Raw genomic sequence first — 56,702 nt, 5'->3', positions numbered from 1 at the left:
GCTGCTCGCGCCGTCCGCGGCCGTCGCCGTCCTCGTCACGGTCGCGCTGCTGTGGCTGCGGCACCGGCGCGACCTCCGCGGCCGGTACGTGCCCGCATCCCTCCCCGTACCGGCGGACGTGCCGCTCCTGGTCCTCGCCGCGGTCGTCGTGGTCGCGATGCTGCCGTTCCTCGTCTCGGGGATCGACCCGTGGCTGCCGGCGACCGTCGCGGCCGTGGTCCTGCTGCTCCTGTTCGCGTGGCGGCATCCGAAGGCCCTCGGCCTCCGCCTCGTGCCGTGGGGTGTGCTCGTCTTCGCGGTGGGGCTGTTCCTCAGCGTGGGCGCACTGGAGGCGACCGGCGCCCTCGACGCCGTGGCCGCGCTGGTCGGCGGCGGACCCGCCGGGCTGTGGCAGGCGGCCGGACTCGGGCTCGTGGGGGCGAACGCGATCAACAACCTGCCCGCGTACCTCGCGCTGGAGCCCGCGGCGTCCTCCCCCGCACTGCTGGCGGCGCTGCTCGTCGGCGTCAACGCCGGCCCGGTGATCACCCCCTGGGGCTCGCTGGCGACGCTGCTGTGGCACCAGCGGCTCCGCGCCGCCGGGGTCGAGGTGTCGTGGGGCTCGTTCATCCGGTGGGGACTGCTCCTCGGCCCGCTCGCGGTGGCGCTCTCGGTGATCCCCCTCCTCTGGCGCCTGTGACGCCGTGCGCGTTCACAACTCAGGCAGAACCGTGTCCGAACCGTGATGGGATCGGTTCCAGCGTCGCTTCTGCCTGAGTTGTGCGCGCGTGGGCCGTCCCGAACTCCGCAGATTCCTGGCGTCGGCGCCCTCGGCGACCGGTCGCTACGCGGTTTCTGAGGAGTTCGGGCCGAGGTGCTTCAGCGCCTCGCGGCGGGTGAGCGCGCTGAGCCCGTGCGTGTCGACGTAGGTGCGCACCCAGTCCGGCACGACGCGCGCGTACTCGCGGAGCGCCCACCCGATGGCCTTCCGGATGAAGAACTCGCCGTCGCCCCGGTTCGGCTCGATCACGGCGGCGAGCAGGCCCGCGTCGACACGGTCCCGCCGGCCGAGCTGCGACAGGACGGCGATCCGGCGGATCCACAAGTCGCCGTCGACGCACCACCGCAGCACGACCTCGGCGGTCTCGGCCGGGAACGCGTCGTGCAGGTCGGCGAGCCGGTGCGCGAGTTCGTCGGTGACGTCCCACCAGCGCCCGGTGCGCACCATGTGCTCGATGTCGGACACGAGCGACGGATGCGGCGTGACCCGCCCGAGCAGGGCCATCGCCGCGTACCACTCCTCACGGTGCGTGGCCTCGGCCCACAGCATCCGGGACGCCTCGACGAGCGTGGTGTCGTCGTGTCCTCGCGCGGCCGTCTGCGCGATGCGCCGTGCATCGGGCACCCGCACCCCGTGGAACGGCAGCGCGGATTTCATGTAGGCCTGCTGCCCGACCGCGCGCGCCGGGTCGCCGGCGTCGCGCAGGCGTCGCCGGATCAGCGCGGCGAGGTCGCGGGCGGATGCTGCGGGCACGCGCCCAGCGTAGACACGCCGCGGCCGCGCCCGCACCTGCTCAGCCGGGGGTCAGTGCGCGTTCAGCACCGCCCACGCGATGAGACTGTCGATCCGCCGGACGTCGGCGCCCTTCGCGAGCTTGACCTTGATGTGCCCGGCACGCGTCCACAGCTCGATCTCGGAGTTCCAGTCCAGTTTTCCCGCGTTCTCCGACGACCACATGTTGATCGCTTTGTACGGCAGCGAGTAGATCTCCACCTTCTTGCCGGTGATCCCCTGCGCGTCGCGGACGATGAGGCGCTTGGTGGTGAACGTCGCGGAGTCGCGGAACGTCTTGAACGACGCGACCGCCTGCTCCCCTTCGGTGAGCAATTGCTGGACGTCTGCCGGAACCGGGATCTCGCTCTGCAGCGTCCAGGTCAGGATCGGTGCCTGCTCCATCGTGCCCCCATGCTCGATCGGTATCGCGTGCCAATGCTGCCAGATGCACCGGCACGACACGCCGTCCGCTGCACAGCACCTGCCCAGCGGCCGTGCGCGGGCGCTCGCTATCCTGGATGTGCACGCCGACCGCGTGCCCGGACGAGGGAACCCAGTACCCGGACCACGACAAGACTGGCCTGGAGCACAGTCATGTCCTGGATCATCCTCGTCGCCTCCGGCGTCCTCGAAGCCGTGTGGGCCACCGCGCTCGGCCGGTCGGAGAACTTCACCAAGCTGTGGCCGACCGTGGTGTTCGGCGTCGCGCTCGTCGGCAGCATGGTGGGCCTCGGGTTCGCGATGCGCGAGATCACCGTCGGCACCGCCTATGCCGTGTGGGTGGGCATCGGCGCGGCGCTGACCGTGCTGTACGCGATGTTCTTCGGCGGTGAGGGGTTCTCCCTCGTGAAGGTGCTGCTCATCCTCGGGCTCATCGGCTGCGTCATCGGCCTGAAGCTCGTCGGCGGCGGCGAGCACTGACCTTCGGACCCGGGTTCCCGGTCGCACCGCACCGGATTCGGACTTCCACGGCGTCCGGGGCAGGATCGGATGGACGGCTTTCATCGATGAACCGCCGTGACGACCGAGAGGACCACCGTGACCGCACGCTCGTACTTCACCGCATCCGGCGAGGACCGGTACCTCCCGACCGAACACACCGGGGGCGCGTGGAGCGACGAGGATCTGCATCTGAGCCCGGTCGCGGGCCTGATGGTGCATCACCTCGAGCGGTGGCGGGAGACGCACGCCGACGCGGAGAAGCGCGTCGGGCGCCTCTCCTTCGACGTCCTGGGGAGGCTGCCGCGGGGCGAGCTCACCGTCACGACCGAGCTGCTGCGGCCCGGCCGGACGATCGATCTGCTGCAGACGACCGCGTCCCTCGGCGGCCGCCCCGTCATCGTGCTCCGCGCCTGGGCGCTCTCCCCCGTCGAGACCGGCGCTGTGGCGGCGGTCGAGGAGGATCCGCTCCCCGCCCCGGACGCGCTGCCGCCGGCGGACTTCGGCGAGGTGTGGCCGGGCGGCTACATCCGCAGCGTGACCGGATGCGTGGTCCCAGGGCACCGGCCGGGCCGCGGCGCCGCGTGGCTCACGACCGACGTGGCGCTGGTCGCGGACGAACCGGTCGGCGAGCTGGCGCGCTTCATGATGCTCGTCGACACCGCGAACGGCGTCGCCACGCGCGCGAAGCCGGGCGAGTGGATGTTCCCGAACGTCGACCTGACGGTGCACCTGTTCCGCACGCCGCGCGCCCCCTGGGTCGGGTTCGACACCCGTGTCACGTACGGACCGGACGGCCGGGGCCTCACGAGCACCGTGCTGCACGATGTCGACGGACCGGTCGGACGCGCCGAACAGATGCTGACGGTCCGACCGGTCGGCTGAGCTCAACGGATGGTGCGCGACACGCGCCATCCGCCGAGCACCGCGAACACCACGACGACCGCGCCGAGGGAGGCCAACGCGAGGCCCGGGGTGATCTCGACGTCTCCGACGGTCGAGGTGATGCCGTAGAGCTCGGCGATCTGCTCCTCGGCACCCGGCTGCCCCGCGGTGAGCGCCGCCAGCGCATCGGCCGTGTACGGGATGCGGATGAGCATCGCGGCGTGCATGAACGGCAGCGCGCCGAGGGTCGTCGCGACGCCCTCGGGCAGGACTCCGGGAGCGATGTAGGCGCCGGCGAGGAAGCCGACCGCGGTACCGACGATCGTCGCGAGGCTGGAGTACGCACCGGAGCTGCGGACGAAGGTGACGACGAAGCTCGCCAGCGCCGAGAACGCCGCGCAGCTGAGCGCGCTGTAGCCGACCGCGCTCGCCAGCTGGCCCGCATCCATCGCCGTCTCGTCCTGCGTGAGCAGGTAGCCCTGGCCGACGGCGAGCACCACCAGGGTCAGCGAGAACGCGATGGTGAACGTCGCGGCGAGGTACCCGAGCATGAGCGAACCGCGATGCACGGGCGTCACCACGAAGTCCTTGAAGCGTCCGGAGGAGCGGTCCTCCACGAACGTCGCGAGCCCCGCGATCGAAGCGGTCACGGTCGTGATCATGGTGGTGCCCGCGAGCACCCAGGCGTTCACGAACCAGCGCACGTCCTCATCCGTCGCCCCGGGGAGCGCGGCCTGCAGGCTGTCGACCTGGAGGCTGCCGAGGAAGAGCCCGTAGATCGCGAGGAGGATGAGAGCCGACAGCAGCGCCAGCCCGACCTGTGCGCGGTCCCGGAAGAAGACGGACAGGTTCCGCACCGTGAACGAGAGCGCGCGGGTCATGCCGCCACCTCCTTCGTGACCGCGAGGAAGACGTCGTCCATCGTTCCGTGCCGCATCTCGAAGTCGCGCGCGGAGCTCGTCCGGAGGACGGCGCGGGCCTGCTCGGCGCTCTCCACCTCGACGAGCAGGTCGCCCTGCTGCTCGGTCGCCGCGAGACCGGCCGCCGCGACCTCGGCCCGCAGCACGGCGAGGTCGCCCCGGAGCGTGAGGATGCTCGACGAGTACCGGGCGCGCAGTTCCGCCGGGGTGCCCGAGGCGACGATCCGACCGTGGTCCATGATCCGCACGTCGTCCGCGCGCTCGGTCTCCTCCATGTAGTGGGTGGTGAGGAACACGGTCATCCCCCGGCGTGCACGCAGCGCGTCGATGGTCGCCCAGATCTGTTCCCGCGAATGCGGGTCGAGCCCGGCGGTCGGTTCGTCGAGGAACAGGATGGCCGGGTCGTGGAGCAGTGCGCGCGCGATGTCCGCGCGCCGCTTCTGGCCGCCGGACAACGTGCCGTACCGCCGGTCGATGAACTCCCCGAGTCCGAGCAGCCCGCTCAGTTCGTCGATCCGCGTGCGGACCGTGGCGGCGGGGATGCCGTACAGCGCGGCGCGCGACCGGAGGTTCTCGCGCACCTTGAGGATGGGGTCGAGCAGCGCGTCCTGGAACACCACCCCCACCCGCCGGCGCACGGCGGCCTTTGCCGTCACGACGTCGTCGCCGCCGACCGTGACGGTGCCGGCGGTCGGGAGGACCGTCGTGGTGAGACAGCCGATCGTGGTGGACTTTCCGGCGCCGTTCGCCCCGAGGAGGGCGAAGAGCGTGCCGGGGGCGACGTCGAAGCCGATCCCCTTGACGGCGTCGACATTTCCGTAGGACACGCGCAGATCGCGTACGTGGATGACCATCTGTTCCGCTTTCATCGGGTTCATGCGGCGTGCACCGCCGCGAGGACGGGCGTTCTCGCCGCTCGGATCGCTGGGCCCACCCCGGCCAGCAATCCTGCCAGCACCACGATCGCGGTGCACGACAGCAGCTGCGGCCAGGGCGCCGTCACGTCGAGCGGCGCCGCCTGGGAGAGAGCGCCGACCGCCGCGATCGCGGCCCCCACGCCGAGCGCCGCTCCGAGCAGCGCGGCCAGCACCGAGAGCGCGAACGCCTCCGTCTGCACCAGTGCGGCGGCGCGGATGCGGTCGAGTCCGACCAGTCGGAGCAGGCCGAGCTCGCGTGTGCGTTCGAGCACACTGAGCGCCAGGGTGTTCGCCACGCCGAGCGCCGCGATGACCGTCGCGAAGACCAGGAGCACCGAGAGGAGCCCGAAGATCTCATCGAGCGCCTGGGTGCGACCCGCGATCACGGCCTGCTGGTCGCGCACCTGCGCGGTGGGGTGCGAGATCAGCGCGTCGGCCACGGCCTCGGTGAGCGCCTCGGCCGAGACCCCCGCCCGAGCGACGAGGAAGACGGAGGCGTCCATGTCCTCGGTGAAGTGCTCGCCGGTGCCCTCGAGCGACATCGCCACGTCGATCTGCAGTGCGTGCGCCGCCTCGTCGCGCATGACGCCGACGATCGGGAGCGCCTGATCGCCGGTGCGGGCGAAGGTCATGGGCAGACGGTCGCCCACCGTGAGACCGCGCTCTTCGGCGAGTCCTTCCGCGATGACGACGCCGTCACGGGTGAGCGCGTCGAGCCCGCCGTCGGCCATCCGGATGCCGACGACACGGCCGATCGAGGCCGGGTCGAACGCGGAGAGCGCCGAGGCGCGACCTGCGTCGAGCCAGTGTCCGTACTTCAGCCGGACCGCGGTCTGAACCTCGGTCATCTCGGCGACGGCGTCGTACACGCCTTCATGGAGTCCCCCGAGCATCTCCTGCCCCGTGCTCTCGACGACCGCGTCGGCGACGATCACCTCGCGGTACTGCGCACCGGTCGCGGCCTGGACGGAGGTGCCGACGACCGCGACGAAACACATGAGCGCGAGTGAGAAGGCGAGGGCGACCATCGGCGCCGCGCTCCGCTGCGGGGCGCGGGCGCCCGCATCCGCCGTGAGTCGGAGGGTGAGGGATGCGGGCCGGGCCGGACCGCCCGGACGACGGCGAGGAAGGGCGCGACCAGCCCCGGTGCGAGGAGGACGACCCCGACGAGGATGCCGGCGTACCCGGGGACGAGCAGCGCGGCGGACAGCCCGAGCGCCGGCGCAGCGGCGAGCACGGCGCCTGCGACGAGGACGACCGCTCCGCCGGCGAGCCGGACGGCACCGAGTCGGCGCGGCTCGCTCGAGCCCGCTCGGAGTGCCGGCATGGGGCCCGTCCGGCCCGCGCGACGGGCGGGCCCGAGGGCCGCGAGCACGGTGACGACGACGCCCGCGACGAACGCGAGTCCGACCGTGAGGGGCGTGACGACGAGGCCGCCGTCCGGGATCGCGATCCCGACGGCACGTGCGAGCTCGCGAAGCCCCACCGCGCCACCGACATGCGGAACGAGTTGGAGATGAGGAGCATCCCGATGACGAGGGCTGCAGCGGAGACCCCGACGAGCACCGTCTGGAGCATCTCGACGTTGGCGGCGGCCGCTTCGGCGCTGGCAGCCGCGAGGTCGCGCGAGGACGCCACCTGAAGGTCGGGACCCAGGGCGGCGGCGAGGGCGCGCTGGACGCGCCGCGTGTCACCGGTCGTGCTGACCCGCACCTCGGAGAACGCTCCCCCGAGGCCGAGCACCGCCTGCGCCGTCGCGGTCGCGACGACCGCCGACGATCCGGGGCGTCCGCCCTCGACGGTCCTCGCGATCCGCACGTCGACGCGCTCGTCGCCTGCCAGTGTCACGGTGTCGCCGACGGACAGCCCCCACGCCTCGAGCGTCCCGGCGTCGACGACGAGCTCGTCGGCATCCTGCGTCGGGGCGCCGGTCACGGAGATCTGGCCGGGGTCGACGTCGCCGCGCTGCACACGGGTGCGGCCGCGCGCGACCGGCACCGCGGCGCTCACGCCGTCGACGGCGAGGATGCGGTCGACCACACCCGGGTCGACCGGGTGGCGCTCGACGTCGACGCCCATCCCGGAGCCGAACGCCGTGGCGGTCCGGACGGTCAGGTCGGCGCCGTCACCGGACGCGAGCTGTGCCGCGTATGCGGCGCGGGCGGTGTCGCCGAGCACCATGCCACCGGTCGCGAGCGCGACGCCGAGCAGCACGGCCACGACCGTGAGGGCGAAGCGGACGCCGTGACTGCGGAGGTCGGCGAGGGCGTACCGGATCATGCCGCGACCGCCTGCACCGTCGCGCCGTCCTGCAGGGTCGCCATGCGCGCGTGGATCCCGTCCGCGGTCGGAGTGGTCAGCTCCGAGACGAGCCGGCCGTCACGGAGGAAGACCACTCGGTCTGCGGATGCCGCCGCTGCCGCGTCATGGGTCACCATCACGACGGTCTGGCCGTACTGGTCGACCGCGCGCCGGATGAGGGCGAGCAGTGCGGCGCCGCTGCGGGAGTCGAGGGCGCCGGTCGGTTCGTCGGCGAACACCACCTGCGGGCGCGGCAGGAGGGCCCGCGCGACCGCGACCCGCTGCTGCTGGCCGCCGGAGAGCTCGGCCGGCCGGTGATGCAGGCGGCCGGCGAGCCCCAACGTCGCCGTGAGCTCGTCACGCCACCGACACGGTGCTCGAACCCGAGGTGGTGTTCGAGCACGAGGGCGCTCGGGCGGAAGTCCATTCCGACCCGCTGGGCGTGGTGGGTGCGATCGGTCCCTGGAACTGGCCCATGGTGATCACGATCTGGCAGGTGGGTCCGTCGCTCCGGATGGGCAACACCGTGGTGGTGAAGCCGAGCGAGTACACCCCGCTGTCCGTCCTCGCCCTCGCCGAGGTCTTCAACCGGCACCTGCGGGAGGGCGTGCTCACCGTGATCTCCGGCGGCCGCGAGGTGGGCGCCGCGATGGCGGCACACCCCGGATTCGACAAGATCATGTTCACCGGTTCGACCCGGACCGGCCGGCACATCGTCGAGGCGTCGGCGAACAGTCTCGCCCGGCTGACCCTCGAGCTCGGCGGCAACGACCCGGGAATCGTGCTTCCCGGCACCGACGTCGCCGCGGTCGCCGAGGGGATCTTCTGGGGTGCGTTCATCAACACCGGACAGACGTGCGCCGCGCTGAAGCGCCTGTACGTGCACGAGTCGGTGTACGACCAGATGGTCGAGGCGCTCGCGGGCATGGCGCAGGTCATGCCGATGGGGCTCGGACTCGAGGAGGGCAACGTGCTCGGCCCGCTGCAGAACCAGGCGCAGTTCGACATCGTGCGCGACCTCGTCGACGACGCCCGTGCGAACGGTGCCCGCGTCGTGACCGGCGGGGAGCCGGCGTCCGAGCTCGGCCCGCTGTTCTACCGCGCGAGGATCGTTGCGGACATCGAGGACGGCACGCGCCTGGTCGACGAGGAGCAGTTCGGACCGGTGCTGCCGATCATCCGGTACAGCGACGTCGACGACGCCGTGCGCCGCGCGAACGCCTCCGAGCAGGGACTCGGCGCCTCGGTGTGGGCCGACGATCGTGATGCGGCGTTCGAGGTCGCCAAGCGCCTGCAGGCGGGCACCGTCTGGGTGAACGGCCACGGCGGGGTGAACCCGATCGTGCCGTTCAGCGGCACGAAGAAGTCCGGCTACGGGCAGGAGTTCGGCGTCGCCGGCCTCAAGGCCGTCGCTGCCCCGAAGGTCATCAACCGCTGAGCGTCGACGCCCCGCTCCCCTGTTCCGGGGGCGGGGCGTCCGCGCGTTCAGGCGCCGTCCGCGTCGGCCCCGGTGACGAGCGGGGCGAGGATGATGATCGCCGCGCCGACGAGCGCGATGGCGGAGCCGACGTAGTCCCACAGCGTGGGTTTGAAGCCGTCGACGACGATGCCCCAGGCGAGCGAGCCCGCGATGAACACGCCGCCGTAGGCTGCGAGGACACGCCCGAAGTTCGCGTCCGGCTGGAAGGCGGCGACGAAACCGTACGCCCCGAGGGCGAGGATGCCGAGCAGTCCGAGCCACCAGCCGCGCTGCTCGCGGACGGCCTGCCACACCAGCCAGGCGCCGCCGATCTCGGCGACGGCGGCGATGACGAACAGGATGACGATGCGGGCGACGGTCACGCACCGATCATCGCAGGCGCGTGTTTCGCCGGAGAAACAGAAAACCCCCGGGGGTCCGGGGGTTTCGAGGTGGTGCGCGATACTGGGATCGAACCAGTGACCTCTTCCGTGTCAGGGAAGCGCGCTACCGCTGCGCCAATCGCGCCCAAAGGGCTTGTTCTCTTGTATGAGTGGAGGTGGCGACGGGATTCGAACCCGTGTAAACGGCTTTGCAGGCCGGTGCCTAGCCGCTCGGCCACGCCACCGTGTGTGGTTCGACCCACGTGTCGTGTTCCCTAGGAAACTCGCACTCGAGCGGATGACGAGACTCGAACTCGCGACCCTCACCTTGGCAAGGTGATGCGCTACCAACTGCGCTACATCCGCGTTTCGTTTTCCCGATCTCTCGGGGCAACACATATGACTTTAGCCGAGATCGGCGTTCGTGCAAAACCGACGTACGCCCGCGCGTGTCTCGCCGAAGTGTCAAGAGCACCCCCGACGATCCGGTATGCTCATATCTCGACCCCAGTGGTCACGGGCGATTGGCGCAGTTGGTAGCGCGCTTCCTTCACACGGAAGAGGTCATCAGTTCGAGTCTGGTATCGCCCACAGCAGAAGGCCCCGGAGATCCTCCGGGGCCTTCGTCGTTCCCGGCTCACTGCCGGGGAGCGCGCTCAGGCGACGCGCCAGCCGTGGCGACGTGCGAGCTCGGCAGTGACGGTCGCGTGGCGGGCACGGTCCAGGGCGGCGGCCTCACGCCGCATTCCGCCGGCGTGGACGACGTAGAGCTGGTCCAGATCGACCCACGAGGGGCGCCCCGCGGAGTCCCAGGGCCCGGGTCCGATGGGCAGGTATTCGCGGGTCCCGTCGTGCGACTTGCTCGTGAGCTTGACCGCATAGGCGCGGTCGTCGTCGATCGCGGCGATGACGAGCACCGGACGGTCCTTGCCCCGACCGTCGCCCTCGGCGTAGGGCACCCAGGTCCACACGACCTCGCCCGCATCCGGGGTGCCGTCGAACGTCGGCGCGTACGCGAGCGTCAGCCGCGGCACGCGCCGGGGGTCGACCTCGATGGTCTCCGTGCCGCTGCGCGGCGGTGCGGAGCGCTTGGCCGCCGCCTTCGGAGCCGGTGCGGCCCCAGGGGCGGGAGCGGCGCGGAACGGGGCGAGGATGCGGCGGAGCAGTGACGGCACATCCTCACGGTACCCGCGGGCCGACTCCCCCGCCGGGCACGCGACAGGGGCGCCGCGCGATGCGCGACGCCCCTGCTGCGGTCCGAGTGGATCAGGCCTGCTCGGCGAGCGAGTAGCCCTCCTCGCCGTGGACAGTGGTGTCCACTCCGGCGATCTCGTCCTCGTTCTTGATGCGGAAGCCCATGGTCTTCTCGATGACGAAGCCGATGATCCAGGCGACGACGAAGGAGTAGATCAGGACGCCGACCGCGGCGATGACCTGGATGATCAGCTGCTCGAAGCCGCCGCCGAGGAACAGGCCGGTCTCGGTGGCGAAGAAGCCGAGGTAGATCGTACCGATGAGGCCACCGACCAGGTGGACGCCGACCACGTCGAGCGAGTCGTCGTAACCGAGCTTCCACTTGAGCTCGACCGCCAGGGCGCAGACGGCACCGGTGACGACACCGAGGAGCAGGGCCCAGCCGGGTGCGAGGTTGGCGCAGGCGGGGGTGATGGCGACGAGGCCGGAGACGGCACCCGATGCGGCGCCCACCGAGGTGGCCTTGCCGTCCTTGATCTTCTCGACGATCAGCCAGCCGAGGATGGCCGCGGCGGTGGCGCCGAGGGTGTTGATGACGATGGTGCCGACGACGGTGTCACCCGTGCCCAGGGCGCCCAGGCCCTCGGCGCCGGCGTTGAAGCCGAACCAGCCGAACCACAGGATCGAGGCGCCGAGCATGACCAGCGGCACGTTGTGGGGCTTGGTGATGCCCTTCTGGAAGCCGATGCGCTTGCCGAGGACGAGCGCCAGGGCGAGGGCCGCGGCACCCGCGTTGATGTGGACCGCGGTACCACCGGCGTAGTCGATGACCTCGGTGTCGAAGCCGAAGGTGGTGCCGAGGTTCATGATCCAGCCGCCACCCCAGACCCACGCAGCGACCGGGAAGTAGACGACCGTGGCCCAGATGCCGGCGAAGATCATCCACGCGCCGAACTTGGCACGGTCGGCGATGGCACCCGAGATGAGGGCGACGGTGATGATGGCGAAGGTCGCGCTGAAGAGCGTGCCAACGAGGGTGTCGCTGTCAGCCGATGCGAGACCGAAGTCCGAGAACGGGTTGCCGGCGAAGGCCCACGTGCTGTCGACGGCGCTCATGTTCGCGCCGTACAGGATCCAGAGCACGCTGATGAGGCCGAGCGAGCCGAAGCTCATCATCATCATGCTGACGACGCTCTTGGCCTTGACGAGACCGCCGTAGAAGAACGCCACGCCGGGCGTCATGAAGAGCACCAGGGCCGACGCCGTGATCAGCCAGGCGAGATTTCCCGCATCCATAAGATTCCTCATCCATGTGTCGTGTAACTCAATGACCCATAGCGGCCGCGTCAGACGGGGCGGTGCGTTCGGGTGAGCCCAGTCTCACGAGCCGGGATTTCGCCGGGTAGTCGCGCCGTGTTTCCCGGGTGTTACAGCCCACGGACGCACGTAAACATCACGTTTCCGGCCGCGGTGAAGGCGCTTGCGAACGGCTCGGGATGCGGTGCGAGCCGTTCGCGGCGGGGTCGCGTCAGGCGTGTGTGAGCGCGATGAGCCGCGAGATCGCGCGGAGGTACTTCTTGCGGTAGCCCCCGGCGAGCATCTCCTCGCTGAACACGCGGTCGAGCGTGATGCCGGTCGCGCGGACCGGGATCTGCGCGTCGTAGGCACGGTCGACGAAGGCGACGAGGCGCAGCGCCGCGGACTGGTCGGTGATCTCCGCCACGTCGCGCACGCCGATGACGTCGACGCCGTCGAGGAGTCGGATGTACCGCGAGGGGTGCACGCGGGAGAGGTGTTGCACGAGGTCGTTCAGCGCGTCGTCCGAGACGACCCCGGCGTTCGCCGCCTCGCCGATCGCCGCGGTGTACTCGGCGTCGGTGAGCGTGGCCGCGTGTCCGTCGAACGCGCGCTGGCGGTAGTCGACGCCGTCGATGCGCAGCGTCTCGAAGCTGTCGGCCATCGCGCTGATCTCGCGGAGGAAGTCCTGCGCGGCGAAGCGTCCCTCGCCGAGCGCGTTCGGCGGCGTGTTCGAGGTCGCGGCGAGCTTCGTACCGGATGCCACGAGCTCGCCGAGGAGCCGGGTCATCACCATGGTGTCGCCCGGGTCGTCGAGCTCGAACTCGTCGATGCACAGCAGGTCGGAGCCGCGGAAGAGCTCCACCGTCTGCTGGTAGCCGAGCGCGCCGACGAGGGCGGTGTACTCGATGAACGAACCGAAGTACTTCCGGCGTGCGGGCATGCCGTGGTAGATCGAGGCCAGCAGATGGGTCTTGCCGACGCCGAACCCGCCGTCGAGGTAGACGCCCGGCTTCTTCTCCGGCAGTCGCGGCGCGCGCTTGAAGAACCCGCGCTTCTCGACCTTCGCCGGCGCGAGCCCGGAGAACGCGATGAGTTCGTCCTTCGTGCCCTGCTGCGAGGGGTACGCCGCATCCGCCCGGTACGAGTCGAAGCTCGCGTCGGCGAACTGCGGCGGCGGGACGAGCGCGGCGACCATCTCCGCCCCCGACACCTGCGGGTTTCGGTCGACGAGGTGCACGATGCCGGTGGTGGTCGCAGTCATACGGACGTCCTGTGTCACATGTTTACGGAATGGATGCGTCGCCCACCCGTTGTATCTAGGGTCGATGCGGACGGTCCAACCCTAACCGTCGCGCACTCCCCCACCCGACCCGAGGAGCACCATGGCCGTCGAGCCCGACACCACGTCCGAGAAGTTCGCCGCGTACGCGCACCCCGAGCGGCTCGTGTCCGCCGACTGGCTGCAGGAGCGGCTGGACACCCCGGGCCTCGTGGTCGTCGAGTCCGACGAGGACGTGCTGCTGTACGAGACCGGGCACATCCCGGGCGCGGTGAAGGTGGACTGGCACACCGAGCTGAACGACCCGGTCGTGCGCGACTACGTCGACGGTGAGGGCTTCGCGCAGCTGCTGCGCCGGAAGGGCATCTCGCGCGACGACACCGTCGTCATCTACGGCGACAAGAACAACTGGTGGGCCGCCTACGCACTGTGGGTGTTCTCGCTCTTCGGGCACGAGGACGTGCGCCTGCTCGACGGCGGCCGTGACCGCTGGATCGCCGAGGGCCGCCCGATCACGACCGAGGTGCCGGCGCGCGCCGAGAGCGACTACCCGGTCGTCCAGCGTGACGACAGCGTCCTGCGCGCCTACCGTGAGGACGTGCTGGCCCACCTCGGCAACCCGCTCGTCGACGTCCGCTCCCCGGAGGAGTACAGCGGTGAGCGCACCACGGCACCCGCGTACCCGGAGGAGGGCGCGCTGCGCGCCGGTCACATCCCGTCCGCGAAGAGCGTCCCGTGGGCGCGCGCGGTCGCGGAGGACGGCACGTTCAAGTCGCGCGAGGAGCTGGACGCCATCTACCGCGGCGAGGCCGGGCTGCAGGACGGCGACGCGGTCGTCGCGTACTGCCGGATCGGTGAGCGCTCGAGCCACACCTGGTTCGTGCTGCAGCACCTGCTCGGCTTCGAGAACGTGCGCAACTACGACGGCTCCTGGACCGAGTGGGGCAGCGCCGTGCGCGTCCCGATCGTGACGGGCGGCGAGCCGGGCGAGGTCCCGGCCCGCTGAGCCCGGCGCCCGCGTGCGTGGGATGATGGATCGGATGAGCGAGACCGTCCTTCCCGAAGCCCTGGCCGAGATCCGGGACGAGTTCCTCGAGCTCGACCAGCCCGACAGGCTGCAGCTGCTGCTCGAGTTCTCGAGGGAACTCCCCGAGATGCCGGCGGTGTACGCCGACAGCCCGGAGGCGTGCGAGCGGGTCGCGGAATGCCAGTCGCCCGTCTTCATCGTCCTCGAGGTCGATCAGGACGACGTCGTCACGATGCACGCGTCGGCCCCGCCGGAGGCACCGACCACGCGCGGCTTCGCCGGAATCCTGGTGCAGGGGTTGTCCGGGCTCACGGCCGACGAGGTACTGGCGGTTCCGGACGACTACCCGCAGACGATCGGGCTCACCCGTGCGGTCTCGCCGCTGCGGATCGCCGGCATGACCGGGATGCTGCTGCGCGCCAAGCGCCAGGTGCGCGAGAAGCGCGGCTGACTCAGGCGCCCTCGTCGGCGACGGCGGGAGCCGGCACGATCCCGGTGCGGGTGAGCCAGCCCTCGATGGTCGCGTTCCAGCGGTTCTGGTCGTAGTTCCACAGCTTCGTGTGACGGGCGGTGTCGAACACGTCCAGCTGGACGAGGTCGGGCCGCGCCTCGGCGAGGGCGTGCGAGGCGTCCGAGGGGACGAACCCGTCGTCGTCGGAGTGCATGATGAGCACCGGCACCTGCAGTTCGCCGGCACGGGCGACGACGTCGAGCGCGTCGAAGCGGATGGGTGAGCCGGTGCGGGTGAAGGCGGTGCCCCAGTCGGAGGACAGCGTCTCGAGCGCGAGCGCGGTGATCGGCTTCGGCAGCCCCATCGCCTTGGCCTGGTAGTCCAGCACGACGCGCCAGTCGACGACCGGCGAGTCAAGGATGATGCCGACGAGGCGGTCCCGGTGGGCGGACCGCAGGGCCAGCTGCAGGCTGATCGCACCGCCCATCGACCATCCCATGAGGAGGATGCGCTCGGCACCGTTGCGGCGGGCGAAGCCGATCGCCGCGTCGACGTCACGCCATTCCGTCGCACCGAGCCCGTAGGTGCCGGTCCGACTGCGAGGCGCCTCCCCGTCGTTGCGGTAGGAGACGAGCATCGTGGGGATGCCGAACGAGTGCAGCAGCGGCACCGCGCGCAGGGATTCCGCGCGGGTCGCGCCGCGGCCGTGCACCTGGATGCACCAGGTGTCGCCCTCTGCGGGGAACACCCACGCCGGGCACGGCCCCACCGCCGAACCGATGAGCTGCGACGTGTACGGCAGGTGGAGTTGCTCCGGCCGGTCGTAGTACCAGCCGCTGAAGGCCGCGTCGGTCGAGAGCCGCGACTGCGACCCCACGTGAGTGAGCAGCTTCCGGGTGACGGAGGCGTCGTCCTCGGCGAGCACGCTGCCGAGCTTGACGTAGTCCTCGGTGCCCCGGGTGAACAGCCCGTACCGACCGGGCAGCACGGTGTCCGGCGTGCGGGAGAGCGTGATCGTCTGCGCGGCCGTGTCGAGCGCCAGGATGCGGGTGTCCGCGCGCCGCTTGGCGGGAGTGACGACCAGCCGGGCGACGCGGACGGCGGCGCCGCACCAGGCGGCGCCGACGAGGCCCAGCGCGGCGGACAGGCCCACGACGGCGGAGCGCATGCCGGCACGGTACGCGGGGTTGGCGCCGATGCGGGCGGCGCGCCTGGGGTCCATCATCGAGGCATCACTCTAGTCTGTCGCCGTGGCACTCCACCGTCCTCGACCGGCGTCAACGTTCGCCGACGCCGTCGCCGCGGCGACCGCGACGTCGTTCCGCCCAGACCTGCTCGTGCGCGAGATCCCCGCTCCGTCGGGCCTGGCCCCCGAGGCCTTCGCGCTCGCGGCCGACGTCCGGCCGGATCCGGATGCGGAGGACTCGCCGTACGGCACCGGCCGGTTCGTGCTGCTGCACGACGAGGCGCACCCCGAGGCGTGGGAGGGGCCGTGGCGCATCGTCTGCTTCGCGCAGGCGCCGCTCGAGACGGAGATCGGCACCGACCCGCTCATGGCGGACGTGACCTGGTCCTGGCTGATCGACGCCCTCACCTCCCGCAACGCCGGGTTCCGCGCGATCTCGGGCACCGCGACGAAGACCCTCTCCAAGGGCTTCGGCGGGCTCGCGGCCGAGGGCGACGGCGCACAGGTGGAGTTGCGGGCGTCCTGGTCCCCCACCGACGACCTCGGCGCGCACGTCGAGGCGTGGGCGGAGCTGGTCTGCATGCTCGCCGGACTGCCGCCCGGATCGGAGAACGCCCCGCTCCTGCGGGCGCATGGAAGGAAGCAGTGAGTTACACGGTCATCGACGAGGAGGGTGCGTTCGTCGCCGCCCTCGATGCCCTGGCAGCAGGCACCGGCCCGTTCGCGGTCGACGTGGAGCGGGCCTCCGGGTTCCGGTACTCGCAGCGTGCCTATCTGGTGCAGATCTGGCGCGAGGGCACGGGCGTGCTGCTCATCGACCCGCCGGCGCTGGAGCGGGTCGACCGGCTGCAGCCGATCCTCGCCCAGGACGAGTGGATCCTGCACGCGGCGAGCCAGGACCTGCCGTCGCTGCGCGAACTCGGGCTGGAGCCGCCGCGCATCTTCGACACGGAGTTGGCCGCCCGGCTCCTCGGACACGACCGGGTCGGCCTGGGTGCGGTCGTGGAGCGCACCCTCGGGGTCGTCCTCGCGAAGGAGCATTCCGCGGCGGACTGGTCCACCAGGCCGCTCCCGCAGTCCTGGCTGGAGTACGCGGCCCTCGACGTGGTGCACCTCCGAGCCGTCCGCGACGTGCTCCTGGCCGAGCTCGACGAGCAGGGCAAGACCGAATGGGCCGCAGAGGAGTTCCAGGCGGTGGTGGACCGCCCGGCGAAGCCGCCACGGACCGACCCGTGGCGCAAGCTCAGCGGGCTGCACACGCTGCGCGGCAAGCGCAACTTCGCGATCGCGCGTGAGCTGTGGCTCGCGCGGGAGGCGCTTGCGCAGGAGACCGACACGGCACCGGGCCGCCTCGTCCCCGACCGCTCCCTCGTGGCCGCGGTCGCGGCCAATCCGACGTCCAAGCGCGACCTCGCGAACGTGAAGGCGTTCAACGGGCGCGCGAGCCGCAGCGAGCTCGATCGCTGGTGGGCTGCGATCGAACGGGGCCGCACGACCGACGACCTGCCGGCGGAGCGCGTGCCGAGCGACACGCTCCCCCCGCCGCGCGCGTGGGCGGACCGCAACCCGGAGGCCGATGCCCGGCTGAAGGCGGCGAAGCCGCTGGTCGAGCAGCGGGCGGAGGCGCTCCGGATGCCGACCGAGAACCTCCTGACGCCCGAGATCCTGCGGCGGCTCGCCTGGGCCCCGCCGCAGCCGATCACGCCCGTCACGATCTCGATCGCGCTCGCCGAGGCGGGTGTCCGGGGCTGGCAGATACTCGAAACCTCACACATGATCGCGGATGCCTTTGTCGGTTCCGTGCAAGCGGCCGGAAGCACGTCGGAGGACCGTTCGTAGGTTCGATCCAACCGATTCCTGACCCCCCGGGCGCCTTCCTACGCTGGGGGGAAACCCAACCTTGGAGGCAGAGTGGCCGAGATTTCGGACGTCTTCTTCGTCGATGGCATGCGCACCCCGTTCGGGCGCGCCGGCGAGAAGGGCATGTACTGGAACACACGCGCCGACGATCTGGTGGTCAAGGCCATCATCGGCGTGATGGAGCGGAACCCGCAGGTTCCCGGTGACCGCATCGACGACGTGGCGATCGCCGCCACGTCGCAGACCGGCGACCAGGGCCTCACCCTCGGACGGTCCGCGGCGATCCTCGCGGGGCTGCCGATGACGGTCCCGGGTCTCGCGATCGACCGCATGTGCGCCGGCGCGATGACCGCGGTGACCACCATGGCCGGTTCGATCGGCATGGGCATGTACGACCTCGCCCTGGCCGGTGGCGTCGAGCACATGGGCCACCACCCGATCGGCGGGAACGCCGACCCGAACCCGCGGTTCGTGGCGGAGAAGATGGTCGACCCCGGCGCCCTGAACATGGGCGTCACCGCCGAGCGCATCCACGACCGCTTCCCGCACCTGACCAAGGAGCGCAGCGACCGGTTCGGCATGCTGAGCCAGCACAAGGTGCAGGCCGCGTACGACGCCGGCAAGATCCAGCCCGACCTCGTGCCCGTCGCGATCAAGGGCGCCGACGGTGCGTGGGGCCTGGCCACCGAGGACGAGGGCCGCCGCCCGCAGACCACAATGGAGGACCTCGCGGGTCTGAAGACCCCGTTCCGCCCCCACGGCCGGGTCACCGCGGGCACGTCCTCCCCGCTCACCGACGGCGCCACCATGGGGCTGCTCGCCGGCGGCCGGGCGGTCAAGGAACTCGGCCTCCAGCCGAAGATGCGCCTCGTCTCCTACGCCTTCGCCGGCGTGCAGCCGGAGATCATGGGCATCGGCCCGATCCCGTCCACCGAGAAGGCACTGAAGAAGGCCGGCCTCACGATCGACGACATCGGGCTGTTCGAGCTGAACGAGGCGTTCGCGGTCCAGGTCATCTCGCTGCTCGACCACTTCGGCATCGCCGACGACGACCCGCGGGTGAACGCCTGGGGCGGCGCGATCGCGTTCGGCCACCCGCTGGCCGCATCCGGTGTCCGCCTGATGATCCAGCTCGCGGCGCAGTTCAAGGAGCGCCCCGACGTCCGCTACGGCCTGACCGCCATGTGCGTCGGCCTCGGCCAGGGCGGCTCGGTCATCTGGGAGAACCCGTACTACGACGGCAAGAAGCGGAAGTGAGGCGCCGGCCATGACGAACTACGACGACATCGACTTCTCGCCCCTCGACGCCTTCGCCGACGACGAGGTCGTCACGCATTCGCCGGTCCGCGACGTGCGGCTGCCCTCTGGTCGCGTGCTCGCGCTCATCACGCTCGACAACGGCCGCGACCACACGCGCCCGAACACCCTCGGCCCGGCCACGCTCAAGGAGCTCGGTCGGACGCTCGAGGGGCTGCAGGCGCGCGCCGCCAAGGGTGAGATCCAGGCGGTCGGCATCACCGGCAAGCAGTACATCCTCGCCGCCGGCGCCGACCTGTCCGACGTCTCGCGTCTCCCGTCGAAGGATGCGGCCAAGCTCGTCGCGCAGCTGGGCCACAAGGTGCTCGGCTCGCTCTCCGAGCTCGGCGTGCCCTCCTTCGCGTTCGTGAACGGCCTGGCGCTCGGCGGCGGCCTCGAGATCGCGCTGAACTCGACCTACCGCACGGTGGACTCGTCGGCTGCAGCGATCGCACTGCCCGAGGTGTTCCTCGGCATCATCCCGGGCTGGGGCGGCGCCTACCTGCTGCCGAACCTCATCGGCATCGAGAACGCCCTCGAGGTCGTGATCTCCAACCCGCTGAAGCAGAACCGGATGCTGAAGCCCAAGCAGGCGTTCGAGCTCGGCATCTTCGACTCGATGTTCTCGCCCGCGAACTTCCTCGAGGAGTCCCTGGTGTGGGCCGACGGCGTGCTCGGCGGCAAGATCAAGGTCGAGCGGAAGAACGAGCCCGGCAAGATGGAGCGGCTCACGAAGTGGCCGATCGCCATCAAGATGGCGCGGAACATGCTCGAGAGCCGCATCGGCACGATGCCGAAGTCGCCCTACGCCGCCCTGGAGCTCCTCGATAAGGCGAAGAGCGGCACCAAGGCCGAGGGATTCGCCCGCGAGGACGAGATGCTGAGCGAGCTCATCACGAGCGACGAGTTCGCCGCATCCATGTACGCCTTCGACCTGGTGCAGAAGCGCGCCAAGCGTCCGGTCGGCGCGCCCGACAAGGCGCTGGCGAAGAAGGTCACGAAGGTCGGCATCATCGGCGCCGGCCTCATGGCCAGCCAGTTCGCGCTGCTGTTCCTGCGCAAGCTCCAGGTGCCGGTGCTCATCACCGACCTCGACCAGGCGCGCGTCGACAAGGGCATCGCGTACATCCACGAGGAGATCGCGAAGCTCGAGGCGAAGGGCCGTCTCGACGGCGACGCCGCGAACAAGCTCCGCGGACTCCTGCACGGCACGACCGACAAGGGCGAGTACGCGGACTGCGACTTCGTCATCGAGGCCGTGTTCGAGGAGGTCGGCGTCAAGCAGCAGGTGTTCGGCGAGATCGAGCAGATCATCGCGCCGGACGCGATCCTCGCGACCAACACCTCGTCGCTCTCGGTCGAGGAGATCGGCTCGAAGCTCGCGAACCCGGAGCGCCTCGTCGGCTTCCACTTCTTCAACCCGGTGGCGGTCATGCCGCTCATCGAGATCGTGAAGACCCCGCAGACGAGCGACGAGGCCCTCTCGACCGCGTTCGTGGTCGCCAAGGGTCTGGGCAAGAACGCGGTGCTCACCGCGGATGCACCGGGCTTCGTCGTCAACCGCCTGCTGGCCAAGGTCATGGGCGAGGCCGCACGTGCGGTCTACGAGGGAACCCCGCTCCTCACCGTCGAGAGGGCGTTCGCGCCGCTCGGCCTGCCGATGACGCCGTTCCAGCTCATCGACCTCGTCGGCTGGAAGGTCGCCGCCCACGTGCAGGACACGATGGCGCACGCGTTCCCCGACCGGTTCTTCTCCTCGGAGAACTTCCACGAGCTCGCAGAGCTGCCGGAGGTCGTCGAGAAGGACAAGAACGGCAAGGTCACGGGCTGGACGAAGGCCGCGCAGAAGGTGTTGAAGACCGGCAAGACCCCGGTCTCCGAAGCCGAGATCCTGCGGCGCGTGCAGGACGGCCTCGCGCAGGAGATCAAGATCATGCTCGACGAGGGCGTGGTCCCCGAGGTGCAGGACATCGACCTGTGCCTCATCCTGGGCGCCGGCTGGCCCTTCATCGACGGTGGCGCGACGCCGTACCTCGACCGCTCGGGCTCGTCCGAGCGCGTGTTCGGTGCGACGTTCCACACCCCGCCGATCCGCGGCATCGGCGCCTGACGCACACCGCAGTCCGAGAGGGCGGTCCCGGAAGGGGCCGCCCTCTTCGTCGTCCGGTCACGGCGGGATAGGGTCGCAGGATGGCATCGCAGCTCCCCCCGATCATCGTCGTGAACGCCGCCTCCAGCGCGGGCGGCACGACCATCGCCCGGAAGCTGCAGAACGTGCTGCCCGATGTGCGGCTCCTCCTGGGCGTGGACGCCTTCCTCGACGCGCTCCCCGACTGGGCCGTCCGCACGGACGTCGGCATCCGCTTCGCCGCGGACGGCGGCATCGACATCGCGCCCGAGTATCACGAGCGCGAGGACGCCTGGTATCGGATGCTGGCGCGGCTTTCCCGTGACGGGCAGCCGATCATCCTCGACGAGGTGCTCCTCTCCGGCGGCGCCGGTCAGGACCGGCTCCTGCGTCTGTTCGGCGAGGTGCCCTCGTTCTGGGTCGCGGTCCGCTGCGACCCCGACGTCGCCGAGGCGCGGGAGGCGAAGCGTCCCGACCGGGTGACCGGCATGGCGCGCAGCCAGGCGGAGCGGGTGCATCTGGGTGTGCGGTACGACGTCGAGGTCGACGGCGGCACCGACTCCCCCGACGACGCGGTCGACGACATCCTCGCCGCGCTCCTGCGCCGGGGCTGAGCTACCCGGCGTTCGCAGCGCGCACCCGCAGGTCGCGGGCGAGGTGGTCGCGCTGCTCGATCACGATCCGACGGAGGGCGGCCGGGGCGTCGGTGTGCTCGGCCAGCCACGCGTCGACGAGGTCGAGCGAGTCGCGGGCCGGGAAGAGTCCGCGCACGAGTCGGGCGGCGATCTCGATGCTGCGGCGCTCCCAGACGTCGCGGATACGCGCGAAGTAGTCCTCGTCGAACCCGGCGACGAACGTACGACTCCGACCGGCACGCACACCGGCGATCGTGGCGCTGAGGTGGTCGTTCGTGAGCGTCGGGTCGTCCCACGCCTCACGCCATGCCGCGGCCCGGACTTCCGGGTCGGGGCGCGCGGCGAGCACCGTGCGGTGTGCCGTGCGGCCCTTCGAGCTCGGGTCGCGTTCGAGCTCCGCCTCCGCGCCCGCCGTCGTGACATGCCCGGTCGCGGAGAGCGCGGCGAGCCACGACCACCGGAGCTCCGGGTCCAGCGCGAGGCCTTCGGGTGCGGGGACCGTGCCGCGCAGCATCCCTCGCAGTTCGTCGGCCTTCGCATCGTCGTGCGCGGCGGCGCCGCCGACGGCCCGTGCCCACGCGAGCTGGGCGTCGCTGCCCGGCTCCGCCGTCAGCATCCGGTCCCACACGGTGTCGAGCCAGCGCCTGCGCTCGGCCGCGCGGGCCGCCTCCGGCACGTAGTGGCCCACAGCGAACGCGGCGTTCGCGAGGATGTCCGCGCGCAGCGCCGAGTGCGATTCGGCGCCGGCGTGGTTCCGGACGATCTCGAGGTACCGCGTGACGGGCAGCTCGCCGTCTCGCGTCGCGTTCCACAGCGCCGACCAGACGAGCCCGCGGGTGAGCGCGTCGTCGATCGTCGAGAGCGCGGCGGAGACGGCGTCGACGGATGCGGCGTCGAGCCGCACCTTGGCGTAGGTGAGGTCGCCGTCGTTCGGCAGGACGAGGTCGGCATCCGGGAGGTCGATCGCGGTGCGCTTCCCATCGATGTCCGCATCCGTCGTGCCGGTGCGCACGAGCATGCCGTCCTGCACCGCGAACGTGCCGACACGCAGCCGGTGCGGGCGGGGGTCGGTCTGGACGAGCACAGCGTCGCCGCCGTCACGATCGACGCGGATCGTGGAGATACCCGTGGTCTCCAGCCACGCCCGCGACCACGCGTGCACGTCGCGACCGGAGGCGTCGGCGAGGTGGCGGAGCAGGTCGTCGAGCGTCGTGTTGCCGAACGCGTGCGCGGCGAAGTAGCGGCGGGCGCCCTCGAAGAACGCGGCCTCCCCGACGAAGGCGACGAGCTGCTTGAGCACCGATGCACCCTTCGCATAGGTGATGCCGTCGAAGTTCAGCTTGGCCGCCTCGAGGTCGGGGATGTCGGCGACGATCGGATGCGTGGTGGGCAGCTGGTCCTGCTGGTACGCCCATGCCTTGCGGCGGGTGGCGAACGTGACCCACGCGTCGGGGAACCGGGTGACGGCCGCGGTCGCGTGCGCGCCCATGTAGTCGGCGAACGACTCCTTCAGCCACAGGTCGTCCCACCACCGCATGGTCACGAGGTCGCCGAACCACATGTGCGCCATCTCGTGCAGGATCGTGTTCGCACGCCCCTCGTGCTGCGCCACGGTCGATGCGCCGCGGAACACGTAGCTCTCGGTGAACGTCACGAGGCCCGGGTTCTCCATCGCGCCGATGTTGTACTCGGGCACGAAGATCTGGTCGTACTTGCCCCACGGGTAGGGGTACGCGAAGGCGTCGGTGAAGAAGTCGAGGCCCTGGCCGGTGATCTCGAGGATCTCGTCCGCATCCAGGTGCGCGGCGAGCGACGCGCGGCAGAGCACGCCGAGCGACACGGTCTGCGCGCCGCGGCGCCACTCCCCCTCGACCCGGTGGTACGGCCCCGCGGCGACCGACGTGATGTAGCTCGACAGCGGCGGCGTCTCGGCGAACTCGACGCGCTGCGCGTCTCCCGCCACCGTCTCGGCGACGGCCGGCTGGTTGGAGAGCACCCGCCAGCCTGCGGGGGCGGTGACGACGAAGGTCCACCGCGCCTTCATGTCGGGCTGCTCGAAGCACGGCATGACCCGACGCGCATCGGCCGGCTCGTAGTGCGTGTAGAGGTAGGTCTCGCCGTCGACCGGGTCGACGAACCGGTGCAGGCCCTCGCCGGAGCGGCTGTACGCAGCGCGTGCGGCGATGTGCACGGTCTGGGTCCCACGGAGTCCCGTGAGACGGATGCGGGCACCGTCCCACTCGACGGGGTGCTCCGCGCCGTCCACCTCGACCCGGTCGACCGACTCACCGAGGAAGTCGACCCAGGTGTCCGTGCCGGCGGTGGCGTCGGCATCCGTGGCGATCTCCATCGTGACCGTCGTGGCGAAGCCGGTCGCGTCGGGGTCGGGCGCAGACGTCAGGTCGAGTTCGACGCGGACAGTGCGGACGGTGACGGCGGCCGCGCGTGCTGCGGTCTCCTCGCGGGTCAGGTTGGCGGTGCGCATCCGTCCATGCTTTCACGACCGTCCGTGGCACCCACGCTCAGTCGTGCGACTCGGGTGGCGGTCCGTGCTGCCTCCTGCTGCCCGAGGCCGCGGATGCTGCCACCTGAGCCTGTGCGCGCATCGCCGCGACGCCTCAGGTGGCGGATGCTGCCGCATCCGCCCGCGAGAGCCCGGAGGTACTGCCACCCGAGCGTGCGCGGGTCGCTCAGCGTCGCTGCTCGTCCCCGGTGAACGTGGGCAGCATCGGGATCTCGCTCGTCTGCGCGCCGCGCGCCACCGGGATGCGGGTGCCGAGCACCTGCGCGACGACGTCGTGGGCGATCTTCGGCGCGGTGAGCCCTGCGTCCGCGAGGATCTGCTCGCGCGAGGCGTGGTCGATGAACGCGTCGGGGACCCCGAGCTCGTCGACCGCGGTGTCGACGCCGGCCTCCCGCAGCACCTGACGGATGCGGGTGCCGATGCCGCCGACGCGGATGCCGTCCTCGATCGTGATGACCAGCCGGTGCTCCGCGGCGAGCCGGACGAGCGACCCGGGGACGGGGATGACCCAGCGCGGGTCCACGACGGTCGCGCCGATGCCCTGATCGCGAAGGCGCGCCGCGACGTCCATGGCGATGTGCGCCATCGCACCGATGCCGACCAGGAGCACGTCCTTCGCCTCCGCACGGGCTAGGACGTCCAATCCGTCCTCCAGGCGCTCCAGCGCCGGGAGCTCCGCCGGGACGGAGCCCTTGGGGTAGCGCACGACGGTGGGGGCGTCGCCGACGGCGACCGCCTCGCGCAGCTCCTCCTCCAGGCGCGCCGCGTCGCGCGGGGCCGCGATCCGGATGCCGGGGACGATCTGCAGCATCGCGAGGTCCCAGATGCCGTGGTGGCTCGGCCCGTCGGGACCGGTGACCCCGGAACGGTCGAGCACGAACGTGACGCCGGCCTTGTGCAGCGCGACGTCCATGAGCATCTGGTCGAACGCGCGGTTCATGAAGGTGGCGTACAGCGCGACGACCGGGTGGAGGCCGCCGTACGCGAGCCCGGCGGCGGAGGCCACCGCATGCTGCTCGGCGATGCCGACGTCGTACACCCGGTCCGGGTGGCGCTCCGCGAATGGGAGCAGGCCGGTGGGGCGCAGCATGGCCGCCGTCATGGCGATGACGTCCGCACGCTCGTCGCCGATCCTGGCGAGCTCGTCGGCGAACACGTCGGTCCAGGAGGTGCCGGAGACCCCGCCCAGCGTCTCCCCCGTGACCGGGTCGATCTTGCCGACCGCGTGGAACTGGTCGGCCTCGTCGTCCATCGCCGGCTGGTAGCCGCGGCCCTTCTCGGTGATGACGTGCACGATCACCGGGGCGCCGTAGCGCTTCGCGAGTTCCAGCGACTCGGTGAGCGCACGCACGTCGTGCCCGTCGACCGGGCCGAGGTACTTGATGTCGAGGTTCGAGTAGAGCGCCTCGTTGTTCGTGAAGCGCGAGAGGAACCCGTGGGCGCCGCCGCGGATCCCGCGGTAGAACGCCCGGGCGGCGGGGCCGAGCTTGGCGCTGACGCTGCGGGACCCGTGGTGCAGCGTGCGGTAGGTGTCCGCGGTGCGCACCCGGTCGAGGAAGCGCGCCATCCCGCCGATCGTCGGGGCGTAGGAACGACCGTTGTCGTTGACGACGATGACGAGGTTCCGGTCGTTGTCGTCGGTGATGTTGTTCAACGCCTCCCACGTCATCCCGCCGGTGAGGGCGCCGTCGCCGACCACGGCGACGACGTGACGGTCACGTCGCCCGGTGGCGGCGAACGCACGGGAGATGCCGTCGGCCCAGCTGAGTGAGCTCGAGGCGTGGGAGGACTCGACGATGTCGTGCGGGCTCTCGGCGCGCTGCGGGTACCCGGCGAGGCCGCCGCGGGAGCGGAGCCCGGCGAAGTCCTTGCGACCGGTGAGGAGCTTGTGCACGTACGACTGGTGACCGGTGTCGAACACGATCGGGTCGTGCGGGGAGTCGAACACCCGGTGGAGTGCGATGGTGAGTTCGACGACGCCGAGGTTCGGTCCCAGGTGGCCGCCGGTGCGCGCGACGTTCTCGATGAGGAAGCCGCGGATCTCGGATGCGAGCTGTTCGAGCTCGGCGACGCTGAGGCCGTCGAGGTCACGTGGGCCCGAGAGGGAGTCGAGGATCGACATCGCTCTCCTTTCCGCCGGTGGAGGACGGGCATCGGGTCGGATGACCGTTTCCGGCCAAGTCTAGTTCGGGGCCATGGCCGTTTCCTGTACCCCTACCATGTGCGCGGACCCCCGGCATCCGTCACCGGATGCCGGGGGTCCGACGCAGCGCGACCGCTCAGACGAGCGAGCGCAGCACGTACTGCAGGATGCCGCCGTTGCGGTAGTAGTCGGCCTCACCGGGGGTGTCGATGCGGACGACCGCGTCGAACTCCACCGTCTGCTTGCCCTCGGGCGAGAACTCGCTCGGCTCGCAGACGACCTTGACCGTCTTCGGGGTGACCCCCTCGTTGAGCTGCTCCAGACCCGAGATCGAGACGATCTCGGTGCCGTCCAGGCCCAGCGACTTCCAGCTCTCGCCGGCGGGGAACTGCAGCGGGACGACACCCATGCCGATGAGGTTCGAGCGGTGGATGCGCTCGAAGCTCTCGGTGATGACCGCCTTCACGCCCAGGAGGCTGGTGCCCTTCGCCGCCCAGTCGCGCGACGAGCCGGAGCCGTACTCCTTGCCGCCGAACACGACGAGCGGGGTGCCCTGCGCCTGGTAGTTCATGCACGCGTCGTAGATGAACGACTGCGGGCCGCCCTCCTGCGTGAAGTCACGGGTGTAGCCGCCCTCGACGATCTTGCCGTCGTTGACCGCGGACACGATCTCGTTCTTCAGACGGATGTTCGCGAAGGTGCCGCGGATCATGACCTCGTGGTTGCCACGACGCGAGCCGTAGGAGTTGAAGTCCTTCTGCGCCACACCGTGCTCGGTGAGGTACTGCGCGGCCGGGGTGCCGGCCTTGATGTTGCCCGCGGGGCTGATGTGGTCGGTGGTGACCGAGTCGCCCAGGGTCGCCATCACGCGCGCACCGCTGATGTCGGTGACGGGCTTCGGCTCGAGCTCCATGCCGTCGAAGTACGGCGCCTTGCGGACGTAGGTGGAGTCCTGGTCCCACTCGAAGACCGGGCCGGTCGGGGTGGGGAGGTTCTGCCAGCGCTCGTCGCCGTCGAAGACGGTGGCGTACTGCTTGATGAACTGCTCGCGGGAGATCGAGTTGTCGATGACCTCCTGGACCTCCTCCGGCGAGGGCCAGATGTCCTTGAGGAAGATCTCGTTGCCGTCCGCGTCCTTGCCGAGCGCGTCGGTCTCGAAGTCGAAGTTCATCGAACCGGCCAGCGCGTACGCGACCACGAGCGGCGGCGACGCGAGGTAGTTCATCTTCACGTCGGGGCTGATGCGACCCTCGAAGTTGCGGTTGCCCGAGAGCACCGCGGTGACCGCGAGGTCGTTCTCGTTGATGGCGGCGGAGACCTCTTCGATGAGCGGGCCCGAGTTGCCGATGCAGATCGTGCAGCCGTAGCCGACGGTGTAGAAGTCCAGGCCCTCGAGCGCCTTGTCCAGGCCGCTCTTCTCGTAGTAGTCGGTGACGACCTTCGAGCCGGGGCCGAGCGTGGTCTTCACCCACGGCTTGCGCTTGAGGCCCTTGTCGACCGCCTTCTTGGCGAGCAGGCCCGCCGCGATCATGACCGACGGGTTCGAGGTGTTGGTGCAGGAGGTGATCGCCGCGAGGGTGACCGCACCGTTGTCGAGCATGTAGACCTCGCCGTCGGGCGTGGTGACGCGAACCGGCTTGGATGCGGGGTGCTCGGCGCCGCTGCGGAGGATCTCGATGTCGTGCTGGTGCGAGACGCCGTCCTCGGAGATCGTCTCGTGCTCGACACCGGGCGCGGTGCCCGGGTCGGAGGCCGGGAAGGTGCCCTCGACCTCGACCGAGTCCTCCTCGGTGGGGCCGGCGTAGTTGAGGATGTCCTTCTGGAACTGCGTCTTGGCCTCGGAGAGGAGGATGCGGTCCTGCGGGCGCTTCGGGCCTGCGATGGAGGGGACGACCGTGGAGAGGTCGAGCTCCATGTACTCGCTGAAGACGAGCTCGCGCGACGGGTCGTGCCAGAGCGACTGCTCCTTGGCGTACGCCTCGACGAGCGCGACGGCCTCGTCGGAGCGGCCGGTGAGGCGGAGGTAGTCGATCGTCACGTCGTCGATCGGGAACATGGCGGCGGTCGAGCCGAACTCCGGGCTCATGTTGCCGATGGTGGCGCGGTTCGCGAGCGGCACCTGGGCGACGCCCTCGCCGTAGAACTCGACGAACTTGCCGACGACGCCGTGCTTGCGCAGCATGTCGGTGATCGTGAGCACGACGTCGGTCGCGGTCACACCGGCGGGGATCTCACCGGTCAGCTTGAAGCCGACGACGCGCGGGATGAGCATCGAGACGGGCTGGCCGAGCATGGCGGCCTCGGCCTCGATGCCGCCGACGCCCCAACCGAGCACGCCGAGGCCGTTGACCATCGTGGTGTGCGAGTCGGTGCCGACGCAGGTGTCGGGGTATGCGCGGAGCACGCCGTCGACGGTGCGGTCGTAGACGACCTTCGCCAGGTGCTCGATGTTCACCTGGTGGACGATGCCGGTGCCCGGGGGGACGACCTTGAAGTCGTCGAACGCGGTCTGACCCCAGCGGAGGAACTGGTAGCGCTCACCGTTGCGCTCGTACTCGATCTCGACGTTGCGCTCGAGGGCGTTCTCGGTGCCGAAGAGGTCGGCGATGACCGAGTGGTCGATGACCATCTCGGCCGGCGAGAGCGGGTTGATCTTGTTCGGGTCGCCGCCGAGCGCCGTCACGGCCTCGCGCATGGTGGCGAGGTCGACGATGCAGGGGACGCCGGTGAAGTCCTGCATCACCACACGTGCGGGGGTGAACTGGATCTCGGTGTCGGGCTCCGCATCCGGGTTCCACGAGCCGAGCGCCTCGATCTGCTCCTTCGTGACGTTCGCGCCGTCCTCCGTGCGGAGCAGGTTCTCGAGCAGCACCTTGAGGCTGAAGGGCAGCTTCTCGTAACCCTTCACCGCGTCGAGGCGGAAGATCTCGTAGTCGGAGCTGCCGACCGTCAGGGTGCTCTTGGCACCGAAGCTGTCTACCGTCGACACGATCGTCTCCTTCGTCGGCGAGGACAGGCGTCTCCCTGCCCGGATCTCCCCATCCTCCCTCGTCGCGGCGGCGGGAGGCTAGCAAGGCGTGCCTTACTGCGCTGGGGGAAATTTATCTTGATGTCGAGATAAATGTATCACTCGTCGACGGGTGCGGACGGGTCCGCCGCGCCGGTGTCGCGGCGCGCGTACGCCGATCGCGCCGCCAGCCAGGTCACGGCGACGAGCGGCGCGAACAGCGGCAGCCCCATCACGATCTTGAACGTGCCGAGCAGTGCGACCGCACCGGCCAGGTACAACGGCAGCTGCACGGCCAGGCGGAGCGCGAACAGCGCGGCCCAGGCGAGCGAGAGCCACGAGAACACGCGGCGGCGCCGACGGTCCCGGCGCCACGCGACGCCGTCGTTCATCAGCCACCCCACGGCGAGGCCGATGAGCGGCCGGCCGATGAGCACGGAGACGAGGAAGGCGGTGCCGTACACGCCGTTGGTGACGAACCCGAGGAGGAAGTTGTCCTGCCCGCGTCCCGTCCACAGGGCCAGTGCCGCCGCCGCGGCGGCGGCGATGAGCCCGCCGAACGCGGCGGTCGCGGGCGTGCGCGAGATGAGGCGGACGAGCGTGAAGACGGCCGCGAGCCCGACGGAGAGGCCGAGTGAGAGCCACAGGTTCCCCTGCCCCGTACCGGGGTCGAGGGTCACCGTGAAGACGACGACGAACACCAGGCTCGGGAGGACGGACTCGGCGATGCCGCGCCATCCGCCCATCGCGCGCCAGACGACGTGGCCCGCGGACGCCTCGGACGCCGGGTCCATCCCGGCGCGGCGCGCGGCCGAGCCGAGCGCCTGCCCCAGGATCTCGGAGGCGGCCGGCGGGGTCGAACCTCGCTCGTCGTCGGGCGCCGGCTGCTGTGTACTCACGCCGTGCCCGGAGTGGCGGGCATCTTCAGCGGGATGAGGTCTCCCGGCGGCATCGGGGTGGTCCCGCGCACGACCACGAGTGAGCGGAAGAGGTCCTCGACCTGTGCCGCGGCTTCCACATCGCCGGTGGCGGCGCCGCCGATCACGCCGCGGAGGAACCAGCGGGGTCCGTCGATGCCGACGAACCGGGCCAGACGCATCCCGGGCGTGCCGTCGGCGTTCGGCGCCACCGGTACCTCGGCGAGCAGCTCCGGACCCAGTGGGCCGGTCCGCTCCTCCACGCGTCCGCCCTGCTGTCGGACCTGCTGCCGGATCTGCTCGCGCGTGTCGTCCCAGAGGCCGCTCGAGCGGGGCGCGGCGAACGCCTGCACCTGCAGCGTCGACGCGGCGTAGTCGAGGCCCACGGCGACGATGCGCTTGCTCTGCTCCTCGACCTCGAGTCGCAGGTTGAGGCCCTCGCGCGGGAGCACCTTCACGGCGCCCAGGTCGATGTAGGGGCGCACCGGGTTCACCTCGGCCTCGTCGAACGGACCGGTGGTGGCCCGGTCGTCCGGCGCGGACTTCGGCGCGGGGGTGGATGCTGCATCCGTCATGCGCGGGTGCCTCCGTTCGTGGCGTAGCCGGTGGAGCCGAAGCCGCCCTCGCCGCGGGAGGACTCGGGAAGGACCTCGACGGGAACGAAGCGTACCGGGGGGACCGGCATCACGATGAGCTGCGCGATGCGGTCGCCCGGTTCGATCTCGTACGCCTCGGTCCGGTCGGTGTTGAGCAGGCAGACCTTGATCTCGCCGCGGTACCCGGCGTCGACCGTGCCCGGCGTGTTGACGATCGTGATGCCGTGCTTGGCGGCGAGGCCGCTCCGCGGCACCACGAAGGCGGCGTGGCCCTCGGGCAGCGCGATCCGCACGCCGGTGCCGACCAGCGCCCGCTCACCCGGCTCGAGGCGCACGCGCTCGGCGGAGACGAGGTCCGCGCCCGCGTCGCCGGGATGGGCGAAGACCGGGGCGGCGGCGGCGATAATGGGGATGTCCACGCTTTCCGTCACCCAACGAGGGTAATGCAGATCATGAATCCCAGCGCCCGAGGGTATCGGGAACGCCTCTCCCCCTCGCTGTGGGTGCTCGCCGGCGCCGCCGTGTGCGCACCGATGGTGATGCTCGTGCTCGTCCCGGCCGGCGCGGTGATCGCGCTCGTCGCCGGGATCGCGGTCGCCGTGGTGCTCGTGGCGGTGCTCATCCTCGCCGCACCCGTCGTCACGGTCGAGGGGACGACGCTGCGCGCCGGACGGGCGCACATCGACGTCTCGTATCTGGGGGATCCCGAGGTGCTCCTCGGGGAGGACGCCAGGATGGCGCGGGGGCCCCAGCTCTCCGCGCGCTCCTGGCATCTGCTGCGCGGCGGGATCGACGGGCTGCTCGTCGTCCCGGTCACCGACCAGGACGACCCGACCCCGAGTTGGGTGATCTCCTCACGCACCCCGGATCGGCTCGCCGCGGCGATCCGCCGCGCTCAGCTCACGCCGAGCACTCGGCGCAGATAGGCCCGACCGCCTCCTCGTGGTCCAGCTGCGAGCGGTGCTTCACGAGGAAGCAGCTCATGCAGGTGAACTCGTCGTCCTGCGGCGGGAGCACGACCACGTCGAGCTCCAGGTCGGAGAGGTCGGCGCCAGGCAGTTCGAACCCCGTGGGGTTGTCGGAGTCCTCGACGTCGACAGAGCCGGACAGCTTGTCGGGGACGCGCTCCTTGAGCGCCTCGATCGACTCGCTGTCGTCCTCGGTCTTGCGGGGGGCGTCGTAGTCCGTTGCCATTCGTCCGTATCTCTGTTTCTTCGGGTGGAGCGCCCGCCTCCGGGCGGGCGGGCATAGTTTGCACGACCGACCCCCAGAACGCAAATGCGATTCCCGGTGATCCGTGGGGCCGTCACGACCGAAACCCGCGGCGCGCGTCGGATATTCCCGGAGTCCGGCGACGCGTGTGTCAGCATGGGCGCACACGGCAGATCGGAGGCGTGTGTCGCATGGAAAAGCTGAGGGTGATCGGCACGGAAGACGGGGCGCTCGTCCTGGCCACGCAGGCCGGTGACCGCTACACGCTTCCCGTCGACGACGTGCTGCGCGCAGAACTGCGTCGCGTGCGCCGCGACCGCGAGAACGCTCCGGCGACCGCGAAACCCAGTCCCCGTGAGGTCCAGGCGCAGATCCGTGCCGGACTCTCGGCCGAGGAGGTCGCCGAAGTGCTCGGCGCGAGCGTCGAGGACGTGCGTCGGTACGAGGCGCCGGTCCTGGCCGAGCGCGAGTACATCGTCGGCCAGGCGCTCTCGGTGCCGGTGCTGATGGGCGCGGACTTCGACGACGCGCCGTCCACGACGTTCGGCACCGCGGTCCGCGCGAAGCTGGCGGAGGCCGGCGCGGTGGACGAGCGGTGGACGAGCTGGAAGGAGCCGGCCGGCTGGATCGTCAAGCTGACGTTCGTCGCGGCCGAGGTCGAGCGCGACGCCCGGTGGTCGTTCGACCCGCGTCGCTCCACGCTCGCGCCGCTGAACGCGGACGCCACGCAACTCTCCCGCCAGGGCTCGCTGCCCGAGGGGCTCATCCCCCGCCTCCGAGCGCTCGACGCACCCGGCATCAAGGACGACTCGCGCTTCGACAGCGGCGCGTTCGGTGCCCGCGGCACGGTCGAGCCGTTGCCGGACCCCGTGCGGCACGCCGCGCAGGACGCCGCGATCAAGCGCGCGCCCGATGCGCCGGTGACCTCGCCGGAGACCGCCGACCTGCTGGAGGCGCTCCGTCGCCGGCGCGGGCAGCGCGCCGCCGCCCCCACCGGTGAGGGCGAGGAGCGCAAGGTCGCCCCCGTCACGCCGGTCGCGTTCCTCGACCCGCAGGAGCACCGCGATCCCGAGCCTGCCCCGCAGCCCGCGCCCCCGCGCGCGGAGCCGCAGCCGCGCCCGGAGGCGACGGAGCCGAGCCGCCGGAAGGGCCGCACCTCGATGCCGTCCTGGGACGAGATCGTCTTCGGCGCGCGCGGCGACGAGAGCTGATCAGCGCGCGAAGCCGCCGAGCCGGATGAGCGGGACGGTCGTCTCCTCGTCCGTCAGCGAGCCGTGCTGGCCCACCATGCGCCGCGGCGCCGTGTCGGGTTCGCGGTCGTCGTAATAGGCCGCGCGACCGCGCGCTGCGACGAGCACGTCGCCGATCCGCGGGCGCACCGCATCCGCGACCGCCGGGCCGAACAGTCCGGCGTCGATCGCCTCGCCGCGGCTCAGCACCCACGCCCGCGCGTCCTCCGAGCGCCACGCCGCGTACAGGTCGGCCTCGGCCCCCGGCTCCGCGTAGAGGTGCAGCATGCGCGGTTCGCCGCCGACGGCACGAAGGCCCGCCACGAGGTCGCCCTCGCCGAAGAGCACCTGCCTGTGCGCGGGGACATCGACCATGCCGTGGTCCGCCGTCAGCAGCACGCCCACCTCCGACCCGACCGCCGCGTGCAGCCGCGCCGCCTGGGCGTCCAGTTCCTCCAGCGCGAACGCCCAGTCCTCCGAGTCGACACCGCGACGGTGCCCCACGGTGTCGAGTTCGGGCACATAGAGGTAGGTGAGCGATCCCGGCGTGGAGCGGGCAAGGTGCGCGGCCAAGGCGAACCGGTCGGCGATGGTCTTCTCGCCGTACGGCTGCGCGCCGCGGAGGGTCGCGGCGGTGAACCCGGAATCGGTGTACTCGGGACGGGACACGACGAAGCAGGGCCGGCCGACGGCGGCGTCGGCGGCGAAGAACGGCTCGGTGCGCTGCCAAGTCAGGGGGTCGAGCAGTCCGTGGTCCCAGCCGTTCAGCTGGTTCACGACCTCGCCGGTCGCGGGGTCCATCGCCCGGTAGCCGACGACACCGTGCTCGCCGGGTGCCGCGCCCGTGAGGAGCGAGGTGAGCGCGGCCGCCGTCGTGGACGGGAAGACCGTGCGTGCGACGTCCTTCTTCGCCATCGCCGCGGCGAGGAACCTCGCGTGGGCCTTCCGGGCGGAGAGGTTCCGGGCGCCGAGCCCGTCGACCACGAGCACGATCGCCGAGCGGACGCGCGGCAGCACGGTCGAGGTGCCCTCGAGCGCGGCGCGCGACATCGGCACGACGTCGGTGAGGCTCCGGGCGTCTGCGGGCTGCGCCGGTAGGCTGAGAGACATCGGGGCCAGTCTGGCACACACGCCGACGGCCTCCGCCGACCCGAGGTCTTCCTGCCCATGACACCCACGCGTTCCGACTCTGCACCCGCGCCCGAAGGCCGGATCGAGGACATCGATCTCTCGACCGAGATGCAGGGGTCGTTCCTCGAGTACGCCTACTCGGTCATCTACTCCCGCGCCCTGCCGGACGCCCGCGACGGGCTGAAGCCGGTGCAGCGCCGCATCCTGTTCCAGATGGCGGAGATGGGGCTGCGCCCCGAGCGCGGACACGTGAAGAGCGCCCGCGTCGTCGGCGAGGTGATGGGAAAGCTGCACCCGCACGGCGATGCGCCCATCTACGACGCGCTCGTGCGACTCGCGCAGTCGTTCGCACTGCGCGTGCCGCTCGTCGACGGACACGGCAACTTCGGTTCGCTCGACGACGGCCCCGCCGCGCCGCGGTACACCGAGGCCCGCCTCGCCCCGCCGTCGATGGCGCTCACCGAGAACCTCGACGAGGACGTCGTCGACTTCATCCCGAACTACGACGGGCAGTTCCAGCAGCCCGAGGTACTCCCCGCCGCGTTCCCGAACCTCCTCGTGAACGGCACCACCGGCATCGCGGTCGGCATGGCCACGAACATGGCGCCGCACAACCTCATCGAGGTCGTCGCCGCCGCCACCCACCTGCTCGAGCACCCGGATGCCACGCTTGAGGAGCTCATGGAGTTCGTGCCGGGACCCGACCTCCCCTCCGGCGGCATCATCACGAGCCTCGACGGCATCAAGGATGCGTACGCCACCGGGCGCGGCAGCTTCAAGACCCGCGCCAAGACCTCGATCGAGCAGCTCGGCCCGCGCAAGACCGGCATCATCGTCACCGAGTTGCCGTACATGGTGGGCCCGGAACGCGTGATCGAGAAGATCAAGGACGCGGTCGGCGCGAAGAAGCTCACCGGGATCTCGGACGTCACCGACCTGACCGACCGCCGGCACGGCCTACGCATGGTCATCGGGGTGAAGACCGGGTTCGACCCCAAGGCGGTGCTCGAGCAGTTGTTCCGGCTCACACCGCTCGAGGACTCGTTCGGCATCAACAACGTCGCACTCGTCGACGGGCAGCCGCAGACGCTCGGGCTGAAGGAGCTGCTGCGCGTCTACCTCGACCACCGCATCCAGGTCGTCACCCGTCGCAGCCGCCACCGGCTGGGCAAGCGCAAGGACCGACTGCACCTGGTCGAGGGCCTCCTCATCGCGATCCTCGACATCGACGAGGTCATCCAGGTCATCCGCTCCTCCGACGACTCGGAGCAGGCCCGCACACGCCTCATGGACGTGTTCGACCTCACCGAGGTGCAGTCCGAGTACATCCTCGAGCTGCGCCTGCGCCGGCTCACGAAGTTCTCGCGCATCGAGCTCGAGGCCGAGCGCGACGACCTGAAGGCCGAGATCGCCCGACTCGAGGAGCTCCTCGCGAACGACGGGCTGCTGCGTGCGCAGGTCGCGAAGGAGCTCGACGCGACCGCGGAGGCGTACGGCACGCCTCGGCGCACCGTCCTCCTCGACGGGGGCCCGGTCACGAGCCGCTCGCGCGGTGCGAAGGTGCAGGACCTGCAGCTCGCGGACGACCCGTGCCGCGTCTTCCTCTCCGCCACCGGGCGGATGGTGCGCGCCGCGCTCCGCTCCGACGAGGAGGGCGCCGGCGGCATCCTGCAGCCCACCCGCCGGTCGAAGCACGATGCGGTGCGCAGCGCCGTCGACACGACCGTGCGCGGCGAGCTGGGCGCGGTCACCTCGACCGGACGGCTCGTGCGCTTCTCCCCCGTCGACCTGCCCTCCGTGCCGGGCAACTCGGTGCAGCTCGCGCCGGGCACGAAGGCGGACCAGTACCTCGGCCTCGCAAAGGGCGAGCACGTCGTCGCGATCGTGCCGCTCGACGCGGAGCCCGTGGTCGCGATCGGTACCGCCCAGGGCGTGGTCAAGCGCGTCGCGGCCACCGAGATCGCCGCGAAACCCGACGTCGAGATCATCGCGTTGAAGCCCGGCGACCGCGTGGTCGGTGCGGCGCCCGCCCCGGACGGACACGAGCTCGTCTTCGTGACCTCGGACGCGCAGTTGCTGCGGTTCGACGCCTCCGCCGTGCGGCCGCAGGGCCGTTCCGCGGGCGGCATGGCCGGCATCCGTCTGGGATCCGGCGCCGAGGTCGTCTCGTTCCACGTCGCCGACCCGGCCGCCGAGAACGTGGTCGTCACGGTCGCCGGTTCGTCCACGGCGCTCCCCGGCACCGATCCGGGCTCGGCGAAGGTGTCGCCGTTCTCGGAGTTCCCCGCCAAGGGCCGCGCCACCGGCGGTGTGCGGGCGCAGCGGTTCCTGAAGGGCGAGGACCAGCTCGTCCTCGCGTGGATCGGCGCCGAGCCCCGCGCGGTCGGACCCGACGGCGCCGTGCGCCAGCTCCCCGACGCCACCGCCAAGCGCGACGCGTCGGGTCAGGCCCTCGACGCCGTCATCGGCGCCGTCGGCACCGCGATCGGCTGACCCGCCCGCATCCGCCCCGCCCGGTGCTCGGACGGTCCGCGAGACCACATCCACTCGCCGAGACCACATGCAATTGGATGTGGTCTCGCGCGGAAGATGTGGTCTCGGCGCAGGTGCGTGCCGACCGTTCCGCGAGTGCGCATCCGTTTCGCGAGTGCGCATCGGATCGGGTGCTCGTTCGCGAAACGTGTGCGCACTCGCCACGCGCACGCGAGTGCGCGGGGCGCGAGACCATATCCACTCGCCGAGACCACATGCAATTGGATGTGGTCTCGCGCGGAAGATGTGGTCTCGGCGCGAGAGGGAGGGTCAGGCGTCGATGCGCTCGCGGGCCAGGCGGTCGCTGGAGCTGATGATGAAGTCGCGGCGCGGTGCGACCTCGTTGCCCATGAGGAGCTCGAAGACGGATGAGGCCGCCTCGGCGTCCTCGACGCGAACACGCCGCAGGGTTCGGCCGGCGCGGTCCATCGTGGTGACCGCGAGCTGCTCGGCGTCCATCTCACCGAGACCCTTGTACCGCTGCACCGGCTCCTGCCACTTGCGGCCGGACTTCGTGAGCTTCGCCAGCAGCCGGTGGAGCTCCTGCTCGCTGTAGGTGTAGACGGTCTCGTTCGGCTTCGAGCCGGGGTTCACGATGATGACGCGGTGCAGCGGCGGCACTGCGGCGTACACGCGGCCGGCCTCGATGAGCGGCCGCATGTACCGGAAGAAGAGGGTGAGCAGCAGCGTCCGGATGTGGGCGCCGTCGACGTCGGCGTCGCTCATCATGATGATCTTGCCGTAGCGGGCGGCGTCGAGGTCGAAGCTCCGGCCCGAGCCGGCACCGATCACCTGGATGATCGACGCGCACTCGGCGTTCGAGAGCATGTCGCTCACCGACGCCTTCTGCACGTTGAGGATCTTGCCGCGGATCGGCAGCAGGGCCTGGTACTCGCTGTTGCGCGCGAGCTTCGCCGTGCCGAGCGCAGAGTCGCCCTCGACGATGAACAGCTCCGAGTCGGCCACGTCGTTGGACCGGCAGTCGACGAGCTTCGCCGGCAGCGACGAGGACTCCAGCGCGTTCTTGCGGCGCTGCGTCTCCTTGTGGCTGCGCGCGGAGATGCGCGCCTTCATCTCGGAGACGACCTTGTCCAGCAGCAGCGCGGTCTGCGCCTTGTCGTCGCGCTTGGTCGAGGAGAACCGCGCGGCGAGCTCCTTGTTCACGACGGACGCGACGATCTGACGCACGGCGGGCGTGCCGAGCACCTCCTTCGTCTGCCCCTCGAACTGCGGTTCGGGCAGACGCACGGTGAGCACGGCCGTGAGACCGGCGAGGATGTCGTCCTTCTCGAGCTTGTCGTTGCCGACCTTCAGGCGCCGGGCGTTCTGCTCGACCTGGGCGCGCAGCACCTTCATGAGGCCCTGCTCGAAGCCGGTCTGGTGCGTGCCGCCCTTCGGGGTGGCGATGATGTTCACGAACGACCGGCTGACGGTCTCGTAGCCGGTCCCCCACCGCAGCGCGATGTCGACGTGGCACTCTCGCTGCACCTCGGTCGGCACCATCGCGCCGGTCGGCTGCAGCACGGGCACGGTCTCGGTGAAGGTGCCGGTGCCGCTGATGCGCCAGGTGTCGGTGACGCCCGCATCGGGCGCGAGGAAGTCGACGAACTCGGAGATGCCGCCGTCGAACCGGTACACCGACTCCGACGGCTCCTCGCCGCGCTCGTCGCGCACCACGATCTCCAGGCCCGGCACCAGGAACGCGGTCTGCCGCACCCGCTGCACGAGTTCCTCGGCCGAGAACGCCGCATCCTTCGTGAAGATCTGCCGGTCGGCCCAGTACCGGATGCGGGTACCGGTCGCCGCCTTGGCGGTCTTGCCCACCACACGCAGCTCGCTGCGTTCGGCGAACGGCGTGAACGGTGCGTCGGGGCGCGGGTCGCCGTCGTCGGCGAACACCCCCGGTTCACCGCGGTGGAACGACATCGCCCAGGTCTTGCCGCCGCGGTCGACCTCGACGTCGAGGCGCTCCGAGAGCGCGTTCACGACGGATGCGCCGACACCGTGGAGACCACCGGATGCGGCGTACGAACCGCCGCCGAACTTGCCGCCGGCGTGCAGCTTGGTGAACACGACCTCGACACCGGAGAGTCCGGTGCGCGGCTCGACGTCGACCGGGATGCCACGGGCACGGTCGCGGACCTCGACACTGCCGTCGGCGTGCAGCAGGACGTCGATGCGGGACCCGTGACCGCCGAGGGCCTCGTCGACGCTGTTGTCGATGATCTCCCAGAGGCAGTGCATGAGGCCGCGCGAGTCGGTCGAGCCGATGTACATGCCAGGGCGCTTGCGGACCGCCTCGAGCCCTTCCAGGACCTGCAGATGGTGGGCGGAGTACTCGGCTGTCACGATCCTCAAGCGTATCCGCGACCTCCCCCACGGGGGCGCACAGACACGGGGCCCGGGGGGCATGATACGCGCAGAGCGAAATGCCGGTGGAGGGCGGCATTCCCACAGGTGGCGCGTGGTTGTATGTCGTGACACGTTCCGAACGCACCTGAGGGAGGTCCAGCGATGAACATGACATCCGGCGAGCAGGCCGTGCTCGAGTACCGTCTCACCGCCGCGGACCGCTGCGATTCGTGCGGTGCGCAGGCGTACATCGCCGCGGAGGTGAACGGCAGCGAGCTGCTGTTCTGCGCCCACCACGGTCGCAAGTACGAGGAGAAGCTCCGCGCCGTCGCCACCTCGTGGCACGACGAGACCGCGCGGCTCGCCGACGCGAAGTGATCGGCGGCGTCCTCCGGGAACGCTGAGGTCGGCGCCCTAGACTGTCGGGGTCCCGAATCCCTCGTCCCGGAGTACGCATGCCCTCTCTCGGCCTCGCCCCCCGTCTGCGCTATCTGGCCGGACGTGCCCGTCGCATCGACGTCGGATCGCTCTGGGAGCGCGCGAAGACCGCCGCGAAGCTCCACGACCGCAACGCCCTCGCGATCGCGGTCGACATGCTGTGGCAGGCCGGGTTCCACAACGTCGGCTTCCAGGACTACGCCGACTACGACTTCGCGATCCTCACCCGCGCCGAGCGCGCGACGTACATGACGCACCCGGTCTCGAACCAGCTGTCGCAGAAGTACGACGCCCCGGCCTACCGTCCGCAGTTCCACGACAAGATCGCGTTCAACCGGGTGTTCGCCGACCACCTGCACCGCGCCTGGCTGGTCGTCACCCCGGACAACGCCGACGAGGTCCGCGAGTTCGTCACCTCGCAGGGCACGGTCGTCGCGAAGGAGCCCGTCGGGCAGGCGGGAACCGGCGTGCACCGCCACCACGCGGCCGACGTCACGGACTGGACCGAGTTCCACCGGGGGCTGCTCGAGCGCGGCGAGCTGCTGCTCGAGGAGGTCATCGTGCAGCATCCGGACCTCGCCGCCGTCTGCCCCGGGACCGTGAACACCACGCGGGTGACCGCGTTCTTCGACGGCGAGCGGACGCACATCCTCGCCGTCGCGCAGAAGTTCGGCCGCGGCGCGGTGAGCGACCAGATGACCTACGGCGGCTTCTACACGATGCTCGACGAGCGCGGCCACGCCGTCGGCAAGGGCTACGACTCGCACGACAACATCCACGAATTCCACCCCGAGTCGGGCGTGCGGATCGCGGACTTCCAGCTGCCGCTGTACGACGAGGTCGTGGCGTTCGTCGACCGCGTCGCCCGTGTCGTCCCGCAGATCCAGTACGTCGGCTGGGACATCGTGGTCACCCCGAACGGCCCCGTCCTCGTCGAGGGCAACTGGGCGGCGGGCGTGTACGAGAACAAGCCGACGGCGACCGGCATCCGCACCGGCCACAAGCCCCGGTACCAGGCCGCGATCGGCTTCTGAGCCGCATCCGCGCCATCCGCACCGTATGCCCGTCCCGGATCAGGTGATTCGGCGAGCACAGGCTGTTCCCGCACGCGGATGACCTGATCCCGCCGAATCACCTGATCCGGCGCACGCCCGGCGGCACGCCCGTACGACGACGCCGGCACGACGACGCCCCCGCACCGGATACCGGGCGGGGGCGTCGTGCGAGCGGGTCAGGCCTTGCGGACGATCCCCAGCGGAGTCGACTGGTGGCCCTGGCCGAGCGGGTTGTCCTTGAGGATGGCGACGAGCCGCCGCTCCCCCGCCTTGTCCAGCGTGGAACCCAGGATGTTGCCGCCCAGGTCGTTGATGTCGACCACGGCGACGTCGACACCGGCGGGCAGCTGCCGCTGCAGGCGGCGTGCGACCTCGGTGGGACGCTCCGGGCCCAGCACGACCGCCTTGTTGTAGGGCGGGATCGTGCCGCTGGTCGGGCCGTCGATCGCGCGGGCCTTGTCGCCGGCGATGCGGTAGAAGTCGCCCTTGCGGCCGAACGCCTTCGTCACGGCGGAGACCGCGGCGGCGAACAGGATGCGGGGCGTCCCGCACTCGCGCAGCGCCATCTCCATCGTCTCGGGCATGCCGAGACCGATGCCGTGCGGGGTGCGCGTCACGTACTTGGAGAGGAAGAACGCGAGCTTGCGGGGCGTGATGTCCTCGACGAGGTACGACCGGCCCTGCGTGATCGCGACGATCTTCTCGGTCACGAACAGCAGGTCGCCCGGCTGCACCTGGTCGGCCGCGTACTCGAGCACGAACGGGTCGAGCTCATCGCCGGGCATGACGACGCGGGTGCGGATCGGGATCCGCATGAACCGCGCGCCGTCCGCCTCGACGGTGAGGACCTTGCCGTCGTTGGGAACCGCCGCGTCGCTCACTCGAGGTAGTCCCGCAGCGACTGCGAACGCGAGGGGTGCCGCAGCTTGGCCATCGTCTTCGACTCGATCTGGCGGATGCGCTCACGCGTCACGCCGAAGGTGTCGCCGATCTGGTCCAGCGTCTTCGGCTGCCCGTCGCCGAGGCCGAAGCGCATGCGGATGACGCCCGCCTCGCGCTCGCTCAGGGAGTCCAGGAGCGACTCGAGCTGGCGCTGCAGCATCGTGAAGCCCACGGCGTCGGCCGGGACCACCGCCTCGGTGTCCTCGATGAGGTCACCGAACTCGCTGTCACCGTCCTCGCCGAGCGGGGTGTGGAGCGAGATCGGCTCACGGCCGTACTTCTGGACCTCGATGACCTTCTCGGGGGTCATGTCGAGTTCCTTCGACAGCTCCTCCGGGGTGGGCTCGCGGCCCAGGTCCTGCAGCATCTGCCGCTGCACGCGGGCGAGCTTGTTGATGACCTCGACCATGTGCACCGGGATGCGGATGGTGCGGGCCTGGTCGGCCATGGCGCGCGTGATCGCCTGGCGGATCCACCAGGTCGCGTAGGTCGAGAACTTGAAGCCCTTGGTGTAGTCGAACTTCTCGACGGCACGGATGAGGCCGAGGTTCCCTTCCTGGATGAGGTCGAGGAACTGCATGCCGCGGCCGGTGTAGCGCTTGGCGAGCGACACCACGAGGCGCAGGTTGGCGCCCAGCAGGTGGCTCTTCGCACGCTGACCGTCGCGGGCGACCCACTGCAGGTCGAGGCCCAGCTGGCTGGACTTCTCGGCCGCCGACATCTTCGACAGCTTCTCTTCGGCGAACAGGCCGGCTTCGATCCGCATGGCGAGCTCGACCTCTTCGGCCGCGTTCAGCAGCGGGACCTTGCCGATCTGCTTCAGGTAGTCCTTGACCGGGTCGGCCGTCGCACCCGTGATCTGGGTGGAGTAGACGGGGACCTCGTCGTCGTCGCTCGAGGAGATGACGATGGCGCCGGTCGGGAGCGGCTCGGAGAACGCCTTCTTCTTGCCGTCCTCCTCCTCGTCGTCGTCGGCCTTCGCCTTGCCCTTGGCGGGTGCGGCGGCCTCGTCGGCGTCGTCGATGTCGGTGTCGTCGACGACGGGCTCGTCGTCGATCCCCTCGTCCTCGAACTCGTCGTCGGTCTTCGCGGTCTTCTTGGTGCTCTTCTTCGGCGCGGCCTTCTTGGCGGCGGCGCGCTTGGCGGGAGCCTTCTTCTTCGGCGCAGCGGGCGCGACCGACTCTTCCTCTGCGGCCTCAGCGGCAGCGGTGTCGGTCGCGGTGCGCGAGCGGTTTTCGGTCTTCGTGCTCGGAGTCACGGTTCGCCTTTCACCGGGTGGAGTGCCGCGGTCGTTACGGACACGAGTAAGACCCTTGTCAAGTCCTCGGCGATCGGATCACCGGGGTTCGACAACGGGTCGGTCCTCCATTGTCGCATACGCGGGCAAGGATTCCGTCGATCCTGCTCTTGGAAGAACGCGTCGGTGCGCCCGGGCATTCCCGGCGGGATCAGGCCCGTGGGCTCTGGCGGTCCTCGTCGCCCGGGCCGCGGTTGGCGAGGAAGCGTTCCAGCTCGGCCGCGATCTCGTCCGCACTGGGGATGTCGGCCTCGTGCAGCAGCGGGGTCGCCTGCGTCGCGCCCGCCATGTAGGCGTCGTACCGCTCCTCCAGCCCGTGCAGCATCCGCTCGAGTTCGTCGCTCGCCGCGATCTGCTCCGCGACCTTGCCGAGGAACTCCTCGTTGTCGTCGCGCAGGTCGTCGGTGGCGAACACGAGCCCGGTGGCCGCGGTGAGACTGTCGAGCACGGTGATCGCCGCACCCGGGTACTCGGCGTCGCCGAGATAGTGCGGCACGAGGAGCACGAACCCTGCGACCGGCACCCCGGCCTCGGCGAGGCGGTACTCCAGCAGGTGCCCGGCGGTCGCGGGGACCTGCGTGTGCGGCTTCCAGACCGAGTGCTCCTCGACCAGCGCAGCGCGGTTGCCTGAGACGGTGGTGCCGAGCGGGCGGGTGTGCGGCACCGGCATCCCGATCGCGTGCACCCAGGTGACGGAGGACACCGCCGCGTCCTGCGCGAACTCGGTGACGGATGCGGTGAAGCGCTCCCACGCGAAGTCGGGCTCGTAGCCGGCGAGCACGAGGAACGGTTGGCCGAGCGCGTCGTGCGTGAGCGTGAGCTCGAGCCGCGGCGGCCGGTAGTCGGTGAGGTGGTCGGTGTCGAACGCGATGAGGGGGCGTCGTGCGCGGTAGTCCAGCAGCACGTCGTTGTCGTAGCGACGCACCATCGCGTGGCCGAGTTCGTCGCGGAGATACCCCACCGTCTGCGACACGGCGGAGCCCGCGTCGGTGAATCCGGTCAGCAGCACGACCAGCGGCAGCCCGGCCGGGACGACCGGCGCCGGGTCGGCGGGCTCGAAGACGGGGATGTCGAACGGCATGCTCCCATGCTACGAGTCCACACGCGCCCGAGGGCGGAGGCCGGCGTCCGCCTACGATGGGGGGATGCCGTACCCCGCGCTGTCCGTGTCCGCATCCGACCTGCGCACCTCCGGTGCCGACGCCGCCGTCATCGTGCTGCCCCCGCCCGCCGACCCGTTCTACGAGGACGACGCCTGGGCCGGACTCGGTGCACGCCTCCGACGACTGGGCTTCTCCGGCTCGGCCGGGTCGTTCCTCCGCGTCGACGCCCCCGAGGTCTTCGACGGACCGCTCGCGGTCGTCGGCAGCGGCGCGGACCCCGACACCGCGGCGCTGCGTGACGCCGCCGGCGCCGGGATCCGCCAGCTCACCGGATTCGACACCGTCGCACTGGCCGCCCCAGCCGCGACGGGTGCCGCCGCCGCCCTCCTCGAGGGTGCCGGGCTCGGCGGCTACCGCTTCGAGGCGTACAAGCGCACCGCCGCCCCGGCGCGCGCCGCCCGTGTCGTCGTCGTCGCCCCCGATGCGGGCGAGGGCGACGCGGCCGAGGCCGAGGCCGTCGCGGGCGCCGTCGCGCTCGTGAAGGACCTCACCTCCATCCCCGCCGAGTGGCTCGGCCCCGACGACCTGGCACGCCGTGCCGTCGACGCCGTCGAGGGGCTCCCGGTCGAGGTCACCGTGCTCGACGAGGTCGCGATGGCCGAGCAGGGCTTCGGCGGCATCCTCGGTGTCGGGCAGGGCTCGGACCGCCCGCCGCGCTTCGTCCGCCTCGACTACCGTCCCGCCGGCGCGTCGCGGCAGGTCGCGGTCGTCGGCAAGGGCATCACCTTCGACACCGGCGGCCTCTCGCTGAAGCCCGCCGCCTCCATGGTCGGGATGAAGGACGACATGTGCGGCGCGGCCGTCGCCCTCGCCGTCGTCCGTGCTGCCGCGCAGCTGGCCCTGCCGGTCGGCGTCACCGCCTACCTCTGCATCGCCGACAACATGCCGTCGGGTCGCGCGACGCGCCCGGGCGACGTGCTGCGGATGCTGGACGGCACGACCGTCGAGGTGCTGAACACCGACGCCGAGGGCCGCCTCGTGCTCGCCGACGGCATCGCCGCCGCGAGCCGTGACCGGCCGGACCTCATCGTCGACGTGGCGACCCTCACCGGCGCGATCATCGTCGCCCTGGGCACGCGCACGACCGGCGTGTTCGGCGACGACGACGCGGTCGCCGAGTACCTCGCGGCGGCGCGACGCGCGGCAGAACCGTCCTGGCACATGCCACTCCCCGACCACATGGAGGACGAACTCGACTCCCCCATCGCCGATCTCGTGAACGCGAAGATCGGCGACCCGGCCGGGGGCTCGCTGTTCGCCGGCCTCTTCCTGCGCCGCTTCGTCGGCCGGGTCTCGGATGCGGAGGACGCACCGCGGATCCCCTGGCTGCACCTGGACATCGCCGGCTCCGGCTGGCACAAGGGCGGCGCCTACGGCTTCACCGAAAAGGGCGCGACCGGCGCCTCGGTCCGCTCCCTCCTCGAGCTGCTGCGCGGGACGGCCTGACATGGCGGCCGACGTCATCGTCCTCGGCGGCGGCAGCGCGGGGTACGCGCTCGCCCTCCGCGCGGCGGAACTCGGCAAGGAGGTCGTGCTCGTCGAGCGCGACAAGGTGGGCGGCACGTGCCTCCACCGCGGATGCGTGCCGACGAAGGCGCTGCTGCACGTCGCCGAGATCGTCGACGGCATCGGCTCCGCCGCATCCGTCGGCGTCCGCGCGTCCTACGACGGGGTCGACGTCGAGGCGATGCACGCGTTCCGACGCGGCATCGTGGCCAAGAAGCACAAGGGACTCGAGGGTCTGCTCGCCGCGCGGCGGATCACGGTCGTGCACGGCGAGGGCCGTCTGGAGGGCCCGGGCCGCGTGCGCGTCGGCGACGAGCTCCTCGAAGCACCGGACGTCGTGATCGCCACCGGGGCGCGCACCCGTGAACTGCCGGGCGTCCCCGTCGGCGGCCGCGTGCTCACGAGCGAGACCGCGCTCGAGCTCGGCGAGGTCCCCGGGCGGGTCGTCGTGCTCGGCGGCGGGGTCATCGGGGTGGAGTTCGCGAGCCTGTGGCGATCGCTCGGCGCCGACGTCACGATCGTCGAGGCCCTGCCGAGCCTCGTGCCGAACGAGGACGAGACCCTGCGCAAGGGTCTCGAGCGCGCCTTCCGCAAGCGCGGCATCGCGATGCGCACCGGTGTCCGCGTCGCGGGCGTCGTGCAGCAGGACGACGCGGTCACGGTCTCGCTCGAGGCGGGCGACGCCCTCACCGCCGACTACGTGCTCGTCGCGATCGGCCGCGTGCCGGCGATCGACGACCTCGGACTGGATGCCGCCGGCGTCGCCGTGGAACGAGGGTTCGTCGTCGTCGACGACCGGCTGCGCACGAACGTGCCCGGCGTCTGGGCGGTCGGCGACGTCGTGCCCGGTCCGCAGCTCGCGCACCGCGGATTCCAGCACGGGATCTTCGTCGCCGAACAACTGGCCGGCCGTTCCCCCGTCGCCGTGCCCGACGAGGTCGTGCCCCGCATCACCTATTCGCATCCCGAACTCGCCTCGGTGGGCCTCACCCGTGACGCCGCGGCCGAGCGGTTCGGCGAGGACGCGGTCGCCGTCGTCGACTACAACCTGGCCGGCAACGCGCGGAGCGAGATCCTCGGCACCGCGGGCTCGGTGCGCGTCGTCCGCCGCGTCGACGGCCCCGTGGTGGGCGTCCACATGATCGGCGACCGGGTGGGCGAGCTCATCGCGGAGGCGCAGCTCGTCGTCGGGTGGGAGGCGCACCCCGAGGACGTGAAGCCGTACCTGCACGCGCACCCCACGCAGGGCGAGGCGCTCGGCGAGGCGCTGCTGGCCCTCGCGGGCGCTCCGCTGCACACGCTCTGACCCCTGTAGATCACTAAGCTAGACACACACACGTCTTTGAAGGAGCAAATGCCATGAGCACTTCCGTGGTCCTCCCCGCTCTCGGCGAGAGCGTCACCGAGGGAACGGTCACCCGCTGGCTCAAGAACGTCGGCGACACCGTCGCGGTGGATGAGGGCCTGCTCGAGATCTCGACCGACAAGGTCGACACCGAGATCCCCTCGCCCGTCGCGGGCGTCATCGAGGAGATCCTCGTCCAGGAGGACGAGACGGTCGAGGTCGGCGCCGTGCTGGTGAAGATCGGCGACGGCAGCGGTGCCTCGTCCGAGCCCGCCGCCCCCGCCGAGCAGGCCGCGCCCGCGCCCGCCGAAGAGGCTCCGGCTGCTCCCGCCGAGGCGCCCGCTGCCCCGGCCGAGGCGCCCGCCGCGGCGCAGCCCGCGGCCGGTGGCCGCGAGGTCGTGCTCCCCGAGCTCGGTGAGAGCGTGACCGAGGGCACCGTCACCCGCTGGCTGAAGCAGGTCGGTGACGAGGTTGCGGTCGACGAACCGCTCCTGGAGATCTCGACCGACAAGGTCGACACCGAGATCCCCTCGCCGGTCGCCGGCGTCCTGCAGGCGATCCTCGTCCAGGAGGACGAGACCGTCGAGGTCGGTGCCGCCCTGGCGCGCATCGGCGACGGCGCGCCCGCCGCCGCGGAGGCCGCCCCCGAGGCGCCCTCGACCGAGAAGCCGGTCGAGACCGTGCAGGCCGAGGCGGAGTCCGCCCCCGCACCTGCCGCCGCGCCCGCACCGGCGCCCGCCGCGCCCGCACCTGCCCCCGCCGCCGCACCGGCCCCCGCCGCCGCACCGGCCCCCGCCGCCGCACCGGCGCCCGCAGCTCCCGCCGCCGACAGCGCCGAGGACGACGGCCCCACCTACGTCACCCCGCTCGTGCGTCGGCTCGCGCAGCAGCAGGGCGTCGACCTCTCGACCGTCAAGGGGTCGGGCGTCGGCGGCCGCATCCGCAAGGAGGACGTGCTCAAGGCCGCCGAGGCGAAGCAGTCCGCCCCGGCAGCAGCCGCCGCACCTGCCGCGCCCGCCGCGCCGAAGCTCGAGGTCTCGCCGCTGCGCGGCACGACCCAGCCGATGTCGCGTCTGCGCAAGGTGCTCGCCGAGCGCGCGGTCGCGTCGATGCAGCAGACCGCGCAGCTGACCACCGTCGTCGAGGTCGACGTCACGAAGCTCGCCGCCTACCGCGACCAGGTGAAGGCCGACTTCCAGGCGAAGACCGGCGACAAGCTGTCGTTCCTGCCCTTCTTCGCCCTCGCCGCCGCCGAGGCGCTGCAGGCGTACCCCGTCATCAACGCGACCGTCGACGGCGACCAGATCGTCTACCCCGCGAGCGAGAACCTCTCCATCGCGGTCGACACCGAGCGCGGCCTGCTCACCCCGGTCGTCCGCAACGCGGGCGACAAGGACATCGCGCAGATCGCCCACGAGATCGCCGACCTCGCAGCCCGGACGCGTGAGAACAAGCTGAAGCCCGACGAGCTCGCCGGCGGCACCTTCACGCTGACCAACACGGGTTCGCGCGGCGCGCTGTTCGACACCCCGGTCGTCTTCCTCCCGCAGAGCGCGATCCTCGGCACCGGCGTCGTGTTCAAGCGCCCCGGGGTCGTGACGGTCGACGGCAAGGACGCGATCTCGGTCCGCTCGTACGTGTTCCTCGCCCTGTCGTACGACCACCGCGTCATCGACGGCGCGGACGCCGCCCGCTTCCTCTCGGCCGTCAAGGCGCGCCTCGAGGCCGCGGACTTCGCGGGGTCGCTCGGCATCTGAGCCCACTGCTCATGGCTGGTCCGCGGCGTCATAGACGTCGCGGACCAGCCATTCGCCGTCTCTGGCGACGATGAGCACGATCTGCGCCGCCCCGTCCGAGCCCTGCACGCGGACGACCGCGATCCCGCCCAGGTGGTCGACGAGCGAGGCGGATGCGGCGGGGTCGTCGCGGGCGGGACCCGCCGGCAGGCTCTTCGCCGGGTCCTCCATGACCTCGGCCAGGCAGGCGGCGTCCCCCGCACACCCGCGGGCCTGCCCGAGGAGCGCGACCGCCCGGGAGACGGGGTCGCCGGCATCCGCCACGGCGGCAACCGGCGGCGGATCGGCCGGCTCGACCGGCTCGGTCGACGTGGCCACCGTCTCCGCCGTCGCCGCCGGGTCCTGATCAACCGGCCAGGCGAGCCCGACCACGACCACCAGGAGCGCCGCCGCGGCCGCGGTCCCCGCGGTGAGCCTGCGGTCCCCGCGCAGCCGCCGCACCGAGCGCCACACGGCGACGCCCGCGTCCGAGACCGCGGCGCCCGGCCCCGCGCCGCGCGAGCGCGACCGGCCGCGCGGCGAGCGTCCACGGCGCCGCGACGCCCGGGTCTCGGGCTCCGTCCGCTGGAGCGCGGCAGGGGCCCCGAGCGTGAACAGCCGGTCCTCCCAGCCGTCCAGCGGCAGCGGTTCGGCCTCCTCCAGTTCGGCCGCGAGCTCGTCCAGCACCTCCTGTGCCGCGCCGATGTCGGCGGCCCGCAGGAGCGCGGCCGCGCCGGTGCGGAGCGCGGTCCCTCCTGCGACGGGGACGAACACCGGTCGCCCGTCGGGATCGCACCACCACTCACCGAGCAGGTCGGGCTCGGCCGCGCCGACCGCGCGGACGATGCTGACAGCCAGCGTGACCGCCGCACCCGGCCCACCGGTCGGTGCGGGTTCGAGGCGCCGCTCCACGAGCGGCATGCGCACGACGTGTCCGTCCGCGGTGCGGAAGACCTCGACCGGCCGCAGCACATGCTCGGCGGACGCACCGAAGGCGCCGGGCGAGAGGTCGGCCGCGTCCACGAGGAACCCGCGCCCGTCTCCCGCACCGACCAGCGCCGCCGGCCACGGGGCGGCGGGCGGCTCCACCCGCCGGAGCACGGGTGGCAGTGCATCCGCGAGCAGGTCGGGCCGGCGCTGATCGATCACCCGTCGAGCGTGACCGACCCCGGCGCCCGGATGCCGGCCGCAGCCGTTTCCGTGCGTGAGCTCCCGGCCGACCGGTCTGGGGAGGAGAGGTGGTCCCGGCCGGTAGGCTGGAGGTATGGCCCGCAGCACGACCCCGGAGAAGCGTCCCGGTTTCTTCTCCCAGCTCAAGACCCTCTTCCGCTTCACCAAGGACGAGTACCCCTGGCTGCCCTGGCTGCTCGCGGCGATCATCGTCGTGGCGATCGCGCTCGGCGTCGGGGTCGGCTTCCTCATCCCGCCGGCGGCGATCTGGAGCATCATCCTGTGGGGCTTCACCGGCCTCCTCGTAGGTTTCCTCGCCTCGATGATGACCATGACGCGCCTGTCGACGACCGCCATGTACAAGAAGATCGACGGCATGCCCGGCGCCGCCGGTCACGTGCTGAGCACGTCCCTGGGGCGCAAATGGCAGGCGAGCGAGATGCCCGTCGGCGTGAACCCCCGCACGCAGGAGGCCGTCTACCGCGCGATCGGCCGCGGCGGTGTCGTCATCGTCGGCGAGGGCGCCCGTGGGCGGCTCACCCGTCTGGTGGCCGACGAGAAGGCGAAGATCAAGCGCGTCGCCTCGGGTGTGCCCGTCACCGTGCTGTACGTCGGCCATGGCGATGACGAGGTCGAGATCGGCAAGCTGTCGAAGACGATCAAGGCGCTCCCGAACGCGATCGACCGGCCCACCATGGCGGCCGTGATCAAGCGCGTCGACTCCGTGTCGCAGTCGCTGTCGTCGCTGCCGATCCCGAAGGGCATCGACCCCACGCGGGTGCGCGCCCCGCGTCCGCGCTGACGCGCGGCATCCGTCCTGCGACGTTCGGCGGTCGGTACGGTTCAGCCTCGGATGAGGACCGTGCCGGCCGCCTTGTCGTGCAGGCCGCGCTGGTCGGCGTCCCAGATCGCGGCGGGGATGACCAGGACGAGGAGCACCGTGCGCACGATCGGACGCCACAGGCCCGTCCAGCCGCCGCCGAGGCGGAGGAGCCGAAGGCCGACGATGCGGTGCCCCGGGCTCCCGCCGATGAGCGGGATGAACACGATCTGCACCACGGCGAACACCGCCATGGTCGCGAAGCCGTCGTAGGCGAAGAACGCGATGGAGATCACGGTCGCGCAGGCCCAGTCGATGAGCAGCGCGCCCAGGCGCCGGCCGACCCTCGCGACACTCCCCCGGCCGGTGTTCGGAAGACCCAGTCGTTCGCCGGGATAGCTGGATGTTTCGGGGGTTTCGGGCACGCCCCAAGCCTAATCCGGGACGCGTAACATGCCGGAAACATGAGAGACACCCCAGGGCAACGCCTCCGGGATACGTTCGAGGAAACCCGCCCCGGCGGGGGACTTTCCCGAATGCCCTACCTCTGGAGTCTCCATGTTCCGTGATTCATCCGAGGTGCTGAAGTTCATCAAGGACGAGGACGTCAAGTTCCTCGACATCCGCTTCACGGATCTGCCTGGTGTGCAGCAGCACTTCAACATCCCCGCGTCGACCGTCGACGAGGAGTTCTTCACCGTCGGCCAGCTGTTCGACGGGTCCTCGATCCGCGGCTTCGCGAACATCCACGAGTCGGACATGCAGCTGATCCCGGACGTGACGACGGCCTACGTCGACCAGTTCCGCGAGGCGAAGACCCTCGTCATGCTCTTCGACATCTACAACCCGCGCAACGGCGAGATCTACCACAAGGACCCGCGTCAGGTCGCCAAGAAGGCCGAGAAGTACCTCGCCTCCACCGGCATCGCGGACACCGCCTTCTTCGCCCCCGAGGCGGAGTTCTACATCTTCGACGACGTCCGCTACGACGTCTCGCAGAACTCGAGCTTCTACCGCGTCGACTCCGAGGAGGGCGCGTGGAACACCGGTCGTGAGGAAGAGGGCGGCAACCTGGGCAACAAGACCGCCTACAAGGGCGGCTACTTCCCGGTCGCCCCGGTCGACAAGACCGCCGACCTCCGTGACGCCATCACGCTGAACCTCATCGAGGCGGGCTTCCACCTCGAGCGTTCGCACCACGAGGTGGGCACCGGTGGCCAGCAGGAGATCAACTACCGCTTCGACACCATGGTGCACGCGGCCGACGACATCCTGAAGTTCAAGTACATCGTCAAGAACACCGCGGACCAGTGGGGCAAGGTCGCGACCTTCATGCCCAAGCCGCTGTTCGGCGACAACGGCTCCGGCATGCACACGCACCAGTCGCTGTGGCTCGAGGGCAAGCCGCTGTTCTACGACGAGAAGGGCTACGGCGGCCTGTCCGACACCGCCCGCTGGTACATCGGCGGTCTGCTCAAGCACGCCCCGGCCGTCCTCGCCTTCACCAACCCGACGCTGAACTCGTACAAGCGCCTGGTCAAGGGCTACGAGGCCCCGGTCAACCTGGTCTACTCGGCGGGCAACCGCTCCGCCGCGGTCCGCATCCCGATCACGGGGTCGAACCCGAAGGCCAAGCGCATCGAGTTCCGCGCCCCCGACGCCTCCGGCAACCCGTACCTCGCGTTCGCCGCGCAGATGATGGCCGGCCTCGACGGCATCATCAACCGCATCGAGCCGCACGAGCCGGTCGACAAGGACCTGTACGAGCTTCCCCCGGAGGAGGCCAAGAACATCCCGCAGGTCCCGAACTCGCTCCTCGACTCGCTCGAGGCGCTGCGCAACGACCACGAGTTCCTGACCCGCGGCAACGTGTTCACGCCCGAGCTGATCGAGACCTGGATCGAGTACAAGATCGAGAACGAGATCAAGCCGATGGCCGCTCGCCCGCACCCGTTCGAGTACGAGCTGTACTTCGGCGTCTGAGCGACGACACACACGCGGAAGGCCCCCGAGGAGCGATCCTCGGGGGCCTTCCCGTTTCTCCGCCGCGCGGTGCAGGATGCGGCGGAACCGCGCGGCGCGGGACTCAGTCCTCGCGGAGCGGGACCTTCACGTCGCCGCCCGCCTCCTCGGTGAGCCGGTCCCCCATCTGCACGAACGTCGGCTGCGGGATGAACCCGCCGGCGAACAGCGCCTGCCCCTGCGCGAAGTTCTGCGCGCGGCGGACGGCGTCCTCCGGGGCGAAACCGAACACGTCGGCGAGCTCGGCGAGGTCGCGCGGCGCGTTCACCCGCATGAGGCCGAGGTTGTCGCACTGCGACAGCACGTTCGGGTGGATCTTCGTGGGCCGCTGCGTCGACAGGAACAGCCACAGACCGAACTTGCGGCCCTCGGCGGCGATCTGGATGAGCTGCTGCGTCAGCATCCGCTCCACCGCCGTCTGCGGCTCGGGCGAGCAGAGGTTGTGCGCCTCGTCGATGACGATGAGGATCGGACGCCGCTCCTCGCGACGGGCCCACAGGTGCTCCAGCACGGCGAGGGCGGCCACACGCGACTCGGCGGGGTGGTCGAAGCCGCCGAGGTCGAGCACGCTCGCCCGGGGGCGCTCGTCGATGACGTCCACGACCGACGCCCGGCCGCGCGACCACAGGTCCCACTCGAGCACCTGCAGGTTCTCCATGCGGTTCGCCAGGCGGATGCGGGCGGGGTCGCCGGTGGCGCGGAGGAACATGACGAGCTGCCGCGAGTCGAACTCCGCCGCGTTCCCCTCCGAGTGCAGGAGCACGTTGTACTCCTCCGCATCCGCGATCGGATCCATCTGCAGCACGGCCGCCTTCGCCGCGGGCGACAGGTCGAGGTAGCGGGTGCGCAGCCGCTCCCCCTCGGCGCTGCCGGAACGGAACACGCGGATGTCGCTCTCCGCGATCCGCGACGCAGCCGCGGGGTCGGCCGTCGTGCGGGTCTCACGCAGGCGCACGAAGTCCGCGTTCGGGTCGAGCACGAGGATCGGCAGCTCGGTGTGCAGGAGCAGCTGCTCGAGCACCACGCCGAGTGCGTAGGTCTTGCCGCTGCCGCTCTGCCCGCACCAGAAGGTGTGCCGGTTGAACCGGCGGGGATCGAGCTGGACGGGGCTGGCCGGGTCGCCGAGTGCGCTGCCGATGGTGAGTGCGGACATGGGTTCCTCTCGTCTTCTGATCCAGCATGCCCTGTCGGCGGCCGTGTCGGGAATTCCGACGCCCGGCGGACGGTTGCGGACCTCACACCCGGGATGCTGGCGGTCGCGGCCGCCGGCTCCTACAGTGTCCGTAGCCGCCGCCGTGAGGATCCCCCAGATGACCGAACTGCCCCTGGCCCAGCCGCCCGTCTCCGAGGACCGGAGCGGTCCCGACCGCCGCACCCGGCACCCCTCGATCGCCGAACGGGTCCGGAACGCCGGTCAGGCGCGGATCGGCGCGGTCCTGCTGCTGGTCGGCACCGCGGCGGCGATCCTCTGGGCGAACCTCGCGGGCGGGGCGTACGACGCGTTCTGGGACACCCACCTGGTGCTCGGCGTGAACGACCTGCAGCTCGAGTTCACCCTGCACTCCGCGGTCAACGACGCGCTCATGGCGATCTTCTTCTTCACCGTCGGGCTGGAGGTGCGGCGCGAGTTCGCGATCGGCGAGCTGACGAGCTGGTCGCGTGCCCTCGTCCCCGTGGTCGCTGCCCTCGCCGGGCTCGCGGTGCCGGCGCTCCTGTACGTGATGGTCGCGCAGGGGTCCGGGTACGAGCACGCCTGGGGGATCGTCATCTCGACCGACACGGCCTTCCTCGTCGGCGCGCTCGCCCTCATCGGGCCGCGCGTCCCGGGCCGGCTGCGCGTCTTCCTCCTCGCCCTCGCCGTCGTCGACGACATCGGGGCGCTCTCGATCATCGCGCTCGTCTACACCGAGGACTTCAACCCGCTCCCCCTCGTCGTCGCCGCGATCGGTCTCGTGGGCGTGTACCTCACCCGGTACCTCCGCGGCGGGCGAGGCCCGGTCTACGGCACGCTCGCGATCATCGTGTGGCTCGCGTTCCTCGCCTCCGGCGTGCACCCGACGCTCGCCGGCGTCGCGATCGCGCTCCTCGTGCCGGTGTACCGGCCCAACCGGCGCGACGTCGAGCACGCGCTCGAACTCGCCCGCACCTTCCGCCAGTCGCCCAACAGCGACTACGCCCGCGCCGCGGCCAACAGCCTGCGCGAGTCGATCTCCATCAACGAGCGGCTGCAGTCGGCGTACGCGCCCTATGTCGCGTACGTGATCCTGCCGCTGTTCGCGCTCGCCAACGCCGGGGTGGTCGTCACCCCGGAGATCCTCGCCGGCGCGCTCGTCTCCCCCGTCACCTGGGGCGTGGTGATCGGCCTCGTCCTCGGCAAGTTCGTCGGCATCGCCGGCTCCACCGCCCTCATGCGGCTGTTCCGGCTGGGCGATTTCGGTCCGGGCCTGACGATGGAACGGATCGCCGGCGGCGCCGCCCTCAGCGGCATCGGCTTCACGATCTCGCTCTTCATCGTCGACCTCGCGATCGACGATCCGACGGTGCAGAACGAGGCCCGTGTCGGCGTGCTCGCCGCATCCGTCATCGCGTTCCTGCTCGCGACGCTCATCTTCCGCGTCGGAGAGGCGCTGCGTCCCGCGCCGGAGACCGGACTCACGCTCGTGCGGCCGGTGGACCCGGCGCGCGACCACGTGTTCGGCCCCGACGACGCCGAGTACACGATCGTCGAGTACGGCGACTTCCAGTGCGAGTTCTGCCTCAAGGCGTCCGGGTCGATCCAGCAGGTGCACGACCGCATCGGGGACCGGCTGCGGTACGTGTGGCGGCACGCGCCGCTCGAGCGGCAGCATCCGAACGCGCTGGCGGATGCGGAGGCGGCCGAGGCGGCGTCGCTCCAAGGCCGGTTCTGGGAGTTCCAGCGGGGGCTGTTCGCCGATCAGGAGAACCAGCGGCCCTCCGACATCCTGCGGCTCGCCGACCGGCTGGGCCTCGACGTCGACCGGTTCGAGCGCGACCTCGGCTCTGCGGCCGTGACCGGTCGCGTGCAGGACGACATGCTCGACGCGGAGGCGATGAACATCACCTCCGTGCCGACGCTGTTCGTGAACGGCCGGCGCCACACCGGCCCGTACGACGCGAACTCGCTCCTGCGGGCGCTGGGCGTGCCCGAGGATCAGCCGTAGAAGAGCTTCTCGAACACGCGGCGGGCACGCCGGGCCGTCCGCATCCAGTCCTCCTCGACGAGCGTCGCCGAGCGGGCCGGGTACTCCAGCAGTCGGCCGATGCCGTCGAGACGCTGCCGGTCGGCGGGCAGCACGTCGCTCGTCTGTCCGGACAGCAGCGTGTTCGCCGACCGCAGGCGGCTCGCCAGTCGCCACGCCTCGGCGAGCCGCGCGGACGCGGACTCCGGGATGAGGCCCACCTCGGTCGCGGCCTGGAGCGCCGCCGTGGTCGACGTCGTCCGCAGCCCTGGCACGGCGTGGGCGTGCTGCAGCTGGAGCGACTGCACGAGCCACTCGACGTCGCTGAGCCCACCGGGGCCGAGCTTCAGGTGGCGCGAGGGGTCGGCACCCTGCGGCAGCCGTTCGCTCTCCACCCGTGCCTTGATGCGTTTGATCTCGCGGAGCCCCTGCGGGTCGGCGGATGCGGGATACCTGACGCTGTCGGCGAGTTCGGTGAACGCGGCGATGAGCTTGACGCTCCCCGCGACGCCGCGCGCCCGCAGCAGCGCCTGCGCCTCCCACGACAGCGACCACCGACGGTAGTACTCGGCGTACGCGTCGAGCGAGCGCACGAGGGGGCCGTTGCGCCCCTCGGGGCGGAGGTCCGCGTCC

At 71.1% G+C, this 56,702-nt stretch carries 49 protein-coding genes, 4 tRNA genes, 1 pseudogene and 1 riboswitch (2 of these 55 only partly in view); of the genes and pseudogenes, 24 read left to right on the top strand and 30 right to left on the bottom strand.

Going from position 1 to position 56,702, the window contains the following annotated elements:
• Positions 1-679, top strand: partial view of an SLC13 family permease gene (locus ACWAUO_RS05715; RefSeq protein ID WP_460773808.1) — the 3' portion only. The gene continues 470 nt to the left of window position 1, outside the view; 679 of the gene's 1,149 nt are visible here — the last part of the coding sequence; its start codon lies beyond the left edge, outside the window; its stop codon occupies positions 677-679.
• 144 nt (positions 680-823) lie between these two features.
• On the opposite strand, the gene ACWAUO_RS05710 is transcribed toward ACWAUO_RS05715, so the two are convergent.
• Together ACWAUO_RS05710 and ACWAUO_RS05705 are read right to left on the bottom strand one after the other, a co-directional pair.
• A complete protein-coding gene (locus ACWAUO_RS05710; protein WP_460773806.1) occupies positions 824-1,513 on the bottom strand; it encodes a DNA alkylation repair protein in 690 nt (229 codons plus the stop codon).
• Between the two features lie 51 nt (positions 1,514-1,564).
• On the bottom strand, positions 1,565-1,936 hold the full coding sequence (locus ACWAUO_RS05705) for a PH domain-containing protein (protein WP_460773805.1): 372 nt from the start codon (positions 1,934-1,936) through the stop codon (positions 1,565-1,567).
• A 116-nt stretch (positions 1,937-2,052) separates the two neighbouring features.
• A riboswitch (guanidine-III (ykkC-III) riboswitch) is annotated at positions 2,053-2,119 on the top strand.
• Between the two features lie 9 nt (positions 2,120-2,128).
• Here ACWAUO_RS05705 and ACWAUO_RS05700 point away from each other — a divergent pair.
• Together ACWAUO_RS05700 and ACWAUO_RS05695 are read left to right on the top strand one after the other, a co-directional pair.
• Positions 2,129-2,455, top strand: a complete 327-nt coding sequence (locus tag ACWAUO_RS05700; protein ID WP_460773803.1) for a DMT family transporter — start codon at positions 2,129-2,131, stop codon at positions 2,453-2,455.
• A 96-nt stretch (positions 2,456-2,551) separates the two neighbouring features.
• Positions 2,552-3,358, top strand: a complete 807-nt coding sequence (locus ACWAUO_RS05695; RefSeq protein ID WP_460773801.1) for a thioesterase family protein — start codon at positions 2,552-2,554, stop codon at positions 3,356-3,358.
• Positions 3,359-3,360: 2 nt separating this feature from the next.
• Here the strand turns inward: ACWAUO_RS05695 and ACWAUO_RS05690 are convergent, their stop codons facing one another.
• The 3 genes from ACWAUO_RS05690 to ACWAUO_RS05680 are packed head-to-tail and all read right to left on the bottom strand — an operon-like array spanning position 3,361 to position 6,223.
• Positions 3,361-4,239 carry an ABC transporter permease gene (locus tag ACWAUO_RS05690; RefSeq protein WP_460773799.1) on the bottom strand — a complete coding sequence of 293 codons (879 nt, stop codon included), beginning with the start codon at positions 4,237-4,239 and terminating at the stop codon, positions 3,361-3,363.
• Positions 4,236-5,132, bottom strand: a complete 897-nt coding sequence (locus tag ACWAUO_RS05685) for an ABC transporter ATP-binding protein (RefSeq protein ID WP_460773797.1) — start codon at positions 5,130-5,132, stop codon at positions 4,236-4,238. The genes ACWAUO_RS05690 and ACWAUO_RS05685 overlap by 4 nt, the downstream gene beginning before the upstream one ends.
• Positions 5,133-5,152: 20 nt before the next feature.
• Entirely contained in the window at positions 5,153-6,223 is a 1,071-nt protein-coding gene (locus ACWAUO_RS05680) for an ABC transporter permease (protein ID WP_460773795.1), read from the bottom strand.
• A gap of 62 nt (positions 6,224-6,285) precedes the next feature.
• On the opposite strand from ACWAUO_RS05680, the gene ACWAUO_RS05675 reads away from it, so the two are divergent.
• Positions 6,286-6,837, top strand: coding sequence for a hypothetical protein (locus ACWAUO_RS05675; protein WP_460773794.1), 552 nt, complete (start codon positions 6,286-6,288; stop codon positions 6,835-6,837).
• 634 nt (positions 6,838-7,471) lie between these two features.
• Here ACWAUO_RS05675 and ACWAUO_RS05670 read toward each other — a convergent pair.
• Entirely contained in the window at positions 7,472-7,837 is a 366-nt protein-coding gene (locus ACWAUO_RS05670) for an ATP-binding cassette domain-containing protein (RefSeq protein ID WP_460773792.1), read from the bottom strand.
• Positions 7,838-7,851: 14 nt separating this feature from the next.
• Here ACWAUO_RS05670 and ACWAUO_RS05665 point away from each other — a divergent pair.
• Positions 7,852-8,934 (top strand): annotated as a pseudogene (locus tag ACWAUO_RS05665) (aldehyde dehydrogenase family protein); the annotation flags it as partial.
• 47 nt (positions 8,935-8,981) lie between these two features.
• Here ACWAUO_RS05665 and ACWAUO_RS05660 read toward each other — a convergent pair.
• The 4 genes from ACWAUO_RS05660 to ACWAUO_RS05645 form a co-directional block, all read right to left on the bottom strand.
• Positions 8,982-9,338, bottom strand: coding sequence for a YnfA family protein (locus tag ACWAUO_RS05660; protein WP_460773791.1), 357 nt, complete (start codon positions 9,336-9,338; stop codon positions 8,982-8,984).
• Between the two features lie 70 nt (positions 9,339-9,408).
• Positions 9,409-9,483 (bottom strand) — tRNA-Val (locus tag ACWAUO_RS05655).
• Between the two features lie 26 nt (positions 9,484-9,509).
• Positions 9,510-9,583, bottom strand: a tRNA-Cys gene (locus ACWAUO_RS05650).
• Positions 9,584-9,631: 48 nt separating this feature from the next.
• Positions 9,632-9,704 (bottom strand) — tRNA-Gly (locus ACWAUO_RS05645).
• Between the two features lie 152 nt (positions 9,705-9,856).
• Between ACWAUO_RS05645 and ACWAUO_RS05640 the strand changes: the two genes are divergently transcribed.
• A tRNA-Val gene (locus ACWAUO_RS05640) sits at positions 9,857-9,929 on the top strand.
• 65 nt (positions 9,930-9,994) lie between these two features.
• On the opposite strand, the gene ACWAUO_RS05635 is transcribed toward ACWAUO_RS05640, so the two are convergent.
• From ACWAUO_RS05635 to zapE, 3 genes are all read right to left on the bottom strand, one after another.
• Entirely contained in the window at positions 9,995-10,513 is a 519-nt protein-coding gene (locus ACWAUO_RS05635) for a type II toxin-antitoxin system PemK/MazF family toxin (protein ID WP_460773789.1), read from the bottom strand.
• A gap of 91 nt (positions 10,514-10,604) precedes the next feature.
• Entirely contained in the window at positions 10,605-11,828 is a 1,224-nt protein-coding gene (locus ACWAUO_RS05630) for an ammonium transporter (RefSeq protein WP_460774361.1), read from the bottom strand.
• A 232-nt stretch (positions 11,829-12,060) separates the two neighbouring features.
• Positions 12,061-13,092: a cell division protein ZapE gene (gene zapE / locus ACWAUO_RS05625; RefSeq protein ID WP_460773788.1), complete on the bottom strand. Its 1,032-nt coding sequence runs from the start codon at positions 13,090-13,092 to the stop codon at positions 12,061-12,063.
• 121 nt (positions 13,093-13,213) lie between these two features.
• Between zapE and ACWAUO_RS05620 the strand changes: the two genes are divergently transcribed.
• Positions 13,214-14,116, top strand: coding sequence for a sulfurtransferase (locus ACWAUO_RS05620; RefSeq protein WP_460773786.1), 903 nt, complete (start codon positions 13,214-13,216; stop codon positions 14,114-14,116).
• Positions 14,117-14,150: 34 nt separating this feature from the next.
• Positions 14,151-14,588 carry a SufE family protein gene (locus ACWAUO_RS05615; protein ID WP_460773785.1) on the top strand — a complete coding sequence of 146 codons (438 nt, stop codon included), beginning with the start codon at positions 14,151-14,153 and terminating at the stop codon, positions 14,586-14,588.
• A 1-nt stretch (position 14,589) separates the two neighbouring features.
• Here the strand turns inward: ACWAUO_RS05615 and ACWAUO_RS05610 are convergent, their stop codons facing one another.
• Positions 14,590-15,813 (bottom strand): alpha/beta hydrolase family protein, encoded by a 1,224-nt coding sequence (locus ACWAUO_RS05610; RefSeq protein ID WP_460773784.1) that lies wholly within the window; start codon positions 15,811-15,813, stop codon positions 14,590-14,592.
• A gap of 25 nt (positions 15,814-15,838) precedes the next feature.
• Between ACWAUO_RS05610 and ACWAUO_RS05605 the strand changes: the two genes are divergently transcribed.
• The 5 genes from ACWAUO_RS05605 (at position 15,839) to ACWAUO_RS05585 (ending at position 21,672) form a co-directional block, all read left to right on the top strand.
• Positions 15,839-16,423, top strand: coding sequence for a DUF3000 domain-containing protein (locus ACWAUO_RS05605; protein ID WP_460773782.1), 585 nt, complete (start codon positions 15,839-15,841; stop codon positions 16,421-16,423).
• Positions 16,420-17,613 carry a ribonuclease D gene (locus ACWAUO_RS05600; protein WP_460773781.1) on the top strand — a complete coding sequence of 398 codons (1,194 nt, stop codon included), beginning with the start codon at positions 16,420-16,422 and terminating at the stop codon, positions 17,611-17,613. Before ACWAUO_RS05605 ends, ACWAUO_RS05600 begins: the two co-directional genes overlap by 4 nt.
• Positions 17,614-17,685: 72 nt before the next feature.
• Positions 17,686-18,891 (top strand): thiolase family protein, encoded by a 1,206-nt coding sequence (locus tag ACWAUO_RS05595; RefSeq protein ID WP_460773779.1) that lies wholly within the window; start codon positions 17,686-17,688, stop codon positions 18,889-18,891.
• A 10-nt stretch (positions 18,892-18,901) separates the two neighbouring features.
• Positions 18,902-21,040 (top strand): 3-hydroxyacyl-CoA dehydrogenase NAD-binding domain-containing protein, encoded by a 2,139-nt coding sequence (locus tag ACWAUO_RS05590; protein ID WP_460773777.1) that lies wholly within the window; start codon positions 18,902-18,904, stop codon positions 21,038-21,040.
• A gap of 80 nt (positions 21,041-21,120) precedes the next feature.
• Positions 21,121-21,672 (top strand): chloramphenicol phosphotransferase CPT family protein, encoded by a 552-nt coding sequence (locus ACWAUO_RS05585; RefSeq protein ID WP_460773776.1) that lies wholly within the window; start codon positions 21,121-21,123, stop codon positions 21,670-21,672.
• Position 21,673: 1 nt separating this feature from the next.
• On the opposite strand, the gene pepN is transcribed toward ACWAUO_RS05585, so the two are convergent.
• The 6 genes from pepN to dut all read right to left on the bottom strand — a co-directional run bounded on the left by pepN (position 21,674) and on the right by dut (position 31,311).
• Positions 21,674-24,178 carry an aminopeptidase N gene (gene pepN / locus ACWAUO_RS05580; protein ID WP_460773775.1) on the bottom strand — a complete coding sequence of 835 codons (2,505 nt, stop codon included), beginning with the start codon at positions 24,176-24,178 and terminating at the stop codon, positions 21,674-21,676.
• 205 nt (positions 24,179-24,383) lie between these two features.
• The gene (gene dxs / locus ACWAUO_RS05575; RefSeq protein ID WP_460773773.1) at positions 24,384-26,339 is read right to left on the bottom strand and encodes a 1-deoxy-D-xylulose-5-phosphate synthase; all 1,956 of its coding nucleotides are present in this window, start codon (positions 26,337-26,339) and stop codon (positions 24,384-24,386) included.
• 157 nt (positions 26,340-26,496) lie between these two features.
• Entirely contained in the window at positions 26,497-29,352 is a 2,856-nt protein-coding gene (locus ACWAUO_RS05570) for an aconitate hydratase (RefSeq protein ID WP_460774359.1), read from the bottom strand.
• A gap of 134 nt (positions 29,353-29,486) precedes the next feature.
• Positions 29,487-30,266: a DUF3159 domain-containing protein gene (locus tag ACWAUO_RS05565; RefSeq protein ID WP_460773772.1), complete on the bottom strand. Its 780-nt coding sequence runs from the start codon at positions 30,264-30,266 to the stop codon at positions 29,487-29,489.
• Positions 30,263-30,859, bottom strand: a complete 597-nt coding sequence (locus ACWAUO_RS05560; RefSeq protein WP_460773770.1) for a DUF3710 domain-containing protein — start codon at positions 30,857-30,859, stop codon at positions 30,263-30,265. Before ACWAUO_RS05560 ends, ACWAUO_RS05565 begins: the two co-directional genes overlap by 4 nt.
• Positions 30,856-31,311: a dUTP diphosphatase gene (dut, locus tag ACWAUO_RS05555; protein WP_460773768.1), complete on the bottom strand. Its 456-nt coding sequence runs from the start codon at positions 31,309-31,311 to the stop codon at positions 30,856-30,858. The genes ACWAUO_RS05560 and dut overlap by 4 nt, the downstream gene beginning before the upstream one ends.
• Before the next feature lie 12 nt (positions 31,312-31,323).
• Between dut and ACWAUO_RS05550 the strand changes: the two genes are divergently transcribed.
• A complete protein-coding gene (locus ACWAUO_RS05550) occupies positions 31,324-31,806 on the top strand; it encodes a DUF3093 domain-containing protein (RefSeq protein WP_460773766.1) in 483 nt (160 codons plus the stop codon).
• On the opposite strand, the gene ACWAUO_RS05545 is transcribed toward ACWAUO_RS05550, so the two are convergent.
• Positions 31,781-32,074: a DUF4193 domain-containing protein gene (locus ACWAUO_RS05545; RefSeq protein ID WP_460773765.1), complete on the bottom strand. Its 294-nt coding sequence runs from the start codon at positions 32,072-32,074 to the stop codon at positions 31,781-31,783. The two genes, ACWAUO_RS05550 and ACWAUO_RS05545, sit on opposite strands and share 26 nt — an antisense overlap.
• Before the next feature lie 209 nt (positions 32,075-32,283).
• On the opposite strand from ACWAUO_RS05545, the gene sepH reads away from it, so the two are divergent.
• On the top strand, positions 32,284-33,303 hold the full coding sequence (gene sepH / locus ACWAUO_RS05540) for a septation protein SepH (RefSeq protein ID WP_460773764.1): 1,020 nt from the start codon (positions 32,284-32,286) through the stop codon (positions 33,301-33,303).
• Here sepH and ACWAUO_RS05535 read toward each other — a convergent pair whose 3' ends face one another.
• Complete coding sequence (locus tag ACWAUO_RS05535) at positions 33,304-34,431, bottom strand: alkaline phosphatase family protein (protein WP_460773762.1); 1,128 nt, start codon at positions 34,429-34,431, stop codon at positions 33,304-33,306.
• A gap of 57 nt (positions 34,432-34,488) precedes the next feature.
• Here ACWAUO_RS05535 and ACWAUO_RS05530 point away from each other — a divergent pair, with 57 nt between their 5' ends.
• Complete coding sequence (locus ACWAUO_RS05530; protein ID WP_460773759.1) at positions 34,489-36,945, top strand: DNA gyrase/topoisomerase IV subunit A; 2,457 nt, start codon at positions 34,489-34,491, stop codon at positions 36,943-36,945.
• Positions 36,946-37,254: 309 nt separating this feature from the next.
• Here the strand turns inward: ACWAUO_RS05530 and ACWAUO_RS05525 are convergent, their stop codons facing one another.
• Entirely contained in the window at positions 37,255-39,333 is a 2,079-nt protein-coding gene (locus ACWAUO_RS05525) for a DNA gyrase/topoisomerase IV subunit B (RefSeq protein ID WP_460773758.1), read from the bottom strand.
• Between the two features lie 165 nt (positions 39,334-39,498).
• On the opposite strand from ACWAUO_RS05525, the gene ACWAUO_RS05520 reads away from it, so the two are divergent.
• Together ACWAUO_RS05520 and ACWAUO_RS05515 are read left to right on the top strand one after the other, a co-directional pair.
• On the top strand, positions 39,499-39,714 hold the full coding sequence (locus ACWAUO_RS05520; RefSeq protein WP_460773757.1) for a DUF7455 domain-containing protein: 216 nt from the start codon (positions 39,499-39,501) through the stop codon (positions 39,712-39,714).
• A gap of 77 nt (positions 39,715-39,791) precedes the next feature.
• Positions 39,792-40,808: a sugar-transfer associated ATP-grasp domain-containing protein gene (locus ACWAUO_RS05515; RefSeq protein WP_460773755.1), complete on the top strand. Its 1,017-nt coding sequence runs from the start codon at positions 39,792-39,794 to the stop codon at positions 40,806-40,808.
• Positions 40,809-41,005: 197 nt separating this feature from the next.
• On the opposite strand, the gene ACWAUO_RS05510 is transcribed toward ACWAUO_RS05515, so the two are convergent.
• From ACWAUO_RS05510 to ACWAUO_RS05500, 3 genes are all read right to left on the bottom strand, one after another.
• The gene (locus tag ACWAUO_RS05510; protein WP_460773754.1) at positions 41,006-41,710 is read right to left on the bottom strand and encodes a coenzyme F420-0:L-glutamate ligase; all 705 of its coding nucleotides are present in this window, start codon (positions 41,708-41,710) and stop codon (positions 41,006-41,008) included.
• Positions 41,707-43,029, bottom strand: a complete 1,323-nt coding sequence (locus ACWAUO_RS05505; protein ID WP_460773752.1) for an RNA polymerase sigma factor — start codon at positions 43,027-43,029, stop codon at positions 41,707-41,709. Before ACWAUO_RS05505 ends, ACWAUO_RS05510 begins: the two co-directional genes overlap by 4 nt.
• Before the next feature lie 190 nt (positions 43,030-43,219).
• Positions 43,220-44,149 (bottom strand): proteasome assembly chaperone family protein, encoded by a 930-nt coding sequence (locus tag ACWAUO_RS05500; RefSeq protein ID WP_460773751.1) that lies wholly within the window; start codon positions 44,147-44,149, stop codon positions 43,220-43,222.
• A 64-nt stretch (positions 44,150-44,213) separates the two neighbouring features.
• Here ACWAUO_RS05500 and ACWAUO_RS05495 point away from each other — a divergent pair, with 64 nt between their 5' ends.
• From ACWAUO_RS05495 to sucB, 3 genes are read left to right on the top strand one after another with little or no spacing between them, the layout of a single operon-like run.
• Positions 44,214-45,677, top strand: a complete 1,464-nt coding sequence (locus tag ACWAUO_RS05495) for a leucyl aminopeptidase (protein WP_460773749.1) — start codon at positions 44,214-44,216, stop codon at positions 45,675-45,677.
• A 1-nt stretch (position 45,678) separates the two neighbouring features.
• Entirely contained in the window at positions 45,679-47,043 is a 1,365-nt protein-coding gene (lpdA, locus tag ACWAUO_RS05490; RefSeq protein WP_460773748.1) for a dihydrolipoyl dehydrogenase, read from the top strand.
• 53 nt (positions 47,044-47,096) lie between these two features.
• Complete coding sequence (gene sucB / locus ACWAUO_RS05485) at positions 47,097-48,839, top strand: 2-oxoglutarate dehydrogenase, E2 component, dihydrolipoamide succinyltransferase (RefSeq protein ID WP_460773747.1); 1,743 nt, start codon at positions 47,097-47,099, stop codon at positions 48,837-48,839.
• A 9-nt stretch (positions 48,840-48,848) separates the two neighbouring features.
• Here the strand turns inward: sucB and ACWAUO_RS05480 are convergent, their stop codons facing one another.
• Positions 48,849-50,006 carry a hypothetical protein gene (locus ACWAUO_RS05480; RefSeq protein ID WP_460773745.1) on the bottom strand — a complete coding sequence of 386 codons (1,158 nt, stop codon included), beginning with the start codon at positions 50,004-50,006 and terminating at the stop codon, positions 48,849-48,851.
• A gap of 115 nt (positions 50,007-50,121) precedes the next feature.
• Between ACWAUO_RS05480 and ACWAUO_RS05475 the strand changes: the two genes are divergently transcribed.
• Positions 50,122-50,829 carry a DUF4191 domain-containing protein gene (locus ACWAUO_RS05475; protein ID WP_460773743.1) on the top strand — a complete coding sequence of 236 codons (708 nt, stop codon included), beginning with the start codon at positions 50,122-50,124 and terminating at the stop codon, positions 50,827-50,829.
• A gap of 41 nt (positions 50,830-50,870) precedes the next feature.
• Here the strand turns inward: ACWAUO_RS05475 and ACWAUO_RS05470 are convergent, their stop codons facing one another.
• Positions 50,871-51,272: an RDD family protein gene (locus tag ACWAUO_RS05470; protein ID WP_460773741.1), complete on the bottom strand. Its 402-nt coding sequence runs from the start codon at positions 51,270-51,272 to the stop codon at positions 50,871-50,873.
• Between the two features lie 133 nt (positions 51,273-51,405).
• Between ACWAUO_RS05470 and glnA the strand changes: the two genes are divergently transcribed.
• Positions 51,406-52,830: a type I glutamate--ammonia ligase gene (gene glnA, locus ACWAUO_RS05465; protein WP_460773739.1), complete on the top strand. Its 1,425-nt coding sequence runs from the start codon at positions 51,406-51,408 to the stop codon at positions 52,828-52,830.
• Between the two features lie 103 nt (positions 52,831-52,933).
• Here the strand turns inward: glnA and ACWAUO_RS05460 are convergent, their stop codons facing one another.
• The gene (locus ACWAUO_RS05460) at positions 52,934-54,022 is read right to left on the bottom strand and encodes an ATP-binding protein (protein WP_460773737.1); all 1,089 of its coding nucleotides are present in this window, start codon (positions 54,020-54,022) and stop codon (positions 52,934-52,936) included.
• A 157-nt stretch (positions 54,023-54,179) separates the two neighbouring features.
• On the opposite strand from ACWAUO_RS05460, the gene nhaA reads away from it, so the two are divergent.
• On the top strand, positions 54,180-56,051 hold the full coding sequence (gene nhaA / locus ACWAUO_RS05455; RefSeq protein WP_460773736.1) for a Na+/H+ antiporter NhaA: 1,872 nt from the start codon (positions 54,180-54,182) through the stop codon (positions 56,049-56,051).
• Here the strand turns inward: nhaA and ACWAUO_RS05450 are convergent.
• Positions 56,042-56,702: the end of a bifunctional [glutamine synthetase] adenylyltransferase/[glutamine synthetase]-adenylyl-L-tyrosine phosphorylase gene (locus ACWAUO_RS05450; protein WP_460773734.1), read on the bottom strand. It continues 2,333 nt past the right edge of the window; the window shows 661 of its 2,994 coding nt (coding positions 2,334-2,994); its start codon lies beyond the right edge, outside the window; its stop codon occupies positions 56,042-56,044. The genes nhaA and ACWAUO_RS05450 overlap by 10 nt on opposite strands.

The sequence above is a fragment of the Microbacterium sp. GXF7504 genome (genome assembly GCF_054798235.1).
The sequence above is the reverse complement of the archived record's forward strand: the minus strand, read 5'-3'. Positions and strand labels throughout refer to the sequence as shown.

Coding starts and splice junctions, on each gene's coding strand:
- ACWAUO_RS05705 (WP_460773805.1), bottom strand. CDS start 1,936: ATGGAGCAGGCACCGATCCTGACCTGGACGCTGCAGAGCGAGATCCCG.
- ACWAUO_RS05700 (WP_460773803.1), top strand. CDS start 2,129: ATGTCCTGGATCATCCTCGTCGCCTCCGGCGTCCTCGAAGCCGTGTGG.
- ACWAUO_RS05690 (WP_460773799.1), bottom strand. CDS start 4,239: ATGACCCGCGCGCTCTCGTTCACGGTGCGGAACCTGTCCGTCTTCTTC.
- ACWAUO_RS05685 (WP_460773797.1), bottom strand. CDS start 5,132: ATGGTCATCCACGTACGCGATCTGCGCGTGTCCTACGGAAATGTCGAC.
- ACWAUO_RS05680 (WP_460773795.1), bottom strand. CDS start 6,223: ATGGTCGCCCTCGCCTTCTCACTCGCGCTCATGTGTTTCGTCGCGGTC.
- ACWAUO_RS05675 (WP_460773794.1), top strand. CDS start 6,286: ATGCGGGCCGGGCCGGACCGCCCGGACGACGGCGAGGAAGGGCGCGAC.
- ACWAUO_RS05630 (WP_460774361.1), bottom strand. CDS start 11,828: ATGGATGCGGGAAATCTCGCCTGGCTGATCACGGCGTCGGCCCTGGTG.
- zapE (WP_460773788.1), bottom strand. CDS start 13,092: ATGACTGCGACCACCACCGGCATCGTGCACCTCGTCGACCGAAACCCG.
- ACWAUO_RS05620 (WP_460773786.1), top strand. CDS start 13,214: ATGGCCGTCGAGCCCGACACCACGTCCGAGAAGTTCGCCGCGTACGCG.
- ACWAUO_RS05615 (WP_460773785.1), top strand. CDS start 14,151: ATGAGCGAGACCGTCCTTCCCGAAGCCCTGGCCGAGATCCGGGACGAG.
- ACWAUO_RS05610 (WP_460773784.1), bottom strand. CDS start 15,813: ATGATGGACCCCAGGCGCGCCGCCCGCATCGGCGCCAACCCCGCGTAC.
- ACWAUO_RS05590 (WP_460773777.1), top strand. CDS start 18,902: ATGACGAACTACGACGACATCGACTTCTCGCCCCTCGACGCCTTCGCC.
- ACWAUO_RS05585 (WP_460773776.1), top strand. CDS start 21,121: ATGGCATCGCAGCTCCCCCCGATCATCGTCGTGAACGCCGCCTCCAGC.
- pepN (WP_460773775.1), bottom strand. CDS start 24,178: ATGCGCACCGCCAACCTGACCCGCGAGGAGACCGCAGCACGCGCGGCC.
- dxs (WP_460773773.1), bottom strand. CDS start 26,339: ATGTCGATCCTCGACTCCCTCTCGGGCCCACGTGACCTCGACGGCCTC.
- ACWAUO_RS05560 (WP_460773770.1), bottom strand. CDS start 30,859: ATGACGGATGCAGCATCCACCCCCGCGCCGAAGTCCGCGCCGGACGAC.
- ACWAUO_RS05550 (WP_460773766.1), top strand. CDS start 31,324: ATGCAGATCATGAATCCCAGCGCCCGAGGGTATCGGGAACGCCTCTCC.
- ACWAUO_RS05545 (WP_460773765.1), bottom strand. CDS start 32,074: ATGGCAACGGACTACGACGCCCCCCGCAAGACCGAGGACGACAGCGAG.
- sepH (WP_460773764.1), top strand. CDS start 32,284: ATGGAAAAGCTGAGGGTGATCGGCACGGAAGACGGGGCGCTCGTCCTG.
- ACWAUO_RS05535 (WP_460773762.1), bottom strand. CDS start 34,431: ATGTCTCTCAGCCTACCGGCGCAGCCCGCAGACGCCCGGAGCCTCACC.
- ACWAUO_RS05530 (WP_460773759.1), top strand. CDS start 34,489: ATGACACCCACGCGTTCCGACTCTGCACCCGCGCCCGAAGGCCGGATC.
- ACWAUO_RS05520 (WP_460773757.1), top strand. CDS start 39,499: ATGAACATGACATCCGGCGAGCAGGCCGTGCTCGAGTACCGTCTCACC.
- ACWAUO_RS05515 (WP_460773755.1), top strand. CDS start 39,792: ATGCCCTCTCTCGGCCTCGCCCCCCGTCTGCGCTATCTGGCCGGACGT.
- ACWAUO_RS05500 (WP_460773751.1), bottom strand. CDS start 44,149: ATGCCGTTCGACATCCCCGTCTTCGAGCCCGCCGACCCGGCGCCGGTC.
- ACWAUO_RS05495 (WP_460773749.1), top strand. CDS start 44,214: ATGCCGTACCCCGCGCTGTCCGTGTCCGCATCCGACCTGCGCACCTCC.
- lpdA (WP_460773748.1), top strand. CDS start 45,679: ATGGCGGCCGACGTCATCGTCCTCGGCGGCGGCAGCGCGGGGTACGCG.
- sucB (WP_460773747.1), top strand. CDS start 47,097: ATGAGCACTTCCGTGGTCCTCCCCGCTCTCGGCGAGAGCGTCACCGAG.
- ACWAUO_RS05475 (WP_460773743.1), top strand. CDS start 50,122: ATGGCCCGCAGCACGACCCCGGAGAAGCGTCCCGGTTTCTTCTCCCAG.
- glnA (WP_460773739.1), top strand. CDS start 51,406: ATGTTCCGTGATTCATCCGAGGTGCTGAAGTTCATCAAGGACGAGGAC.
- ACWAUO_RS05460 (WP_460773737.1), bottom strand. CDS start 54,022: ATGTCCGCACTCACCATCGGCAGCGCACTCGGCGACCCGGCCAGCCCC.
- nhaA (WP_460773736.1), top strand. CDS start 54,180: ATGACCGAACTGCCCCTGGCCCAGCCGCCCGTCTCCGAGGACCGGAGC.